The sequence below is a fragment of the Roseovarius sp. EL26 genome, assembly GCF_900327775.1.
In the GTDB taxonomy this organism is placed as follows: Bacteria; Pseudomonadota; Alphaproteobacteria; order Rhodobacterales; family Rhodobacteraceae; genus Roseovarius.
This window is the reverse complement of record NZ_OUMZ01000005.1, coordinates 115,344-172,800: the sequence shown is the minus strand read 5'-3', so window position 1 is coordinate 172,800 and position 57,457 is coordinate 115,344. Positions and strand designations below refer to the sequence as shown.

Here is a 57,457-nt window from a genome sequence, read left to right as displayed (position 1 = left end):
GCCCGCGCGCTCTAGCGCATAAAGCTCATCGCAGCCGCCCACATGGGTTTCGCCCACAAAAATCTGTGGCACAGTACGGCCACCATTGGCACGTTTGATCATCTCGGCTTTGCGTCCGGGCTGGGCCAGAACGTTCACTTCAGAAAATTTAACACCCTTTTGTTTCAAAAGGCGTTTGGCCGCGTGGCAAAACCCGCACAGCGGGGATGTATAAAGTTCAACCGATTTCATCGTCATTATTCCTGTCTGTCGCGTTGTCGGCTATTTAAGCATCCTTTGCCACGCGCGCCAGTGTAACAATTCTAACATCTTCGGCACCAGCGTCCAGACAAACCCGTGCCGCCGCCGCCAACGTCGCCCCTGATGTCATCACATCATCAACCACCAGCACAGACCGCCCCTGCAATTGATCATACCGTTTGGGATGTATCGATAATGCCCCCTCCAGCATGGCAAATCGGTCTTCTCGGCTCATTCCGTCCAACGATTTGGTACGCTTCGTGCGTCGTAACAAGTCGGGGCAAAACGGCTGCTTTACAATGTTGGAAAGTTCCGCCCCCAGCAAAGCTGATTGATTGTATCTTCGCCGGATCATCCGGCTCCAATGCAACGGGATCGGCGTAATCAAAGTATTTTTTGTCAATAATGGCTCTGCAACCTTGGCCATCCACCCAGCCGCCGGACGGACGATCTCTTGCCGATCACCATGTTTGAGCCCTAGCACCAGTTTGCGCGCCTGATCCCGATAAATCAGCGCGGCGCGGCCTTTGCTCCAGGGGCGCGGAACGGTCAGGCAGTCATCGCAAATTTCGTCAAAACCCGTATCCTGCCCCGGCAGTGGAACACCACATAGATCGCAACACAGCCCTGCGATAAACGGCACTTCGCGCCAGCAACTTGGACATAGTCCAAAAGCGCTTTCCACCCGTTCCCCGCAAATCAGGCACCCCGGCGGATAGATCGCCCGGATCAGGGTTTGTATTGCCGATGCGACCACCTTATTGTCCCCCGATGACCCAAATGCTGACCGACCGCCCTGCCCTGCTTAGAAACCGTCGCCGCGCTTTGACGAGCCCGGCATTGTTTCTGCATCAAGAGGCAATGGCCGAGGTCAAGGATCGACTATCCTTGGTTAACAAATCCTTTACGGATGCCTGCGTGATCGGCGGTTTTCCTGAGGTCTGGGATACTGAATTCCCCAACGCCATCCATCTGAGCGATGAAGATATCATTGATCTGCAACCCAAAAGTCAGGATTTGATTATTCACGCCATGGCCTTGCACTGGGCCGCTGATCCTGTTGGCCAGCTCATACAGGCTCGGCGATCCCTGCGCCCCGACGGGCTGTTTCTGGGCGTCTTTCTGGGCGGTGGCACTCTGAATGAACTGCGTAGTGCATTGGCCCAAGCCGAGGCGGACCTCACCGGAGGTCTGTCGCCGCGCATTTTGCCCATGGCCGAAATTCGCGACCTTGGCGGGTTGCTGCAGCGCGCCGGTTTCGCCCTGCCTGTGGCCGACGTTGTGCCCCTCACCGCGACCTATGAAACCCCGCTCAAATTAATGCACGATTTACGCCAGATGGGCGAAAATAACGCGATGACCGCCCGTCCCCGTCGTTTCATGCGTCGGGGCGTGCTAGACCGCGCGATCAAGATCTACAGCGAGACTTTTCAAACCCCAGATGGCCGCATCCCAGCCAGTTTTGAGTTGATGGTTCTGACGGGGTGGGCCCCTAGCCCAGATCAGCAAAAACCCCTTCGCCCCGGCTCTGCGTCACAGCGTCTCGCTCAGGCGCTTGGCACGTCTGAAACCGCGGTCAAAGATTGACGCGCCGCCAAACTTCATTATGTCCAACGACAATGCCAAACCAAAAGTAGCCAACATGCCAAACACCCCAGCCGACCACCCAAGTATCCCTGCCGCCAAAACCGGCATCCTGTTGGCCAACTTGGGCACCCCAGACGGCACCGACTACTGGTCAATGCGCCGCTACCTGAACGAATTTCTCTCAGATCAACGCGTCATCGACTACCCGCGTTGGAAATGGCAGCCCCTGCTGCAATTGATCATCCTCAGCAAACGCCCGTTTTCCAGCGGCAAGGCGTACCGCTCGATCTGGAACACAGATCGCGATGAAAGCCCGCTGATGACCATCACCCGTGACCAGACCCAAAAGCTGGCCACTACGCTGCACGCGGAATACGGTGATAACATCATGGTCGATTTCTGCATGCGCTACGGCAGCCCATCGACTAAATCCAAAGTACGCGAAATGGTTGATGCCGGCTGCCGCCGCATCCTGTTCTTCCCGCTCTACCCCCATTACGCAGGGGCAACATCAGCCACCGCGAATGATCAGTTCTTTCGCGCCCTGATGAATGAGACCTGGCAACCCACCGCCCGCGTGGTCGAGCCGTACTTTGAGCACCCGTTATACATCGAGGCCCTCGCCCAATCGGTGGAAACCGCCTATGCCAAGCTCGACAAAAAGCCCGACATTCTGGTGGTGTCCTACCATGGCATGCCCAAACGCTACCTGATGCAGGGTGATCCGTATCATTGCCAATGCCAGAAAAACACGCGCCTGCTGAAAGAGCGCCTCGGATGGGATAACACCCAGATCACCACCACCTTCCAATCCGTCTTTGGCCCCGAAGAATGGCTCAAGCCTTATACGGTTGAAGAGGTCGCACGTCTGGCCAAAGAGGACGACAAAAAAAACATCGCCGTCATCGCCCCTGCCTTTTCCGCCGATTGCATCGAGACGCTGGAAGAGATCAACGAAGAGATCAAAGAGAGCTTTGAAGAGGCCGGCGGCGAAGACTTCACCTATATCCCCTGCCTCAATGATGACGACGCCCACATCGACGCGCTCTCAAACATTGTACAATCGAACCTTTCTGGCTGGCTCTGATCCGGTACGCATCCCAAATAGGCGCGCCTATTCGATCCACGCCTCGAAATCATCATCTGCCTGCGTCAGCGTCGCATAATAAACATCAGCGAAACGCGCGCTGATCCAACCGCTTTGTCCGTTGGCCACCAACTTCAGCCAGATCGCCTGATTATCCAGGGTTACGGTGCAATCCTTAACCCGAAACTCATACCCTGTCTCCAGCTCCGCCAAAACCGGCGCGCCAAACGCCGGGCTTTCGCGCATATTCACCTCGCGCGTAATCTGCGCCAAACCAAAGCCTTCAGGAAAATCATACCGGTCCGTCACTTGTGACTCTGTATAAATCGCAGGGTGCAGTCTGCCCATATGGCACGCGCTGATGTCTGCAAGCAGACCATTGGTGGCGTAAGCGCTCAACTCAACATCAACCGCACACCAATTCGCTTCGGAATCGTCCCCTTCGATACAGGGCGGCCAGCCTTCAGCGACATCCAGCATCAGATTACCCTGCGGGCTCAACCCGATAAGACAAGACTCGCCTGACGCAAATAACCCGCGATAGGTTTTGCCCCCCCGAGTTTCAAAAAACGCCTTTACTGTTTTCTCATCCGCCTGATGCACAAAGCCATAATCCTCATTCACGATAGTTTCCGGTATTTGCGAAATCACCAGTAATCGCGCGCACATCTGATAAACATGCGACATCGACAATGCGTTTGTCGTCAAAGGCTCTGATAGCGGGCCCGCAGAAACCGGGATAAAGCCCAGATCATACGCCCGGTCGCTGGCTTCTACATAAAAGAACGTCTCTGCGTCTCGCGCTTTCAGCGCCTCCACGATCAGATCCGGCGGGCTGGTCTGATCTGAAATCAGCACCATATAGGCGGCCATGATGTCATAGGTCAGGTTCATCGCATCCGAAAGTTCTATCTTCTGACTGGCCAGCTTGCCGCTCAGAAACCCCATATGAAACCCAACCCGCGCACCCAGCTCTATAAATCGCGAGCTGTCCGAATCATTCAACGACCTGCGATGTGACGACAATGCAAAGATCAGCCCGCAGGCCGACAGACATTCATCACCAGCCAAAACATAAGATCCATGAAAATCAGGGTCCTGCGATGATAGATTCTCCCGCAGCCACTCCCCTATCGCGATGCCCTCAAGAAAGTTCCCCCCATCACTGTCCAAAACCAAGGTCCACACCTGATGTTGACCTTGCTGCACCTCCTTAACGAACTGCTTGAGCTTGTTAAGGTCCCCCAGCTCGATCACCCCCGACAAGTGAACAATTTTCCACGGCACTGAACCGCCCGAGTTCAGAGAGGCCCGATCGATCTCGCGCCGGTTGGGCGGTAAGTCGACAAAGGTCTCGCTCCATTCAGTTGGGCGGTAAATCTGTTGCAATTTGCTAAGCCTGTTTCCCAGATCTGGACGCAGCTCCAGTTCAACCGCTTGCACCGCACTGCTTGTGCCCCACAAGGCCAGCCCCAGCGCCAAAATCATCCGTAACAAACCCATACCGCTCTCCTCATCCCTTCGCCTCAGCATGGCAGCATCCCCCGCCCTTGCCTACAGAAATTCACTTTGCCCCAACCCTACTCCTTATTACTCTTGTTGACCGGGTTTCAGCCCAGCCCTTTATCCTGCCAGCAACAACCTCTATCTGTTTCATAAACTCATAGCATCCAATAGGTAGAGACCCCCGTGACATTCCTCGACGGCATCGCCCTGCAATTTTATCGCGGCATCGGCCCCGAAACCCAATACATCGCTCCATTTTCCCAGATGAACTTCTTCATCGGCCCCAACAACGCAGGCAAATCGATTGTGCTGAACGCGATTTCGGAACGTTTCACCGGGAAAGTGCGTGATGAAAAACTAATGACGCTTCCATTCGTTGAGCAATACGACGGCCCTGAAAGAGGGCCATTTTCAACAGCTTTTGGAAATCATCGCGATGAACTTAAGCACCGTTTAATAAATCAAGGTTTTGGTCCTGATCGTGTTCAAATTGTAGAACCGGAGATAGACAAACTCTTTGATTACATCTGCTACAACGACTGTGTTTGGGCCTGTATCAACAAAAGCAATCATTCTGAATTACTGTTGCGAGGCGCATCGACAACCATTTCGGAAGAGGCAAATAACTGGCATGTAGATTGGGAGCTCATCCGGCGCACAGCAAATCAAAATTTCGGTATATTCGTCCGTGAAAATTTTCCTTCGGGACTCGTCAAATTCATTGTCAATTTGATGGAATGCGATCCGCCAAAAATTTATCTCATTCCGGCCAAACGTGAATTTGGAGTGAAAGGTGAAGATCTAAATGACTTGAGTGGTCGAGGCCTTATTGATCATTTGGCGAAGTTACAAAATCCGTCTCTTGAAAGGCAAAAAGACAAGAAACTCTTTCACCAGATCAATCAATTCCTACGAAAGGTCACAGGTAAGCCAGATGCTGAGCTAAACGTGCCCAGCGAGCGCGAACATCTCCTTGTCCACATCGACAACAAGGTTCTGCCCCTTTCCTCCCTCGGCACCGGTATTCATGAGGTGGTGTTGATCGCCGCCTTCTGCACCATTCATGACGGCTCGATCATGTGTATCGAGGAACCCGAAATTCACCTGCATCCGCTGTTGCAGCGCAAGCTGGTCACCTATCTCCAACAAAACACCGCCAGCCAGTATTTCATCGCCACCCATTCCCCGGCCTTCATTGACACGCCCGAGGCGTCTATCTTTCATGTCGAAAATAACGGCGTGCAGACCTTTGTCAGACCCGCGCTCACTCAAAGCGACCAGCGCAGCATTCTGGACGACCTCGGCTGTCAGGCCTCCGATATCCTACAATCCAACGCCATCATCTGGGTCGAAGGGCCGTCTGACCGGATTTACCTCAATCACTGGATCAAGGCGGTTGATGACCGGCTGATCGAGGGCATCCATTACACCATCATGTTCTACGGCGGCGGGTTAATCAGCCACCTCAGCGCCTCGGATGACGCATTGGATCAATTCATCCAGCTTCGCAAACTCAACCGCCACATGGCCATCGTGATCGACAGTGACCGATCCAGTCCAGACGATGAACTGAAACCTCATGCCAAACGCCTGAGGAAAGAAATGGAAAAAGACGGCGGTGTTGTCTGGATCACCGCAGGTCGAGAGATTGAAAATTACCTTGAAGGGGACAAGTTGCAAGAAGCTTTAGAGCAGCTTCATCCTAAAACCTATCAAGCCCGCGGCGAGACCGGTGTCTATGATCATGCATTCTATTTCTATCGCAACGCGGAAAAGACTGAGATCTACAAAAAAGGCGATAAGGTCGGAGCGGCGCTCGCCCTTTGCCAGGCACCAGCGCACCTCAAAATATTGGATTTGCAGGAGCGAATCGCACGCTTGGTTCAGATGATCTTAACCGCCAACAACTTGGTCGATCGTTAAGAATCACCTTAGATCGTCATTCAGCTTCACATGGCGCATTGACGAATGCAGATCGGGCGCTTTGCGATTTGTGTACAGAACTCGCGTACAACCCGTACAGGCTGTACACAAAAAAGGCAGCGTCAGACGCTGCCTTTTCCGTATTTTATCTGACTTAGAAATTAGTCAGCAGCAACAACTGCGGCAACGATGGCCAACAGCAGCAGTGGGATCCAGATGCCCGCTGAAGAAGAAGAAGCTTGAGTTTCTTCAACGATCACTGGTGCTTCAACAACTGGCTCGGACAGGTTGCCGGCGAAAGCTGTCGATGCTGCGGCTGTCATTGCAGCGGCGAGAACGAGTTTTTTCATAGTATCCTCCAGGAAAATAGGCCTGACGTCACACAACAGTAACGGCAAGCAAAAAGACTTACCTCGTAACTGGTCTCTAACCGCGAAAATGGTCAAAATGCAATTGCTACAACCCACAGAGATAGCAGTTCGGAGTTGATTGTCGTCAAATAAGCAACACTTGTGTGCCGACTTTTGTGTTGGCGAAAAGTTCAGCAATGTGTTGATTATAAAGGCCAATACAGCCATTTGAAGACCTGCGGCCGATTTTGCGTGTGTCGTGGGTGCCATGGATGCGGTAATATGTCCAACTCAGGTACAGCGCATGCGTGCCCAACGGATTATCCGGCCCTGGGCCGACAAAATCTGGCCAATCTGGGTTACGTTTAAGCATCGATGGTGTCGGCCGCCAGCTTGGTCCCTCGACTTTACGCACGACCTTAGTACGGCCGCGGCGGGTCAATTCCTCAGACAAAGGCACACTGGAGGGATAAAGTTTATACTGCCCAGCTTCATTCCAGAAATGCAGCGCACGAGATGAGATATCAACCAAAACAGCACCGTTGTTGAGGTTCGAAAAGTAAGGCTGCCAATCCAGCGCCCGGAAACTGGAAATATTGCGCCGAACGCTATCGGTGATTTCCTGCTCAATTTCGATACTACCCGCGCCGTCGACATTTTGTGCTAGTGCAGGCACGCCCAATGAGGCGGCCGTCCCGGCAAGAAATGAACGGCGGCTCAATCCATTTGTGAAAATTTTGGCCATTTCAGCCCTCCGAACTTGCTTAAATCATCTATTCTTAACGCAACTATATGGCGCGAAAGCCTCAGTCGCAAATCAAACCAGCGATATTTTGCAAAGGAATATCCAACTAGGTTTGAATAACGAGGCCAGTCGCGATAGAGCAGGAATTGAATATAACAACAAAATAATGGCGATAAATGATGCTGCGGATCTTTGGACTTCTTATTTCGGCACTTTTGGTGCTTTCGGCTTGTGCGCAAACCCCGACGTCATCCCAAATTGGCCCGGATGGCAAACCACTGCCCAAAGTCTATAAAATTCGCACGGGCGATACCAATGATATCCAGTACGGAATGTTGGACTCAGTGAATTCTCTGCGTCAGGCTGCGGGCCTGGCTCCCGTTGATCTGGATTCAAAGTTGAACGCCGCTGCAGCAACCCACGCACGCGATATGTCAAATCAGAATCGCCCGTGGCATTTCGGCTCTGATGGCTCCTCTCCAATTGATCGGGTTCAGCGCGTTGGATATGCTGGCCCACTGGTTGGTGAAAACATCTCTGAAACCTATGAGACCGAGCTTGAAACCCTCGCGGCCTGGATGGACAACCCAAGCACCAGAACCGTGATCTTGTCCCCCAATGCCCGCAAGATGGGCTTTTCATGGGAGCAGGAAAGCAACGGAAAAATCTGGTGGACCATGGTGATGGGCGGCTGATCCTAACCGGGATCTTTAAAATGAAAGCGCCTGCGTTCAGATCGTCAGGCGCTTTTTTATTAGCCTTGGGCGCGTCGACTTTTGGCACCTGCATTTGCAATCTATTCAGATTTTGCTAAATCACACACTAATGCCGTGGCTGGTAGGTCAGAGCGGTTATACACCCAATGAACTGTATTTTCGGTTTCGGGAAATGTGCCATAATCTTCAGCCTTGAACGTATCTTCACCTTCCGGCTTTCCTTCGATCCACTCACCATCAACCATAGTAACAATACCCGGGCGGTCTGCATGACTGTGTTCGGCAATCTGACCGCCAGGGGCAACCGTCACCCAACGCATGCGCATCGTATACCCTTCAAGACCTATGGTTGCCTGAAGGGTTTCCTCAGACAGCTCTTCAAGCAATCCCAACTGAATTCCCTTATGCTCCTTTGGGCCTAATCCTGCGGCAAGGATCGTCTCACCGTTAAGGCCAAGCCCGAGCCCCACAACAAGAATGGCAAGGCTTTTGGCCTGCCGCGTTAGCTTGGATGTTATCACATTCATGGTTCCAGCCCTTTGCTTGACAGTTCGCAAAGCAACCTACGATAATGGGTAACAATCTAGCAAAATACCATTTTTCAATAGGGTGATGAATATTAGTCATGACCATAGCATCGCGCCTTCCGCCGTTTTCGGCTCTTCGCGGTTTTGAAGCCGCCGCGCGCTTGAACAGCTTTCGTCTGGCTGCAGAAGAACTCTGCCTGAGCACATCAGCAATCAGTCACCATATCCGCCACTTGGAGGAATTCTTTGGCCAGCCACTGTTTGTTCGCAGCCCCAGTGGCGTAACACTAACGCCTTGTGGGCGTGAGTATTTATCAAACATCACACCGATTCTTTGCGATTTGGTTACAGCAACAGATCGCGCCATGAAAAAAACCAAACACCGAACAGTCACACTTCGATGCTCCCCCGGATGCGCATCACGTTGGTTGGTGCCCCGGCTAAACATGCTCAAGCGCGCCTTAGGCGGTATCGACATCAATCTGACAACCCAACCTTCAGGGCCCCAACCCGATGTCGAAATCAGATGTGGATATACCTTTCCACCAGACACGCGGCACGAAGTTTTGCTAACAACTTTGCGTGCGCCGGTTTGCAGCGCTGAGTATATTCGCGCCCATGGACCAATAGAAAACTCAAGCGACTTATCAGGTCACACCCTCTTGAGGGAACATCAACTTGACGAATGGGATCGCTGGTTTGCAATCGCCACGCCGGGGTCGCCCATCTCAGAACACTCAATCTGGTTTGACGATGGTCATGGTGCAATTTTGGCTGCGGAACAGGGGATGGGTATATGTCTTGGGCATTTGGCACTTATTCGGGCTGAGCTGGCCTCTGGCCAACTGGTACAATTGTTTGACCAGACCACACCAGAAAGCATCGTCTATACCCTTGAAATGCAGTTAGGTTGGCAAAATGACGATACTCTTGTCACCCTCAGGAACTGTCTGGTTTCAGACGCTCACGAAATGGCGTGCGTTGCGGAATAGGCAATGCACGCCATTGGGGTTTTGCCAACCCATCATCATGAGCGCCACCGCGCCCTAAAACGCACTCAGGGGCGCAGCGTGATTGGGGTGCCATCTTTGACCATTGCGTAGATGCGTTCCATCTCTTTGTTGGTCACGGATATGCAACCTGCGGTCCAGTCAGGATCTGATTTCTTGCGGTTACGTACCAGTTTGTTGGGCTGGCCATGAATAAAGATATCACCGCCGGGGCTTTTGCCAGCAGCTTTGGCATGGGCGATGTCGGCTGCATTCGGATAAGAAATCCCGATCGACAGATGGAAACTGCTGTTTGGATTACGGCGGTCGATGAAGTATTCCCCTTCTGGGGTTTTACCATCGCCTTCGAATTGCTTGTGACCGACAGGGGCAAACCCAAGCTCCATATCATAGGATTTCAGAACCCTGTTATGATGCATTAATAGCAGCTCACGATCCCCTTTATCGACGATGACGCGCGTCACCTCGGGGCCATTGTAGCGCTTGAATTTAGAACTGCTGCAACTGGCCAAGACTGTCATCATGACCAACATCACTGCTGTGAACGCGACTTTACCAAGCCTCATTTCTTTTTCCTGCATTTCTTGCCTCACATCCTTTTAACAGCAAACTTGCCTTCAAGCACCTGCCGTTTGTCAGCCTCACTTTTTAGTGATGACCGCACTGCGCGTTTGAAAACGCCATATCAAGTGTCTCTCGCGAAAACAACGGGCATCACAAAAGTCTCCGCAGGCTTTGCCATATAACCTGCGCCGCCAGATTGGCACCTGCCGCATTGCTATGATGCCCGTCTTGCGCATAAAGCGACGCACCATTCGCAACCTGCATCAACCATTGTTCAGGAACCGGGGCCACTGTTGCCCCGATCCGGCCAGCAACCTGTGTATAGTGGTCCATGGTTTTAGCAGCGTAATCTGCCGGATTTTCTGGAGTAAAAGCAAACCGCCCGGCATCATGATATACCGTGTTATCTGCGCGCGCAGGCCACGGCGGAAAAAACACCACTGGTATCGTACCCACCCGTTTTGCCAGAACTGACATCGCCCGGGCGGACCCCATGCGATACATCTTGTTCAACGGTACTTTTGAAAAGTCCTGCAACACAACCGCGTCCCACAACCCTGGACGCATGATCGTCTGCAATGCATCAAGGCGCATGGTTTCTACCAGCCAGGCTCCTCTGGCCGCGGCTGTTGCAGTCCGTAGATCGCGCCCGTCCGGCGCCGCCAGTGCCGCAACACGCCCCGGTACATCGTGCTGCAGCGTTGTAGAGTTACCGACAAACAGCACTCTTGGCGCACCAACTTTAGGCATCGCTATCTGCTGCAAGTGCTCATCTGTCAGGAACGGAATGCGGCGTGGCGTCTGGTGCTGGCGTAAAACCAAAGTCGCTCCGCCTGCGGCCACCGCGGCACCGGCGGCCAATTGGGTCAGCACAATGCGGCGGCGAACCTTCATTCATCCACCTTACCGCGCAATGCTTTAACTTCTCCGCGCGCTTTCTTGGCTTTCAGGCGTCGCTTTTTTGATCCCAGTGTTGGCCGAGTTGCGATACGGCGTTTTTGTTTTTCCGTGGCTTTGCGGATTAACTCAGCCAACCGCTCTCGGGCAATTTCACGGTTACGCGATTGATGACGAGTTTCGTCACACTGGATAATCAGCGCGCCCTCTTTGGTCCAGCGCCGCCCCGCCAGCTTTCGCAGCCGTCGCTTTACATCAGGCAACAGATTTGGCGAGCGCTCGGCCTCAAACCGTAATTCAACAGCAGAAGAGACTTTGTTCACATTCTGCCCACCCGGTCCGCTGGCCCGCATGAAGCTTTCGGTCAGCTCCCAATCGGCAATTGTGATGGTTTCAGTGATTTTAAACATGGTTCCGAAGTGGCTACACTCTTTGCAAAATAACGCAACAGGTCACAAAGTAAAAAGGCCGCCCGGAATTCGGCGCGGCCTTCTAGAAGTTAGCGAAAGTGAGCTGGTTAGGCGCACCAATTCGGATTTTTCTCACCCAAGGACTGCCTTAGATGTGACATCTCCGAACTGTTCCAACACTCCTCTCCAATACCTCTATAGACACTGGCCACCTCCTTTCGCTGGTTTCTTTTTGACTTATCCACAGCCTGCCACATATTTTGTATTTGTCAACAAAATGATGTGGATTTTTTTATATTGGCCGCATCATGCTGTATCAATTTGACTGTAAAACAGACACACATTGCCCCGGAAGACTGGCCATTGTCAGCTCGCGTCTCGGCTTCGGTTTGACCTTAGGCGCATTCGGATCTGGGGGCGGTGGGTTGATAATATTTCGTGACCATTGCTCGGCATCTGCACAGCCATCACCTGCGGGTGGTACGTCTTGATTCACGCATCCCGGGGCATTGGCCGGGCATTTGAGGCGCACGTGGAAATGATAGTGATGCCCCCACCATGGTCGGATTTTACGCAGCCAGCTGCGGTCGCCCGTCGCATCCTTGCACATCTGCACCTTGGCACCGGGAAATACAAAAATACGCGCAGTGCGCGAATCTTTGGCGGCGGCCTTCAAAATTTCATGATGTTCGCGTGTCCAGTTAGAATTGACATAAGCTCCATTGGCCCGGCGCATCGAGATGGAAGAGATGTTCTCACGCTCATTCACTGACAGGTTAAGCCGGTCCGCTGGACGCATCCAGATATCAATATCCATACCGATCTGGTGGCTGCGGTGTCCCGATAACATCGGGCCGCCCCGTGGCTGGCTGATGTCACCAATGTATAATCCGTTCCACCCTGGCTGGGCCGCCGCCTTGCGTGACAGTTTGTGGATAAAATCGATCGTGTCAGGGTGGCCCCAGTTGCGATTGCGGCTTAGGCGCATAGCCTGCCAGGTTGGCCCAGTTTCAGCCAGTTCCTGACCACCAGCAACGCACCCCTTGGAATAACCGCCAAATGGCTGTGCACCTTGTGATGAGCCAGATTTCTTGCTGCCAAAAAGCTGCTTGGCCTGAACACCCTGCATTGAGGCTGGAACACTTTGTGATGAAATCACCTGTGTCACTTGTAATGACTTAGCGCTGTTAGGGGGCTGCGATGCCCCTGAACAGCCCGCCAAGATCATTGACAGTACAACCAGTTTAAATGCTCTGCCCATATTCGTTCTCTCCCTCCGGATGTACCCAGCGTAGCAGCACCAGACCCAGCAGGAAAAGAACAATCAACGGCGCAACCCCGATCTGCTGACTCCCGCTTATTTGCGTAGCAATACCAATGGCAAACGGCGCGATAAAACTGGTGGCTTTGCCAGCAAGCGCATAAAGGCCAAAGGCCTCGGTCATTTGACCGGGGTTCGCTTGGCGTACCATCATCGTCCGGCTGGCAGATTGAATAGTCCCGCCAACAGCGCCGATCACGGCACCAAGAACATAAAAGATATGATCCGGCAGTTTTGATGTTGCTTCGACCTCGATGCCAAATACTGCTTCACGCGAGACAAAGATCACGCAGATGGCGACCGCAATGAGGATCAGGATCGAGACGCGGATCACCGGTTTTGGCCCAACCTTCACATCAACACGCCCACCGACCCAGGCAAAGATCGCCCCTGAAACGATAGCAATGATGCCAAACACTCCGGTCTGAACCACGCTCCATCCCAGTACACCCGCCGCATAAAGCCCACCAAAAACATACATGCCGTTCAGCGCATCGCGGTAAAACATCGACGACGCCAAATAGGCAAAAAGCGAGGGTGTCTTTGGCAGGCTCTTAACCGTTTTCACAACGCTGCTCAGTGATCGCTTCAGAGCGCCTTGCGCAGGTTTCTCAGGTTTTGGGTCCCGGACCCATAGGAAAAACGGAACCATGAAAACCACATACCACAGAGCGGAAAATGGTCCGACAAAACGCGTGCCCTCTCGTGCCTCAGCACTCAACCCTAAAGCCGGGTCAAACCCTAAAAATGTTTTCCCGGTAGTGGCACTTTCGGCAAAAAAACCCAGTGTAAGCACCAAAGCGATAAATCCACCCAGATACCCAAAGGCCCAGCCCGATCCAGAAATCCGGCCTATTTCTTCTTTTGTACCCAGGTCTGGCAACATCGAATTGGTGAAGATCGTTGCAAACTCCATCCCGATCAAACCAAGGCCAAAAAGCGTCAACGCCAACATCAGGTGATTGCCATCTGGAGCCAAAAACCACGCTCCGCATGCGCCCACCACATAAAGCACAGAAAACAGCCAAACCCATTTAAGACGGTTACCATAGGTATCCGCTATCGCCCCAAGGATCGGCGCGCACAGGGCGATAATCACCCCCGCGCACCCCACAGTGAAGCCCCAAAGTGATTGCGCCCTGGCTCCATCACCGACGACTTCAGTCACGTAAGGTGCAAAAATGAAGGTCAGCAGAAGCGTATTGTAAGGTTGGCTGGCCCAGTCAAAAAAGAACCAACCCCAGATACGTTTGCGTTGTGAAATTTCGGCCATTTTGCCCCCCGAGTTGTGGAGGATATGACAGGCTTGCCCCGTCAGAGGCAAGTCAATCCTGCATTGGCGGCCAAGGGCGTTGATCCTCAGCCGCAATCCAGGCTTTGAACCATACGGGCATTTCCGGATTAATCTCAGATGCGCCCAAGGCTTGCATCACTTCGATCGGGGGAACGATGCCATTTGGCCCAGTGATGGCCGTGCGATACATTGCGTGGTTGGCGCATTCGCCGTTTTTCTTCCACATTGATTGCTCAAGATAAAAGAACTTGTCATCCCAGCACACGCCCCGCGATTTCATCTCAACCACCTCAAACATCTTGATCCTGCGGCGATACCGCACAGAGCTGCCCGCGACGGTCAGCCCCCAGCGTTTTTGCTTGAGCAGCTTTGCCAGACCAACCCGAACCGCCAATGGGATACGTCCCAGATCATAGATCGTAAGCGTCCGACCGTTGTTCAGCTCCATCCAGATATCAAGATCCCATGGCATGCACATGTGATACGACACATGTGCATCAAGCACACCGATATGTGGCATGTTACGAACTTTGATCAGCTGGATGATCATGCGCAGGAATGGGTACACGAGAATATCCTCTTCTGAACCAATCAGTTTACCTAAACTTTCATTACGTCAAGTCCAACCTCGCGTCAGGCTTGCGCTTTTTTGCCTCAGTGCTTAGGTGAGGGCCAACACAACAAAGGACCTAATGGTATGATGGCAATTTATGGACCGATCGCGCTTGTTCTCGATGTCGCGTTCTTCTTCATTCTGGCCCATGTCATCATGAGTTGGCTGATCAGCTTTCAGGTTCTGAACCTGCAACAGCAGTTCGTGGCGCAGCTATGGTATGGGTTGAACAAAGTGTTGGAGCCGATCTATGGTCCAATTCGCCGTTTCATGCCCGATACGCGCCCATTGGATCTGGCCCCACTGGTTGCAATCATCGTGATCATTTCGCTGCGCGATTATATTCTGCCCGGGATTTTGCTGGGCTGATCCGGTCTAAGGGCCTTGCCCCGCGATTCACAGTATGAAACATTGCTGTAAGAGCAGCTTAATCTTACAGGATCTTCATGCCCGACACTGCCACGCTTTTGCGCGATGTCTTTGGATTCGACGCCTTCCGCGACGGACAAGAAGAGATTGTGGATGCTGTCGCAGACGGAGAAAACGTTCTCGCCATCATGCCCACAGGGGGCGGGAAGTCTCTGTGCTTTCAGCTTCCGGCATTATTGCGCGACGGGGTAACACTGGTTATCTCTCCGTTGATTGCCTTGATGCGCGATCAAGTCCGTGCACTTCGTGCTGTTGGGGTTGAGGCGGGTGCGCTGACCTCTGCCAATACCGAAGAAGAAAACGCGGCCGTCTGGCAAGCCCTGGATGAAGGCCGACTAAAGCTTTTGTATATCGCGCCCGAACGTATGGCATCCGGCTCATCTCTTAGCTTTCTGCGCCGCATCAACGTCAGCCTTATCGCTGTGGACGAGGCACACTGCGTTGCTCAATGGGGGCATGATTTCCGACCTGACTATTTACGCATCGGTGATTTGCGCCGGGCGCTGAATGTCCCGCTCGCCGCCTTCACCGCCACCGCAGATGCCGAGACCCGTGTCGAGATCGTCGAGAAGCTTTTTGATGGCCAAAAGCCGCAAAGCTTTCTGCGCGGCTTTGATCGCCCCAACATCCGCCTTGCCTTTGCCGCCAAAGACGGTCCACGCCAACAGATCATGAGTTTTGTTGCTGCGCGCAAGGGTCAATCCGGCATTGTCTATTGCGGCACGCGCGCCAAGACCGAAGCACTTGCGCAAGCCCTACGCGATGGCGGGCATAACGCCTGTTGCTACCATGGCGGGATGGAGTCGCATAACCGGCGCGAGGTTGAGCACCGTTTCAACACCGAAGATGAGCTGATCGTTGTGGCGACCGTAGCCTTTGGCATGGGGGTAGACAAGCCTGACATTCGTTGGGTGGCGCATGCTGATCTGCCCAAATCAATCGAAGCATACTATCAAGAAATAGGCCGTGCTGGACGTGACGGCGCCCCAGCTGATACGCTTACGCTTTATGGGGCTGATGACATTCGTCTGCGCCGCAGCCAGATCGACGAAGGGCTTGCTCCACCGGAACGACGCGCGGCAGACCACGCCCGCCTAAATGCGCTGCTGGGTCTGGCCGAGGCGTATCAATGTCGCCGGGTGAACCTGTTGCAGTATTTCGGAGATATGGCGGAGGCCTGCGACAACTGCGATTTATGTGAGACTCCCGCCGACACCTTTGACGGCACTAAAGATGTGCAAAAGGCCCTGTCGGCGATCCTGCGTACAGGTGAATACTTCGGCGCCGGCCATCTGATCGATGTGCTGACAGGCAACCTGACTGATAGGGCGCGAGAGCGTGGCCATGATCAACTGCCCACCTTTGGTGTCGGCAAGGAGACCAGCCGACGAAACTGGCAAGGTATTTTCCGGCAAATGATGGGGCACGATCTAATCCGCCCTGACCCCGAGCGCCATGGTGCCCTGCGCATTACCGAAGGCGCCCACCCAATCCTGCGTGGCGAGGCTCCGGTCATCCTACGACGTGACACACTTGCAAGCAAAACCCGCCAACCTGCAGTCAAAGCACTGGTTTCAGACGAAGACGCGCCCTTGCTGTCAGCGCTCAAGGCAAAACGCCGAGCACTGGCCGAGGCTGCCCGCGTGCCGCCTTATATTGTGTTCAACGACAAGACCTTGATTGAAATGGCACAAAACCGCCCCGCCACATTAGACCAGATGGCACATATCAACGGCGTTGGTGCAAAAAAATTGGAACAATACGGTCAGGCTTTTTTGCAGGTCATTTGTAGCGAAGCGCAAGACTTGCACCCTGCTCGCCGCAAACTGGCCGGACGCGCAGCAGGCACGCTTTATGATCAGCTGATGGAAATTCAGACTGATCTGGCCCGAGGTTCAGATGGGTGTGAAAAACCACTCAGTTGCTCCACCTCGCTTTTGGTCAAAGTGGCCGAAATGCGCCCCAAGGACCTGACCGGCATGACACGCTTGTTGGGCGCAAAACGATCTGAGCGATTTGGCCCCGCTTTTCTGGACGTTTTGGCCCAAGCGCATTAGATCACACAAAACCTTACAAGGACTGCTGCCATGCAAATCGTGATTTCCCCGGCCAAAAAGATTGATATGGATCCGGTCGAGGTCCCTGAAATTACCGCCCCACAGTTTCAGGACCGCGCGGATGAGTTGGCACAGGTGGCGCGCACGCTAACAGCAACTGACCTTGGGAAGCTGATGAAAATCAGCCAAAATCTGGCCGAAATGAATTCTGATCGCTTTCAGTCTTTTGGAAATATGGCAGAAAAACCTGCGGCTTTAGCCTTTGCCGGAGATACCTATCAGGGGCTAGAGGCCGCCTCGTTGGATACGGAGGAATTATTGTGGGCGCAGAAATATCTGGGCATTCTGTCCGGGCTATACGGCCTATTACGCCCGCTGGACGCGATACAGCCTTACCGTTTGGAAATGGGCAGTCGGTTGAAAAACCCTCGTGGCAAGAACCTCTATGAATATTGGGGGGATACCATCTCAAACGCGCTGAATGATCGTGCTGAAGCATTGGGCAGTGATGTGCTGGTCAACTGTGCCAGTCAGGAATATTTTGGCGCGGTTGATCTCAAGGCACTGAAACCCCGTGTCATCACACCGGTGTTCATGGAAGACAAAAACGGCACCGTCAAGATTGTCAGCTTCTACGCCAAAAAAGCACGCGGCGCGATGGCACGGTACATTATTCAACATCGATTGACCGACCCCAGCGCGCTGCTTGATTTTGACACCGGCGGATATGCATACCAGCCGAAGTTGTCTGAGCCTGATAGGCCGGTTTTCCTGCGCGATTATCCTAACGCCTGAGCGCCTCTCTCATTGTCAGACCCGCGCCAGCGTGGCACCATGGCCCCATTGTTTGATGGAGATTGCCATGCGCCGCCTTGTTATAGCCTTTGCCGCCCTGTCTTGCCTCAGCTCACAAGGCGCTGCTCAAACCGCCATACCCGAACGCCGCGAAGTGGTGACCAAAGATGTTGATTTTTACGGCGCGGATCTACAGCCATTGTTTGACACCACCCTACAAGCTTGTCAGCGCAGTTGCCTGAGCGATCCCAGCTGCAAGGCCTATACGTTCAACTCCCGCTCCAACGCCTGCTTCCCAAAATCAGACGTTACCGATGTTCAACCCTATGAGGGGGCCGTTTCCGCCCGCATCCTAGATGCCGACACGCAAGCTCTGACACGTGCAAAAACCCATGCCGCAGATTTAGCATTTCTCACGCAAGATGACCTGAAACAGGCCCACGACGACGCCCGTGGGATCAGCGGCCGGCATCCCGCAGGGCAGTGGGGGCTGAAAGCGTTACTGGAAGCCGTCCAAAGCAGGCAGGCCGAAGGCGATGCCCTCAATGCCATGCGGTGGACTGGGGCAGCGGTTGCGCAGGCCGATACCAGCGATCTTTGGGCGGAATACGCCCGGCTGTTGCTGGCTGTCAAAACCAAGTCCAGTTCCGACAGACGCCGTTATGCAAACTGGGCGCAGGCTGCGGCCATCAATGCCTATCTTCGCGCGCCCTCTGATCCCGCACGCGTTTCTGCGCTGCAGATATTGGCCGACAGCCTTGAGCGTCACAAGCGTGGCCGCGACATGATCCCGGCGTTACGATTGGCACAATCGATCCAGCCCCGTGATGATATCCAGCTCACCCTCGAATCCGCCGTCGCAAAATATGGTTTTCGCATTACTGAACACCGCGCCGATAACGAAAGCAAAGCGCCCCGCATCTGCGCCGAATTCTCTGAGCCACTGGTCAAAGCCGGCGTAGATTATACGCCATATGTCCGCCTGCCCGATACCGGCCTTGTGGTGCAAGCCGAGGACCGACAGATTTGTATTGATGGTGTCCAGCACGGCGCGCATTACCGCGTAACCTTTCGCCAAGGCCTGCCCGCCGCCAGCGGTGAAAGCCTGATCAAAGATGTCGAGCTGGCACTTTATGTCCGCGACCGCAGCCCGCAGGTCAGCTTTCCGGGACGAGCATACGTGCTGCCCCGTGCGGCCGATGCAGCCCTGCCAATTGAAACCGTCAATCTGGATACGGTTGATCTAAGTCTGCGCCGGATCAGCGATCGCAATCTTCTGCGTGCCATTCAAGACAACTATTTTGCCCGCCCGCTGAGCCATTATGCCGAACAGGATTTCGCCTCGAACATCGCCGAAGACATTTGGTCTGGCACGGGCGAGGTGCAAAATGCATTGAACCAAAACATGACCACCCGCTTGCCAATGGGTGACGTTCTGGCGGACCAGAAGCCCGGTATTTACGCTCTGACCGCCAAGGCCCCAGATACCAATCCATATGACGATGCTGGTGCTACGCAATGGTTTGTTCTAACTGATCTTGGCCTGACCACGATGCAAGGCACTGATGGCTTGCATATCTTTGCCCGTGGCCTGTCGGATGCTGATGCATTGGCTGGGATTGAGCTGACATTGCTGTCACGCGCCAACCGGGAGCTGGGCACAACAACAACCGACCCTGAGGGACATGCTCTATTTGCCCCTGGCCTGACGCGCGGGAACGGCGCTGCGGCCCCTGCGTTACTGATTGCACGTCAAGGCGATCAGGACATCGCCTTTCTCTCCCTCACCGATCCGGCGTTTGACCTCTCTGATCGCGGTGTCGAAGGTCGCCCACCCGCACCTCCAGTTGACGTGTTCTTGACCACTGATCGCGGGGCATACCGCGCAGGTGAAGTGATCCATGTCACCGCCTTAGCCCGCGACACGCAGATGCAAGCCATTACCGATCTGCCCCTAACCTCCATTCTGATCCGCCCCGATGGAGTTGAATATTCCCGTCATGTCTCGACCAACGGCATTGCCGGTGGCCATGCCTTTTCCCTACCAGTCAGCACCAGTGCCCCGCGTGGTACATGGCAACTCGCAATCAAGGCAGATCCTGACGCCCCGGCATTGGCACAGACCAGTCTTTTGGTTGAGGATTTCCTGCCCGAACGAATAGATTTTGACCTCGCTCTCCCAGAGGCCTCTATTCGCCCCGGCGATACCTCCACTCTGACGGTTGAGGCGCGTTACCTCTTTGGTGCACCGGGCGGCGGGCTCAAGGCTGATGGCACCTTACGACTGCTTCCCCTGCGCCGTCACAAAGGCTATCCCGGCTATCACTTTGGCGAATATGATCTGCATGTGCCGCCAGAGGCCAGCCATATCGACGGCGGCACCACCGGCGATGATGGTCGTCTTGTTCTGCCGGTGAAATTACCCAAGACCAAAACTGCAGATCGCCCTTATGAGGCACAAATCACCCTGCGCGTAAACGAAGGATCTGGCCGCCCTGTTGAACGCCAGCTGATCCGCGCACTTGCCCCTGCCGGGCCGATGATAGGCCTCAAACCGGAGTTCACGGATGTCGTTCCCGAAGGTGGCGGGGCTGCATTTCAGATCATCGCCATTGATGGCACCCTGAAACCAACTGCCATGCAGGTGCGATGGACCATGAATCGGGTCGAAACCCGCTATCAGTGGTATCAACAATATGGCAATTGGAACTGGGAACCGATCACTACCCGGCAACGAATTGCCACCGGTGATCTGACCCTTGACGAAGATCCGGTAACAGTCTCTGCACCGGTGACTTGGGGGCATTATGAGCTGCTGGTCGAACGTCTGGACGGTACCTATGTGGCCAGCTCCACCGACTTTTATGCAGGGTGGTACGCACCGGCTGATGCCACCAGCACGCCCGACACGTTGGATCTATCACTAGATCAACCCAGTTATTCCCCCGGCGACACCGCCCAGTTGCGCATTGTGCCACGATATGCAGGCACCGCACTTATTGCGGTCATGTCCAATCAAGTGATTGCTCGTCAGGTGATTGAGGTCACCGCAGGTGACAATCTGATCCCGGTCGACGTAACTGATGATTGGGGCACTGGGGCCTATGTTACCGCGCAGCTTGTCCGCCCGATGGATATATCAGCTGGACAAAACCCAGCCCGCGCACTGGGGCTGGCCTATGCAAAGGTTGAACCGCGCGACAAGCAGTTAACCGTCGAAATCGGAGCGCCAGATAGCGCCGAACCGCGGAGTTCGTTGTCAACCACCATCAAAGTGCAAGGTCTGACCGAGGGCGATACCGCCCATGTGACCCTTGCGGCGATTGATCTGGGCATCCTCAATCTGACCGGATTTGATAGCCCAGACCCCTCAGCGCATTACTTTGGTCAACGTCGCCTTGGCGTCGAAATGCGTGACCTTTATGGACGTTTGATTGATGGCATGAACGGCGCAGCAGGGCAGATCCGATCTGGTGGTGATGCGGGCAACGGTCTACAACGCCAAGCGCCACCTCCCACCGAAAAACTGATCGCGTTTTTCTCTGGCCCAGCCATCATCGGCCCGGATGGTACAGCCGCAATCAATTTTGACATGCCGGATTTCAACGGCACTGTACGGCTGATGGCTGTTGCGTGGTCTAACAAAGCAGTCGGTCAGGCCAGCCGAGATGTACTGGTCCGTGATCCTATTGTTGTTACCGCCTCCTTACCGCGTTTCTTGGCCCCGGGCGATCAAAGTCGACTGTTGTTGGAGCTAACCCACACCGAAGGCCCCATCGGGCGTGTCGGCTTGGATATTACGGCCAAGGGCATCACGCTAGAGGGTGATATTCCCTCAGGCCTTGATCTGGCAAAGGGCGAAACGGCCACGTTGACTCTGCCGCTGCGCGCAAAATATGTCGGAGATCACAGCCTGCGCATTGCCCTGACCACGCCTGATGGCAAACAGCTGACCAAAGACCTGACACTAGCAGTGCGTGCCAATGACCCCGTGATTTCTTCTACCCAGCGCTTCAGCCTTGCGGCAGGTGCCACTTTCAAGTTGGATCAAGAAATATTCACGGGCCTTCGTCCCAATGGTGCCGAGGTTTTGATGTCCGCTGGCCCCATGGCCAAGCTGAACACCCCGGGCCTGTTGCGGGCCTTGGATCGTTACCCGTATGGCTGCACCGAACAAATCACATCACAAGCCCTGCCCCTGCTCTACTTTGGTCCTGTGGCCGAGGCCTTGGGACTGGGTAACCAGACGCAAGTGGCAGAAAAAATAGACCAGGCGGTTGATCTGATCTTGACCCGGCAGGCCAGCAATGGGGCCTTTGGTCTATGGCGCGCCGCTTCCGGTGATTTCTGGCTTGATGCCTATGTCGCAGATTTCCTTTCCCGCGCAAAGGCGCAGGGGTATGAGGTGCCAAATCAGGCCTTCGCAATGGCGATGGACAATCTGCGGAACCGCGTCAACTACGCGCCAGATTTTGATTTTGGTGGTGAAGATATCGCGTATGCTTTGATGGTTTTAGCCGGTGAAGGCGCTGCACGCATTGGCGATTTGCGCTATTATGCGGATGTCAAAGCCGAAGCCTTTGCCACGCCGCTGGCGCTGGCCCAACTCGGCCATGCACTGGCCTCTTACGGCGATCAAACCCGTGCGGACCGGATGTTTACCGCTGCCGCGCAGCGCCTTGAGGAGGAGAACCCCAAAGGCAGCCGCTATTGGCGCGTGGATTATGGCACGCCTAAGCGTGACAGTGCAGCGGTATTGACCCTTGCGGTTGAGGCGGGCAGCACCGCAGTGGACACTGATGCACTCAGTGTTTTGGCGGCAACCACGGGCCCTGAAAGCTCCACGCAAGAACAAGTCTGGACGTTATTAGCAACCAATGCGTTGCTGAATGATCCTGCTCAATCCAGTCTGGCACTCAACGGTGAGGCGATATCTGGCCCGCTGGTGCGACGGATGGATGCGGCTACATTGGGCACGCAGACCCTGACCAACACTGACGGTCAACCCACCGATATTACCTTGACCACATTTGGCGTACCCGAAGTGCCCGCCGAGGCGAGCGGATATGGCTACCAAATCACCCGCACGTATTTCGACATGGACGGCAATGATATTCAGCCTGATCAACTGGAAACCGGTACACGGATGGTAGTGGTTGTCACCGTCACCCCGGCAGAGTCCGGATCAGCACGGTTGATGATTGATGACCCCCTGCCTGCCGGGCTTGAGATCGACAATCCCAATCTGCTGCGTGCTGGCGACATCCGCGCGTTGGATTGGCTAAACCCTGCGCCAACTAGATTTTCGGAAGCACGCTCTGATCGGTTCTTAGCAGCCGTGGACCGGCAGGATGAAACACAGTTCCAGCTGGCTTATATTGTGCGTGCTGTAACCCCTGGAACGTATCACTACCCAGCAGCCACTGTGGAAGACATGTACCGCCCGCAATACCGCGCCAATACCGCAACCACGCAACTGACGGTCACGAAATAACCCATGCCCAGGCGCGCACGAATCCTTCTTTGTCTGACAGCACTGCTGGCCCTCAGTGTAGCTGAAAAGCTACTGTATGAGCACTGGGTCAGGGCCACAGAATTACCAACAGTTCTGTCTGAAACCTCAACCGAGGTACGTGATCGCAACGGCAATCTGCTGCGGGTCTATACCGTTGAGAATGGCCGTTGGCGTTTGCATGTTTCGCCAGATCAAGTTGATCCAATCTACATCGACATGCTGATCGCCTATGAGGACAAGAGATTTTACCGCCATACGGGCGTCGACCCTGTCGCCATGCTCCGCGCCAGCGGGCAGGCTCTGTTCAACGGGCAGGTTATCTCGGGCGGTTCAACTCTGACAATGCAAGTCGCTCGCTTGCTAGAAAACAGTGGCACAGGACATTGGACCGGGAAACTGCGCCAGATGCGCGTCGCCTGGGCGTTAGAACGGCACTACAGCAAAGATCAGATCTTGCGGCTTTATCTGACTCATGCGCCCTTTGGTGGCAATCTGGAAGGAGTACGCGCGGCCACTTTGGCATGGTTCGGCAAGGAACCTCACCGTTTGACCATGGCGGAGGCGGCACTTTTGGTGGCTCTGCCACAATCCCCCGCTGCACGCCGCCCGGATCAATCGCCAGACACGGCCCGTTTGGCGCGCAACCGCGTACTGGAACGGATGACGCAATACGCAGTACTGACACCCAGTGCTGCACAGGCGGCACAATCTGAGCGCCTCCCGCAGACCCGCAGGCCCTTCCCAGCACTGGCCCCGCATATGGCTGACGCGGCGCGGCGCAATCAACCAACCCAAACACGACACCACCTGACTTTGGATAGCTCGCTTCAGCGCAGCTTGGAAACCTTAGCTAAATCCGCCCTGCGCGATTTGCCCAAAACCGCCTCAATCGCAATGGTTGTTTCCAATCACCAGACTGGAGAAGTATTGGCTTCGGTCGGTTCAGCAGATTACAGCGGCGCGGGGCATCGCAGCGGCTATGTTGATATGGCACAAGCGGTTCGATCCCCGGGTTCAACGCTCAAGCCATTTATCTATGCCATGGCATTTGACCGTGGGCTTGCACATCCGCAAACCCTGATTGATGACAGACCCCTCTCTTTCGGCGTTTACACCCCACAGAATTTCGACGGCCAATATCGCGGCGTCCTGCCTGTTGCTGATGCGCTACGTTTGTCACTCAATATTCCGGTGGTCGCCCTGTTAGATCAGATCGGCCCTGCGCATCTGATGGATTTGATGCGTCGCAACGGGGTGCAAGCGCAATTGCCCGGAGACCAGGCTGGTTTGGCCATCGGACTGGGCGGTGTTGGTGTAACACTCACAGATCTGGTTCAGCTTTACGCCATGCTGGCCAATCAGGGGAGAAGCCGCCAATTGATCTGGCAGGCGGCCGACACTTCTCGCGAAGGTGCGCAAATACTCTCGCGTTCTGCGGCATGGCAAGTAAGCGATATTCTCTCCGGATTAGCGCCTCCGCCCGGTGCACCACATAATCGGTTGGCCTATAAAACAGGCACGTCCTATGGCCATCGCGATGTCTGGGCCATTGGGTTTGACGGTATGCATGTAGCCGGAGTTTGGATCGGAAGGCCCGATGGCACGCCACTACCCGGTGCCTTCGGTGGTGATCTGGCCGCACCGATATTATTCGAAGCATTTCAGCGCCTCAAACCTGAGCTTGATCCGTTACCCCCACCGCCGCCAGAGACGTTACTTTTGTCGACCGCAGAACTTCCGGCGCCTTTGCGTCGTTTCACCGGCCGCAATGCCCCGTTTGAGAAATCCCCTAATGCGCCCAAGTTGATCTTCCCGCCCAACGGCGCACGGCTCACGCTTGATGCTGGCATGCTACCGGTCAAGCTGCGCGATGGAGAGCCGCCTTTTGTCTGGATGGCAAATGGCATTCCGGTGCTTGGCGGTCAGCATCGACGCGAGGCGTCTTTGCCTGCACTAAGCGCAGGATATTCCGAAATATCGGTGATTGATGCAAAAGGCCGCGCCGCACGGGTGACCGTGCGGCTTGACTAAGGTAAATTAAAGCCGTTCCAACGCCAGCGCGATGCCCTGGCCGCCACCGATGCACATCGTAATCAATGCGCGTTTACCACCGGTGCGTTCCAGCTCATGAAGGGCTTTGATGGTGATAATTGCACCCGTCGCTCCGACCGGATGACCCAGCGCAATCGCGCCGCCATTCGGGTTCACCTTCGCTGGATCCAATCCCAACTCTTTGTTTACTGCCAGCGCCTGTGCGGCAAAGGCCTCATTGGATTCAATGACATCAAAATCACCAGCGGTCAGGCCCGTTTTCGCGAACAGATTTTGCACAGCAGGTACAGGGCCAATACCCATGACCTCGGGCCGTACCCCTGCATGGGCGTACCCAATGATCCGCGCCTTAGGTTTCAGACCTGCGGCCTCGGCTGCATCGGAACGGGCAAGAACCATCGCTGCAGCACCATCGTTGATACCACTGGCATTACCAGCCGTCACAGTGCCATCTTTCTGGAACACCGCCCGCAAGCCTGCGAGTTTTTCCACTGTTGTAGCTTTCAGGTGCTCATCTTGATCAAACGGGATCAAGTCCCGCTTGACCTTGACCTCTACCGGCACGATTTGACTGTCAAAATAGCCCGCCTCAACAGCCTTGGCCGCGCGGCTTTGACTTTCAACAGCAAACGCATCTTGTGCGTCACGCGAGATGTCATGCTCGGCGGCAACATTCTCAGCAGTCACCCCCATGTGACCAGTGCCAAACGGGCAATTCAACGCGCCCAGCATCATATCAAGCGTGCGAATATCCCCCATCTTTGCGCCCCAACGCTGATCAGGAATGATAAAGGGCGAGCGGCTCATGTTTTCTGCGCCACCGACAAGAGCAAAATCCGCATCTCCCAACATCAGGGACTGCACGGCCGAGACAATCGCCTGCACGCCAGAACCACACAAGCGATTCACATTCATAGCGGGCGTCGTATCGGGAATGCCGGCCGCCATCGCCGCGACCCGGCTAAGGTACATGTCTTTGGGTTCAGTGTTGATCACATGGCCAAAAACAACATGACCGATCTGTTCTGGTGCAACACCAGAGCGCGCCAGTGCGGCCTCGGCCACAGTTGCGCCCAGCTGCGTTGGCGGAGTTGCAGCCAATGAGCCGCCAAAAGTGCCAATCGCTGTGCGCGCGCCATCCAGCAGAACAATATCTGTCATTGTGATATCCTCAGAAATAAAAAAGTTATTCGAAAGCTACTGACATTGCCCTGATCGGTCCATCGCAACGTTCCGTCACGCGCACCGGCCTCATGACCTCGGCGCGTGACGGTTGCATTGATCAGGTAACAGAGAAGCTCAAAGGTTTAACCTGTTGGAACTTTCCGGTGCCTTCCAACAGCGCGACAACATCTTGCGGCACATGTGCATCGACATACAGCAAGGCAATCGCCTCACCTCCGGCGGCATCACGACCCAAAGTGAAGTTCGCAATGTTCACACCGTTTTCACCCAAGGTTTGACCCAATGTACCAATAATCCCAGGGACATCGTCGTTGGTTGTGTAAAGCATATGCTCGCCAATCTCAGCATCGATGTTGATGCCTTTGATTTGGATAAAGCGCGGCTTACCATCCGAAAACACCGTGCCCCCGATGGAGCGTTCGCGTTTATCCGTCACGACCGTCAGTTTGATATAACCTTCAAACGCACCGGATTTGTCTTGCTTAGTGGTTGAGATTTGAACACCACGCTCTTTAGCAACTACTGGGGCGGAGACCATGTTTACTTCAGGATTTACTGATTTCATGATCCCGGCTACGGCAGCACAGGTCAATGCATCCAGATTCATATCTGAGACAACACCATCATAAAGGATGTTGATCGCTTTGATCGGCTCATTCGTCATCTGGCCAATGAAATCCCCCAGATGCCCGGCCAGTTTGATCCATGGCGACATCACCTTGGCCTCTTCTGCAGTGACCGAGGGCATGTTCAGCGCATTACTCACTGCACCGGTCAACAGATAATCTGACATCTGCTCTGCGACTTGCAGCGCCACATTCTCCTGTGCCTCGGTTGTCGCTGCGCCAAGGTGCGGAGTGCAGACCACATTCGGCAGATTGAACAACGCATTGTCTGTGGCTGGTTCCGCACTGAACACATCAAATCCTGCACCAGCGACGTGACCGGATTTCAGCAATTCGGCCAATGCCTCTTCATCAACCAGACCACCACGGGCACAGTTGATCACGCGCACGCCCTTTTTGGTTTTGGCAAGGTTTTCGCGGCTCAAAATATTGCGGGTTTGATCGGTCAACGGCACATGTAGGGTGATAAAATCTGCACGTGGCAGCAGGTTTTCAAGATCGACCTTTTCAACGCCCATTTTATCGGCCTTTTCTTCGCTCAGGAACGGGTCATATGCGATCACCTTCATCTTGAGCGCACGCGCACGATCGCAAACAATGCCACCGATATTCCCAGCGCCGATCACGCCCAGTGTTTTACCCGTCAGCTCAACCCCCATGAATTTGGATTTCTCCCACTTCCCGGCATGGGTCGAAGCGCTGGCCTCGGGCAGCTGCCGCGCCACGGCGAACATCATCGCGATGGCATGCTCGGCGGTTGTGATCATATTGCCAAAGGGCGTGTTCATCACGATCACACCTTTTTTGCTGGCGGCTTCTTTATCAATATTGTCGGTACCTATGCCCGCACGTGCGATGACCTTGAGGTTATCCGCCGCTTCAAGAATCTTGGGCGTGACTTTCGTGGCCGAACGGATCGCCAGCCCATCATATTGGCCAATGATTTCGCGCAGCTTGGCCTTGTCTTTGCCAACATCAGGCATGAAATCCACATCAATGCCGCGATCACGGAAAATCTGCACAGCGGTTTTAGACAGTTTATCAGAGACGAGTACTTTGGGAGCCATGGTTCTGGTCCTTTATCGAAAATGTTTGGAAAGGATGCGCGAGGTCGCGCAACTGTAAATTCAGGCCGCTTCGGTGAGCGCGGCAATCTCAGCCTCAAAGGCCCATTCAATCCACGGCATCAAAGCCTGAACATCCGAAACCTCAACCGTGCCACCGCACCAGATCCGCAAACCCGGAGGAGCATCGCGATACGCCCCGATGTCAAAAGCCACACCTTCAACTTCAAGCCGTTTAGCGATTGCTTTGGCGAAGCTTACCCCATCCGAAATGCGTGGATCGGTAAACTTCAGGCAAACTGAGGTGTTGGATTGCGTCACAATATCGTCAGCCAGATTTGCGATCCAATCGTGTATCTGAACAAAATCATCCACAGCTTTGGCATTTGCATCTGCACGTGCGATCAGCCCCTTCAGACCATCAACGGAGCGCGCCCAGTCAAGCGCATAGAGGTAATCCTCAACCGCAAGCATTGATGGTGTGTTGATCGTCGCGCCTTCAAAGATGCTCTCGTTCAGTTTGCCGTTTTTGGTCATCCGAAACAGCTTGGGCAGCGGCCAAGGTGGGGTGTAACTTTCCAACCGCTCCACGGCGCGCGGGCTCAGCACCAGCATCCCATGCGCGGCCTCGCCACCCAGAACCTTTTGCCAACTGAAGGTTACGACATCCAATTTGTCCCATGGCAGTTCCTGCGCGAACGCGGCTGAAGTGGCATCGCAAATAGTCAGCCCAGCGCGGTCATCATTGATCCAGTCGCCATTGGGAACCTTCACACCAGCGGTGGTGCCGTTCCAAGTAAAGACGACGTCATTGTCGGTATCAATTGTCGTCAGATCAACGATGCGACCATAATCAGCTGTTTTCACTTCAGCATCTAACTTCAACTGTTTTACCACATCGGTGACCCAACCCGCACCGAAACTCTCCCACGCCAGCATCTCAACTTTGCGTGCGCCCAACAAGCTCCAGAGGGTCATTTCTACGGCGCCGGTGTCCGAGGCAGGCACAATCCCGATACGGTAATCCTCTGGAACCCCCAATATATCGCGCGTGCCTTCAATGGCTGCCTTTAATTTTGATTTTCCCACAGCCGCACGGTGGCTGCGCCCCAAAGGCGCGCTGGCGAGGTTATTCAGATCAAATGTAGGATATTTGGCGCACGGGCCCGATGAAAAACGCGGATTAGCCGGCCGCGTCGCCGGTTTCTTAAGCTCAGACATGGTATCCTTCCAGATAAATGCCCCTCGTTGGGGAGGGGTGTCCCACTCACGGGCTTACGCCCCTGTCAGCTCTTTCGCAAGTGCAGAAATGGCGCTATAGCGGCAATTGAATCGCGAAAAGCGACGAAAAAGGCTACGATCGGAAACACGCCCTCATGTACATCGCCTCATTAATCACCTCCGCTGGTGCATTGGAACCTGCACTAATTGATGCCTTGCGAAATGCATGGGGTGGAGGCGATGTGATCTGGCTTAGCCCGGATGAAGCCGCCGAATTTTCCATTACCACTATTCCCGAAAACCGTTGGGATGTCTGGGCAGACTTGCAAAAACAACATGTAGATTTGGTTGTTCAGCCTGTTAAAAATCGCCGCAAAAAAATGCTACTGGCTGATATGGATAGTACCATGATCAATCAAGAATGCATTGATGAACTGGCGGATGAGGCCGGCGTTGGGGACCATGTCAAAGACATCACCGCACAGGCGATGAATGGTGAATTGGACTTTGATGGAGCCTTGATCGAACGCGTTGGGCTGCTCAAGGGATTGGACGTCTCAGTCATCGACGACGTTCTGCGCAACCGGATCACCCACGCTGCGGGCGGTGCAATTCTCTTGGAAACAATGCGCGCAAACGGGGCTTATGCGGCATTGGTGTCTGGGGGGTTCACCGCCTTCACGCAACAAGTGGCCCACGATTTGGGCTTTCATGAAAATCGCGCGAACACTTTGATAACAAAAAATAATGCTCTGACTGGAGAGGTCGGTCATCCCATTTTAGGGCGCGAGGCAAAAATTCAGGCTTTGGAAGAAATCACCATAAAGCTGGACATTGATGAGAGTGATGTCATCGCCGTTGGTGATGGCGCAAATGATCTGGGCATGTTGCATCGCGCAGGGGCCGGTGTTGCCCTACACGCCAAAGAAAGCGTTGCTGCGCAGTGCGATATTCGGATCAATCATGGTGATCTGACAGCGCTACTTTACCTTCAGGGATATACGCGCGACGAATTCGTTACCCCCTAAACAAGCGGCACCAACGCCTATCACGCTGGTGCTAAGTATTTGTTTATGCTGCCAATACCGCGCGGGTCTTTTGCATCATCAGTGCGGCGCGGGCGGCTTCGCGGCCTTTCTCAACAAAGTGCGCAGCAAATATGGTGTTGTGATGATCCGTCTCTTGGTATTGATGCGGGGTGAGGGACACCGAGAGTACTGGAACACCGGTGTCCATTGCGGCGCGCATCAGGCCATCGACGACGGATTGTGCAACAAAATCATGGCGATAGATACCACCATCCACGACAAAAGCCGCTGCTGCGACGGCTAAATATTGGCCGGAAGCAGCCAGATCGCGGGCCAGAAGTGGCATTTCAAACGCGCCGGGGGTGTCATAGACATCGACCTGCTCGCGGGGGATCAGTTCGCAAAACCCGTCAAGTGCGCGGGAGACGATGTCGGAATGCCAGTTGGCTTTGATAAATGCATATCGGGTGGGTGTCATGGTTCAAATCCTTTCCTATCGACACTTTCACCCAAGGCGCAGGACGACAGGACAAGGGATATAAGCCCCTGATAACCCTGACGTTCTCTTCCCTCCGGACTATGACCGTCGGCTCTGGAGTTGCACCAGATCTGCTGACACCTCCTGAAATATCAAAAGGCCGCTCGCGGGCTTGAGGCACGTGCCCCTTACCGCCGGTGGGGAATTTCACCCCGCCCTGAGAACAGGTTTACTATGCTTAGAAGTCGGGAGATTCGACAATAGGGAATTTACATCGCTGAACGTTCTGATAGCCCAGATAACCACCCAAATTTGTGTACAACCTGTACAGCCTGTACGCGGGTTATGAACACAAATGCATTGTCCGGGTCGTTTGTTGCGTCGTGTGTTAATGGTGGGCGGAAATTTCCCACCCTATGGTTTACAAGAGTGCCGCTGCTGGTTTGATCAGGCCTGTGTCGACACCGCGTCGGTTCAGGATTGGCGCGTTCATACGTTTGAGTGCGGCTGGATGATCAGCATCCAGCAAGCCAAGGCGGACCAGAAGGGCGGCGATGGTGCACTCGGCGGCGCGGGTGGAGCCATCGACAATTTTCAGCGCAATACCCAGTTTGCGGGTCGGGATGATGGCGATGAAAAATGCCTCGGCCCCGGTTTTGAGCGCAACCGGTTCTTTGCAGGCGCGCATCAGCTCAGTACAGGCACGGCCTTCGCCGGCGACCAATTCAGGGTGTTTGTTCATCGCTTGCCACAGACGGACGGCGGCGGATTGGCGGGCATCTGTACCGTCCTCGGCGGCGGCAAAGAAGGCCATCGCACGGGCCATGCCATGCAGGCTGGTGGCGAAGTTCGGAGCGGAACAGCCATCGATGCCAAATCCCGGTGAGGTTTCGCCGGTCACGCCCTCAAAAGCATCAAGACAGGCCTTTTGCACCGCGTGATCCGGGTCGATGTATTCTGCGCTGCCACCTAGATGCTGGTTCAACGTCAGAAAACCTGCGTGCTTGCCCGAACAGTTATTGTGATACTGGCACGGGCTGTCGTCGGCGAGGATCAGGGCATCGCGCGCGGGCTCGTCATCGGGCACCTGTGGGCCGCACCGCAGGTCGGACTCATTCAGCCCCAGTTCAGCCAGCCAGGCATGTACAGGATCGGTATGGATGGCGGCACCGTTGTGAGACGCGCAGGCCAATGCAAGCTGGGCAGAGGTCAGGCCACGCGCATCTGCCGCGCCGCTTTCGATCAGCGGCAGCGCTTGGATCATCTTGGCCGAACTGCGTGGCAGGATGGTTTTGGTCGGGTCACCCCACGCCTCGACAATTTGGCCGGAGCCATCGCAAATGACGGCATGCCCTGCGTGAACGCTTTCAAGGATCGGGCCACGCCAGATTTCGGTCATCAGAACAGGTGCGGTCATTCGATCTCTCCAAGTTTACAAGGTCGCGGAATTTCGCCAATTGCGTCTTTCACATCTCGCCTGTTTCAGTCTAATATTGCAATGTCGAGCAAGAATTGGCCGTATCTCGCAAAAAAGTCCAGTAGTGGACAAATACGGCCTACGGAATTTGAGGCAAACGGACAGCTGGAGGCTGGACATATGATACGACGTATAACACGCGGTGTGGCTGGCGCGGTTTTCGCATTGGCAGCGACCGGCGTTATGGCACAAGAGACAAGCACCAATCAGGTGGCGGCAAAGACAGCCTGGAGCGTCTTTGAAGAAAAAAGCCCCAAAGAGTGCTGGGCAGTGTCGGCACCAACGGAAACAGTCAATACCAAGGATGGCCGCACTGTGGCCGTGCGCCGCGGTGACATTCTGTTGATGGCCTTTTACCGACCTGATGCCGGGGTCAAAGGCCAGATCGGTTTCACCGGTGGTTACCCCTTCGCAGGTGGATCAACCGTGAACATCAATGTCAGCGGCAACGAGTTCGAGCTTTTCACCGAGGGTGAATGGGCTTGGCCTGCCAGCACGGCCGATGACACTAAGATTATTGCAGCCATGAAACGTGGGGCAAATGCAACACTGACCGCCCGATCCGGCCGTGGCACGATCACCAAAGACACGTTTTCGCTGTCTGGTTTCACTGCCGCGATCGAAGAGGCAGCCAAGCGCTGCCCATAAGCGTATTTAGTTAAATTTGCCCTGCCAACATGGCAGGGCATCTCCGACTGCCGGGGTCGCCGCATAGATGGCGCGTGCAATTGCGCGAGCCATACACTGCGCTGCAAAATGTCCCAGCCACATCAACTCTTCAACTTCTGTTGTTCTAACAGTTTGTCCGGTGCTAACCGCGAAAATCAGGTCCCCATCTAGCGGCGTGTGTGACGGCAGTAATGCCCGTGCATATCCATCATGCGCTGCGGTAGCCATGCGGGTGCATTGTGCCTGTGTCAGTGGGGCATCGGTGGCGATAATGCCGATCGTAGTGTTGGCGTGCTGGCTAAGCTTGGTCTGTGGGATTGTCATTGATCCGATGTCAGGAGCCACACCTTTGCCGCCAAACTCGGTGCCGATCTCAAACGGTGCGGCCCAGAACTGTGGACCGTCCCCAACCGTGGCTTGCCCCAACGCATTCACTGCCACCAGCGCGCCGACTGTGTGGCCCGAAGGCAAGATCAGAGAGGCGGAACCAAGCCCGCCCTTGAGGTTGGCCGTGGTGGCCCCGGCCCCGGCCCCGGCGGTTCCGATTTCGAACTCTCTACCCACCTGTGCCAAGGCCCCGGCCCCCAGAGACTTATAAGGGTTTTTCATCCAATCCTTGTCACCCCCGTTGATCAGGTCAAACAGGATCGCAGCTGGCACAATTGGCACGTTCTGATCACCGACGGCAAAGCCGCGCCCTTGTGTGCGCAAGGCATCAGCCACACCCGAGGCGGCATCAAGCCCAAAGGCCGAGCCCCCAGACAGGACAAGCGCATCGACCTGTTCGACAGTTTTGTCAGGGGCCAAAAGATCGGTTTCGCGTGTCCCCGGTGCGCCGCCCATGACCGAAACGCCCGCAGTCAAAGGCGCATCACCAATTAGGACCGTTGTGCCGGTTTTGATCGTATTGTCTTGGGCATTGCCAACCTTGAGGCCGGTAACATCGGTGATCAGGTTCAGGGGCCCGGGTTTAACGTGCATGAAATATCCATCTGCATGAGTTGAAAATTTATCTTGCCAGAATAATCAGAATGAGCAAGAACAGGCGCAGGCCGGGGCGATGGCGTCGCCCGCCCGATATGGGCAAGGCCGTCTATCATGAACAGTCCTGAACGCCGGGACCTTTCTTTTATAGGAGGGTCGAATATGACTGCACGTCCTGAAATGTATCGTTTCCACAATGGGGAAAAGGCGCCGCTGCCTTTTGCCAGCTCTGAATATGACGCACGGCTGAAAGGTCTGCGGGCTATTATGGCCGAGGCGGGTGTTGATGCCGCTGTCTTCACCTCGATGCACAACATCGCCTACTACAGCGGTTTTTTGTATTGCGCCTTTGGTCGGCCTTATGGCTTGGTTGTGACCGCGACGGAAAGCGTCACAATCTCTGCCGGGATTGACGCGGGTCAACCGTGGCGTCGAAGCCACGCAGACAATATCACCTATACCGACTGGCAGCGTGACAATTACTGGCGCGCAATCCTGTCCGTGACAGGTGCGGGCAAGGTGATCGGCTATGAAGGTGATCACCTGACGTTGATGCAGCGCGACAAACTGCTCGGGTTCCTGACGCCATCGTCAACCGTGGACATCGCGGGCCACACCATGCGCCAGCGGATGCACAAATCAGCTGACGAGATTGCGCTGATCCGCAAGTGCACGGCGATTGCCGATGTGGGGGGCTATGCCATCCGCGATGCGGTCAAAGAAGGCACGCGCGAGATTGATGTCGCCATGGCCGGTCGTGACGCGATGGAGGCGGAGATTGCACGGGTGTTCCCTGATGCGGAATACCGTGACACGTGGGTTTGGTTCCAATCCGGCATCAACACCGATGGTGCGCACAACCCGGTAACCGCGCGTCAATTGCAACGTGGTGACATCCTGAGCCTGAACACCTTCCCGATGATCTCGGCTTACTATGTGGCGCTGGAACGCACCATGTTTGTCGGCGAGGTGGACGCGGCCAGCCTGAAGATCTGGGAGGCCAATGTGGCGGCGCATGAATACGGCATGAGCCTGCTGAAACCCGGTGCCAGCTGTGCCGAAATCACCCATAAGATCAACGACTTCTTTGAAGAGCGCCAGCTGCTGCAATACCGGACCTTTGGCTACGGCCACTCGTTCGGCGTGCTGAGCCACTATTACGGTCGCGAGGCCGGGCTGGAACTGCGCGAAGACATCGACACGGTGCTGGAGCCGGGCATGGTGATTTCGATGGAACCGATGCTGACCATCGCCAACGACCAGCCGGGTGCCGGTGGATACCGCGAACACGATGTTCTGGTCATCACCGAAGATGGCAACGAGAACATCACCGGCTACCCCTACGGACCGGAATTCAACGTGGTTGGATAAGACAAAGGAAGGCGGTCCAATGGGCCGCCTTTTTGATTGGGCAACATCACTAATAATTGCGCTTATTGGTGCAATTCTAGTCCATTTATAAATGGCAGCTTTGCGCAGAGAGCGGGCTTTGCAAAGTCTGCGGGTTTCTGACCGGGGTGCGGACTTTGCTGCCGTTCCACGAGGCTTGTTCAATAGCTGCTTTTTGAGGCGGTGGCAAAGTTGCGATTATCGCTTCCTTCCGGCACTATCATTAAATGCATGATTTACCGCCTTGGAAAACCAGACCAGACAATTCGCACTCGGGGCGAATATTGGCGCTCGCGAATTGTGTCTTCGACTTTCACTACCACACCGAGCATCACACGATTGATGGATTGATCAAAACCTTCGACAACAAGTGCGCGGGTGATCTCGAAAAAGCGGCCCACGTCTTAGTTCAGTGTGGGTTTACCCGCTTCATAGATGAAATACACCGACGGAGTGTATTTTTGTGTTCACCTGCCAGTTTTGAGCAAATTGCTCACGCTGAGGGCGCGTGTCGCGTGGATGTTCAAGAGGTGTGTGAAGCAGTTGTGTGGTTGGCTGAGGGCCACTTCGCGTCGAGCGAAGAAATTGACTATCTGGCGGGTTTGGTCAAACACCAGTAGCAGACATTCATCATGAGTGATGCATCAGTCAAAATGGGCTCTTAGCGGCCATTGGCGGCATTCAGAACCAAGGTCCGCTTCGGGCTGATACCAGTCTTTATGGAGGGCAGACTTTGCTGGCATTTTCTACCTCCGCACCTAGGGCGGCGCCCGACCTGGAGGGAGATTGGGTTTGGTGAGGCGATTTCTCGCAAAGCGACACCTAGCATGTTGAGGCGTAGCAAAGCGCCCTCCTGGGGGAGGTGTCGCCATTGTCTCTCGGACCAGTGGCGCGACAATGGCAACCGCTGCCCGGCGATGCCGGGCGGAACGGTTCTTTGACACGCAAATGTAAAAACCCCGGCGTGGTGGCCGGGGTTTTGTCTTCTCTGTGGGATGATCAGCTGTCTTTGGCGTCGACGACGTAGTCTTCGAGCAGCTTTTCGTTTTTGGCTTCTTCGATCCGGTTGATCCGATCAACGCGGGCCTGATTGTCAAAGCGGTATTTCACAAAGTTCACCAAGCTCAACGTCAGCAGTACGATGCCGATGGCCCAGTAGCCTTTGGTTGCCAGCGGCACCTCGGTCGAGAGATACAGCGAGATACCCAGCATCACATAGGCAAGCACAACGCCGGCCAGGTTCAGAAGCATGATTACGTTGGTGTCGGGTTTTTCGTTGGTATACATTTCAATAGTCCTTCGTTTTCAAGTTTAATTTAATTGGGGTTGTCTTATTTCAGGCGGCTCAGCACGTCTTGGGCTGTGACCTTGGTGGCGGGGCCAAAGCCCTGTGCGGCCATGCGATCCTCTAGCGTGTTGTGATTCAGGTCTGCGTTGATCTCGGCCAGAATTTGCGACTGCTCGAACGGGTCATCCTTGCCGACAACCTTGGCGATCAGCTCTTCCGCCTCGTCCGCGCTGGAGGTGCTGGAAATGGTCGAATTCAGGCGGCTTTGCATCTGCTGTTCGCGGCGCATGGCCTTGGCGGTGATCGCCCCCTGCTTGAGGTCGATGATCCGGCGATGTGCGGCCCCGACCGAAGCTTGCAGGCGGCTGATCTGAACCTCTAGTCGGTCAAGTGTGTTTTTGCGCAGCTGGGCCTCATTCTCCATCGTGGCGATGGCTTCGGCGGCTTGGGTGGCCATGTCTTCGCGGCCCTCTTTCAGCGCGTCCTTGGTCCGGGTGAGCATGGTTTCGATCCGGGCTGTGACGGCATCAAACAAGCGTTGTTCCGAGCGCTGGCGCTGCATCAAAGACGCCAGCGTCGCCTTGGCTGCTTTCAATTGCGATTCTGTTTCGCGAATTTTTTGGTCAATCAATTCAAGGGCAAAGGTGTCACGGACACGTTCTTCGGCCCGGGCATTTGCGCCAGTGAAGAGGGTTTTCAAAGTTTTTAACATTTTCAATCTCCATTCATGAACATCGTTCATAAATTGGGTATAGAAAATAAATGAACAACGTTCAATAATTATTTTGAACAATGTTCAGAAACTATTTGTTTCCAGTTAGCTGCTGCAGTGTGATCGAGATCATGCGCTTGATCTGATCGTCCGGCACGCCAGAGATCCGGTTCTCCAATCCAAGCAGCACAATCCCATGCACCGACGAAAACAGCGCCCGTGTCATAAGGCCTATGTCGTCGCCAGACATATCCGGAAAACATTCCCGCACCGGACCCGCGATGTAGCCGAACAGGAGTTCCAGCTCTGCCAGATACCAAGATGGGATATCCATTTCGGTCGACATACGCGCATCAAACAGCGTGCGCCATGTGCGCGGGTTGGCCGCCGCGAACTCCAGATAGGCGTGCGACATGACAATCAGCCGCTCCGTTGGCGGGGCTGTCTCGTTGCCCACAAGGCTTGCCGCGACCGCCTGCCCCAGATGTTGAAAGGTGATGCCATTGACCGCAATGACGATGTCCGACAGGTCATCGAAGACATTGTAGATGGCCCCGACGGCACAGTCCGCCTCTTTCGCCAGATCGCGGGCTTTGATCGCGGATATGCCTTCGGCCCTGATCCGTTGTTCGGCAATGGTGATCAGTTTCTTGCGCAGCTCTTCGCGCCGCTTTTCGACTTTGCCCGCCATATCGCCCCCGATTGAACTATGTTCATGGGATACTGGAAAGAGGGCCTGAACCCAAGCCCTCTTTCATAGACGTTTAGACCATCCCAAAGATACGCGCTGGACCGCCAGAGCCGCCACGGTGTTTCGGGGCGCCGATGATGATCGTGGCACCGGATGCTGGCATCTTGTCGAGATTGGCAATGTTTTCGATGCCAAACCGGCCTGTGGGCAGCCATGCATAATGCGTTGCGAAATCAGCCGAAGGTCCATGATCCAATGACAGCGTATCACTGGCGATAGACATTGCGCCGGTTTCTTCGATCAGCATTTGAGCGGCTTCAACGTGAAAGCCGGGGAAATGCATTGCCTCACCATCGAAATTGCGGAACTCGTCACCGCCGGTTTTAGCACCCCAACCGGAATAGAGCGCCACGCAGGCGTGATCTGGAATGTCACCATTGGCCGACATCCACGCCTTGATATCTTCTGGTGTGACTTGCGCGTCAGCATCCTCAGCCGCGCGCGCGGCGATATCGATCACACAGAGCGGTGCAATCAAGTCCTGCACCGGGATCTCATCAACCGCATTTCCATCAGCTGAGAAATGCAGCGGCGCATCAATATGGGTGCCGGTGTGTTCATTCAAATCCATTGTGAACAAGTTGAAGCCGTTGTCGGCGAAGTTGAACTTTTGCTCCAACTCGATCCCCGGCGTGCCAAAATAGGTCGGGAAATCGGCATCCAGCGTATGGGTCAGATCCTCAACCGTGCTGGCACCAGCCGCCAAAGCGGGCGGTGCGGCTGTTGTCGACAGTGCCGCCGCAGCACCGGCGGCGGCCGTTGCCGTGAAAAACTGGCGACGCGACAACATTTTGTCCTTCACCGCATTCATAACGCATATATCACACATGGAACTCTCCCGCTGATTTGAAATCTGCAGAAAGGTAGCACGTTTCCCTCAAAAGGCGAGATTTCTTGCCGCACAGCCCCTTGTGCAGAAACGAAGATACCTTTTATCAATAAGACAAGACGATCGATCCACAGCGGCGACATCACAATTTTGATGCAGCACACTACATTTTACCCGTCGCAGCAGACACAGCGATCCGATATCGTCACGACACAACAAGGAGCGACCCCGGAATGATCTATGTAAAACGCACACTTCAGGCATTGATTTTGCTGCTGGTGGTGTCGTTTCTTCATTACACGCTACCGCACTATGATGTGGTACGGATCACTGACACCTATGAAAAACAGGTCAATCCCGGTAGCAATGCCTTGTTCTGGAGCAGTGGGGATGCTGGCAGCAGTTCAGAAGCAACCCGTCGCGATGTGTTTTTCATTCAAGCGTTTTCGCCCAAGAACAAGCCGCGTATTTATCGCAATGAAGATACCGGTTGGGGCTGGCCCCCATACATGAAATTCGACACAGCCAACCTGCAGGCAGAGGCATCTGATCTGATCTCGAAGAAAAGCGCCGAGCATGCGCAGTGGGTTGCGGTAAAACACTATGGCTGGCGTATTGAGATGTTGACCGTTTATCCCAATGCGCTGAAAATCTGGCCCGTGAGTGGCCCGGATGTGCGGATTATCCCATGGTTCAATATTATCTTCCTGATCGCCCTGTTCGCACTGTTCTGGGCGGTACGTGTGCGATGGAAACGGTTTCGCGAGAACAAGATCAATCCGAAGGTTGATGAGTGGACCGACGGGTGGGGATGAATCTTGATCTCCACGAAACCCTCACTGTTTAAGGCAACTGTATTATCAGCAGCCTTCGTCGTTGGAGGATGCGGAGTAAAAGTGACCCGCTTAACGAAACCCATCGACGCCCTGCCCGAACCACAGTTTTCGGCAACAACACACTGGCTGTCGAATGATAACTCGATCCCGAAGAACAGAATGCTTCGCGCCGCTGAGGGCAAATGCTCTGCGCCATCGGGAAGTGCCGAAAACACGATACCGTATATTGGGCCTATGGGGTTGGGAGGTACGTGGTTTTTAACATTTGCCTGCCCTGTTGCAAATCAGGGCGGCGAACAAAGTTAGCTCAGACGGCGCGCTTTGAGTGCGCCGTCTGAAAGATTCAGCGTTTGCCGTAGTACAAACCAACGACATGTTCGGCCTGTGCAAAGAACAGCCAGCGCGACGTGGCCACGCCCGCAAGATGTGACAGAACCGCAAAGAACGGCAGCACGTGATGTCCAGTGTTGCCCAGTATTGTCACCAGCAAAATCGCGAGTGGCAAAGCAAAAGCCAGCGCAAAGGATATAACCCGTAGTTTGGCGGCGTGTTTACGGCCGACCACATGCACAAATTCGCGCAGCAGGTAATTGGTGCCGGTATGCGGCGGCTCAAACGCGCGAACTTCACCGCGATCCCCAAGGCCCGTGGCGGTGCCCATGTTGGTGCCCGAGACGGCAAACGCCAGATCACCCTGTTTCCAATAGGCCAGTTGGACAATTGCCGCGATCAGCAGCAGCACAATCGCCAAACGGACTTGGCCCGCCATCAAGGCCCCACCAGCAAGGCTGAAGGACAGGAACATTACGGGTGTGAGGCCCATGTTCCAGCGCGGGATGGTTTTAAGCTGGGTGTAGATCATTGAGGTGGTGAAGACGGTTAACAATGACAGCAGCGCGCCGATCCAACCCAGAAGGGTCCAGGTTTGACCAAAGAACACGGCACCAAGTGCATAGAGGCCCATCACCACCAATGCACCAACGGCGCAGCATCCTTCGCGGCTGAGCCAGCTGGAGCGCCATTGTTTGAAAGCCTTCATCGCGCGTTCAGGACGACCAAGGTGAAAGGTTGAGGCCAGCAAGCCACCAACGGCCATCGCATAGGCGATGACGAACATGACAAAGGCGACCCATCCGGTGACCGCAGGCAGGCCAAGGCCCAGCCAGAACAAAAGGCCAAAGCCCAGACCCGAAAGGGTGGTGAAGACAATAACTGAGGGTGCGGGATGCATCAGATTTTCTCCAGCATTTTATCAAGCCAACCGGCAAAGCCCGCAGGCTCTTCGGCAACAGGCGCAAGGAAGGGTGCCAGAACATCGATCTGGTCCATTTCATCCTTTGGCCGTGGTGGCAGGTATTTGTTGACGGGTTTGGTGCCTTGTTCTGGCATCAGGTCCATGCCACCACGTTCAGCGGTCAGCTTGGACACGTTGCTATCGGGATCGGCAAAGTCACCAAAGTGACGCGCGCCTGCGGGGCAGGTTCGGACGCAAGTGGGGACACGGTCCACCTCGGGCAGGTTTTCATTATAGATCCGGTCGACACAAAGCGTGCATTTCTTCATCACACCTTCGGCCTGATCCAATTCGCGGGCACCGTAAGGGCAGGACCACGCGCAGAGACCGCAACCGATACAGTCGCTCTCATTAACCAGAACGATGCCATCCTCGACCCGCTTGTAGCTGGCCCCGGTGGGGCAAACGGTGACGCAGGGCGCGTCCTCGCAGTGCAGGCAGGACTTCGGGAAGTGAATCAGCTGTGCCGCGGGATGCGGTTTTTCACTGGTGGCCAGCGGCTGCACCTCGAAACTGTGCACGCGGTTGAGGAAGGTGCCTGATGGATCACCGCCGTAGGGATCTTGATCCGACAATGGTGCACCGTAGTTTTCGGTGTTCCAGCCTTTGCAGGAGATCACGCAGGCATGGCAGCCAACGCAGGTGTCCAGATCAATGACAAGGCCAAGTTTCTTTTCGGTTTTTCCTGGTAGCGTTGTCATTTGCCCACCTTCCATTTCAGTTCTTTTGGTCCTTGCCCGACCGGTGATTTGATCGGCGGGAAGGCGGGGTCACATTCCGCGGGTGCTGCTGACTTTTCGATTTTCACCCGCAGATCGAACCATGCCGCCTGTCCGGTGATCGGGTCAGAGTTGGACCAGCGCAAGCCGTCGCCTTTGGGTGGCAACAGCTCGTGAATGAGATGGTTGAGCAGGAACCCTTTGGTGGCTTCGGGTGCATCGTTTTCCAGCGCCCAAGCGCCTTTGCGCTTGCCGATGGCATTCCATGTCCAGACTGTGTTCTCGTTCAGTGCCGCCATATGGGCAACCGGCACGGTGATCGATCCGTGGACCGAGCTGACCTTGGCCCAATCGCCATCCTCAAAGCTGTTCGCCTCCCAAATCTTGGTAGGAACATAGAGCGGATTGCGCCCGTGGATCTGACGCAGCCAGGCGTTTTGGGTGCCCCATGAATGATACATCGCCATTGGGCGTTGTGTCAGAGCATGAACGGTGAATTCGTCTGTGTCGACATGGCTGTCCTCGAACGGGGCATACCAGATCGGCAGTGGGTCCATCGTCTCTTTGACACGTTGGCGCAGATGCTCAGGCGGTTGACGTTCGCCGTGGCCCTCAGCTGCACGTTGGAATTTGCGCATCGGCTCAGAGTAGAGCGAAAACAGATACGGCTCGGGCTTGTCGAAGATGCCCATACCAACGGCCCAGTCCTGATAGGCACTGTTCCACGGCTTATAGTAGTCGGCCCCGGCTGGGACGTGTTCAACAAAAAAGCCGCCGTTTTCGATGTATTTATCCAGCTGATCAGGGTTCACCTCACCCCGGCCAACCTTGTCGCCGTCTTTGCCACGGAAACCCGCCAAGGGGCCAATGCCCGGCTTGCGTTCGTGATTGACGATATAGTCAGCGTAGTCTTCGTATTTGGCAGATCCGTCCTCGTTCACGAACCCCGGCATGCCCAGACGGTTGGCCAGATGCACCAAAGTGGTCTGGAAACCGCGCACATCGCGATCAGGTTCGATCACGGGCCAGCGAATGGCGTCGGCAGCGGCGTCAGCTTCGCAAATCGGGCGGTCCAACAGGCTGATGCAATCGTGCCGTTCCAGATAGGTTGTGTCCGGCAGAATCAGATCGGCATAGGCCACCATTTCAGAGCTATAAGCATCGGAATAGATGATGTTGGGAATGACGTAGTCGCCGTTTTCATCTTTGTCGGTCAGCATTTTCATCACGCCGCCGGAATTCATCGAGGAGTTCCACGACATGTTCGCCATGTACATAAAGAGCGTGTCGATCTTGTATGGGTCACCAGCATGGGCGTTGGAGATGACCATATGCATCAGCCCGTGGCTGGACATTGGGTTTTCCCAAGTAAACGCCTTGTCGATCCGCGCGGGCGATCCATCCTCATTGAGCATCAGGTCGTCAGGGCCGTGGACAAAGCCGAGGTGCGGGCCGTCCAAAGGGCAGTTTGGCTGCACGCCGCAGTGCGGTTTTGGGTGGGCCGAAACTGGCTTTGGATAAGGTGGTTTGAAGCGGAAACCGCCCGGAACCTCGACCGTGCCAAGGATGATCTGCAGCAGGTGCAGCGCACGGCAGGTTTGAAACCCGTTCGAGTGGGCAGACACACCGCGCATCGAGTGGAAGGAGACCGGACGACCAACCATCTTGTCGTGGGTGTCACCACGGAAGTCAGTCCAGCTTTGATCCAGCTCGAACTCTTCATCAAAGGCGACGCGTGCCAGTTCCGATGTGATCTTACGGATGCGGTCGGCTGAGATGCCACAACGCTCGGCCACGGCCTCGGGCGCGTATTGCGGATCAAGGTACTTTTCCGCCATCAGCTGGAACACGGTGCGGTTGCCCTCGTGCGTGGCGGCCAGATCGGGCAGGATGCCCTTTTGATCAAATGCCACCAGCTTGCCGGTGCGGCGGTCGATCACCAGTTCTTTGCCCGCGTCATCGCGCATAAGCAGGCCGGTTTCTGCATCGATCAGAACCGGTGCATTGGTGAAACGCGAGAGATACTCCAGATCCAGCTTACCGGCGCGGAACAGCTCGTGCACCATTGCAAGAATAAACAGGCCATCGGTGCCCGGGGTGATCCCCACCCATTCATCCGCCACAGCATTGTAGCCAGAGCGGATCGGGTTGACGCCAATGATCTTGCCGCCGTTGCCTTTGATCTTGCCAATGCCGATCTTGATCGGGTTTGAATCGTGGTCTTCGGCCACACCAAACAGCATGAACAGTTTGGAGCGATCCCAGTCAGGTTGACCAAATTCCCAGAAGGCGCCACCCATGGTGTAGATACCGCCTGCCGCCATGTTGACGGAACAGAACCCACCGTGCGCGGCAAAGTTTGGCGTACCAAAGTTTTGCGCCCAGAAACCTGTGAAGCTTTGCGATTGATCCCGGCCGGTAAAGAAGGCCAGTTTTTTGGGATCTTTTTCGCGGATCGGCTTGAGCAGGCCTACGGCCATATCCAGCGCCTCATCCCAACTGATCTCTTCAAACTCTCCAGATCCACGAGGACCAACACGTTTCATCGGGGCCTTGAGACGCGACGGCGCGTTGACTTGCATGATGCCGGCGCTGCCTTTGGCGCAAAGCACGCCTTTGTTCACCGGGTGGTCGCGGTTGCCCTCGATATAGGCAACCTGCCTTTTGCCGTCGGGGCCATCTTTCATGTGCACGTTGATGCCGCAACGGCAGGCACACATATAACAAGTGGTTTTTCGGATCTCATCCGAGATCTTGGGGGAAGTATCTATTTTCGGTTGCTGGATGGTCATCTGGCTAATTTTTCTCCCCGTTGGACTAACTCAGGAACATTATTCCTGTAAGCATAAGAACCGCAATGAAAATAGTTTCCACAACAATCAGGGCAATTGCTGCCCCGCCGACGGAAGCTACTTGCTTGAGGTTTGTTTTCATTCCTACCGCCGCAATGGCGATCAGCAACAGCCAGCGCGATGCCTGACCGGCGAGGTCTGCAACAGCAGCGGGGATCACCCCGAAGGAGCTGAGTGCAGCCAACACAATAAAGCCGATCACGAAACCTGGCAGGATGGGTGGACGTTTATCTGCGCCGTCTTCGGCTGCATAGTGGCGGATGGCTAGTGACGCTACGAGAACAATCGGCGCCAGCATGGCGACGCGCACCAGCTTTACCAAAGTTGCGGTATCACCCGCTTGTTCAGAGATTGAGAATCCAGCGCCGACGACCTGTGCTACATCATGGATCGTGGCCCCAAGGAAGACGCCGCCAGCAAAATCATCCATTTGCAGAGTGGAAACCAAGATTGGATAGACAATCATCGCGACGGTCGACAGGACGGTGACCCCAACCACGGTAAAAATCAGCCGCTCTTCAGAGCGTTCATCACGCGGCAAGATCGCACTGATAGCCATGGCGGCCGAGGCCCCACAGATGGCAACGGAGCCGGCTGTCAGAAGTGAGAACCGCCACTTGTGGCCGAACAATGGGCCAACCAGCAGCCCAAAGCCGATGGTTAGAACCACGCCTCCGACAATCAGGGCAACAAGCTGGACGTTCAACCCAGCCATCAAAGTCATCGAGACGCGCACGCCCAAAAGAGCGACACCAAGGCGCAACAACGTACGCGATGAAAACCCGATGCCCGGGACGGCTTTGCCTTCTTCGCTCAAAAAGCTAACCGCTATGCCAAGCAACAAAGCCAGAAGCATTGCAGGCGTGTCATAATGTTCGGATAAAAATTTGGCCGTAACAGCGACAATGATAGCCATCATCACGCCGGGAAACAGCAGCCCGGCCTGTGCCCGCGCATCTGCGATCAGGCGGGAGGGATTTGAAAGTGCCGACGCCATATTGCGCTTCGTCCTTTACTCAATATGGGTGGCGTCTCTCAGCAGGGCCGAGGAACTGCTGCCTTTGTTTCAGTCTGCCAGTGCCTGCAATGCAGTTACGGCGATCATTTGGGTAACATCCTCGGCGACACAGCCGCGCGAAAGGTCGTTGGCGGGTTTATCCAGCCCTTGCATGATGGGCCCGATGGCTGCGTATCCACCCAAACGCTGGGTGATTTTATAGCCAATGTTACCTGCATCGAGATTGGGGAAGATCATGACGTTGGCCTGTCCTGCCACATTCGAGCCGGGGCTTTTTTTCTCGCCTACCGAGGGGACAAAAGCGGCGTCAAACTGCAGTTCACCATCAACGTTCAGGTCAGGGCGGTTGTCGCGCAGGGTTTGTGTCGCGGTTTCAACCTTGGACACGGCAGCATGTTTGGCACTGCCCTTGGTCGAAAACGACAGCATGGCGATCTTTGGCTCTTGCCGCAGGAGCGACTGGCAGGATTTTGCGGATGCTTCTGCAATGGCGACCAGTTCCTCGGAACTTGGGTCAATCACCAAACCACAGTCTGAATAAAGCATGGTTCGGCCGTCATCAGCCGGCGGATACATCAAGAAGAACGAAGACACCATCGCCGCATCAGGGGCCTTGCCGATCACCTGAATCGCGGCGCGCACGATGTCTGATGTGGTGTTGACCGCGCCACCAACGGTGCCAGTGGCATGGCCCAGACGCACCAGCATGGCGGCATAGGTCACGGGGTTCATAACAGCCGAGTGCGCTTTGGCCTCGTCCACGCCTTTATGCTTGCGCAACTCATGGAACGCGGCGGCAAAGTCTGCCGTCAGATGAGATGTGGCGGGATCATGAATTGAAAGGTGCGAACTATCAGGCGCATTTTGCGCCTCAAGCTCGGCTTGGATGTCGGCCTTGGGACCGACCAGTATGATGTCAGCAATATCTGCTGAAATGGCGGCAAGCGCCCCCGCAACAATGCGGGGATCACTGCCTTCGCTGAGTGCGATGGTTGGGCGGCTGACAGAGGCCAGCGATTGTAGAAGTTCAACCGGGCGAAGTGTCATACCGTCCAACATCCCTACTCTTAGACTTGCTGTTCGCGCATGTCGGCCTTGTCGATCCCGGCAACTTTGACAGGGTTCTTCATGGCGTCGCGGCGGAATGGCTCGCCCAATTCTTGGTTGATCATCGCTTCAATCAGGGTGGTGATACCGTTTTTCTGATCTTCGCAAGCCTGTGCCAGCGCATCGGTCAGCTCGTCCATGGTGCGGGCGATGACGCCTTTCAGACCACATGCGTTGGCGATACCAGCGTAAGACACTTGCGTGTCCAGCTCGGTGCCGACGAAGTTGTCGTCGAACCACAGAGTAGAGTTACGCTTTTCAGCACCCCACTGATAGTTACGGAAAACAACCTGTGTGACGGCAGGCCATTCTTCGCGGCCAATCGCGGTCAGCTCGGTCACGGCGATACCAAATGCGCCGTCGCCGGAGAAACCAACAACAGGCACGTCTGGGCAGCCGATTTTTGCGCCAACAACCGATGGCAAGCCGTAACCACAAGGACCAAACAGACCAGGTGCCAGATATTTGCGGCCTTCTTCGAATGATGGATAGGCGTTACCGATGGCGCAGTTGTTGCCGATGTCAGACGAGATGATCGCGTCTTTTGGCAGGGCTGATTGAATGGCACGCCATGCTTTGCGTGGTGACAGCCACTCTGGCTTGTCTGCTCGTGCACGCTCGTTCCAGGTTGTGCCCGGATCGTCTTGCTCGTGATCCATCGATGTCAGTTCTTGCGCCCAACGTGATTTTTTCTCAGCGATGTTTGCTTTGCGTGCGTCACGACCTTCGTCGCCAGCGCTGTCGGAAAGCTGTGCCAGAATGTTGGTTGCAACGGTTGCCGCGTCACCAACAATACCCACTGATACCTTCTTGGTCAGACCAATGCGGCTTGGGTTGATATCAACCTGAATGATTTTCGCATCTGTCGGCCAGTAATCCATGCCGTAACCCGGCAGAGTGGAGAATGGGTTCAGACGGGTACCAAGGCAGAGAACAACATCTGCTTCTTTGATCAGTTCCATGCCGGCTTTGGAGCCGTTGTAACCCAGAGGACCCGCAAACAATGGGTGCGAACCTGGGAAGGCGTCGTTATGCTGGTAGCCAACACAAACTGGGGCGTCCAGACGCTCGGCCAGTGCTTTGGAAGCTGCGATGCCGCCATTTGACAGAACGGTACCGGCACCATTCAGGATGACAGGGTTTTTCGCGTCTGACAGCAAAGCTGCGGCTTCGGAAACGGCTGTGGCACCACCGGATGGCAGTTCGAATTCAACAACCGCTGGCAGATCAATGTCAACGATTTGAGTGAAGTAATCACGTGGAACGTTGATTTGTGCAGGGGCAGAAGCGCGCTTGGCGTTCATGATAACGCGGCTCAGAACTTCGGCCATACGAGTTGGGTCGCGAACTTCTTCTTGGTAGCAGACGCAGTCAGCAAACATGCGCATCTGTTCCATTTCCTGGAAACCACCCTGACCCATGGTCTTGTTTGCAGCCTGTGGCGTCACCAGCAGCAGTGGCGTGTGGTTCCAGTAAGCAGTTTTAACGGCAGTCACGAAGTTTGTGATACCTGGACCGTTTTGCGCGATCATCATCGACATTTTACCAGTGGCACGGGTGTAACCGTCCGCCATCATGCCACCTGAACCCTCATGCGCACAGTCCCAGAAGGTGATTCCGGCTTCGTCAAAGATGTCCGAAATCGGCATCATTGCAGAACCGATAATGCCAAAGGCGTGTTGGATTCCATGCATTTGCAGTGTTTTTACAAATGCTTCTTCGGTGGTCATTTTCATGGGGTGTCTCCTGAAATGGAAAGGGACCGGGTGGGGTCCGAATGATTAACGCGAAACTACGGTGCAGAGACGCCCGGGAATAGGGCCAGATTAAATTCCGAATAAAGCCAGTTATGAGTAATCGTCCAAGACTGAGGCCAGTCTGGAAATCCCTTCTGGAATCCGGCTGGCCGAAATCGACGAATAAGCCAGTCGATAATAGTTTTTGACAGGCTCTTCGCCACCAAAAAAGGAATGACCCGGCTCGATCAAAACGCCTTTTTCGCGCAACAAGAGATCCAGTTTTTGAGTATCGACATGATCCGGTGCACGCATCCAGATTGAAGAGCCGCCAAACTCTCCCTGCCCTCCGATTCTAAGGCCGTGATCGGCCAGTGCGGCCTCCATCACCTTGCGACGCTCGGTAAAGACCTGCCCCATCTTGCGAATAAGGCTGTCATAGTGACCCATTGACAGAAAATAAGCCGCCGTGCGCTGAATGTGTCCCGGTGGGTGGCGAAGCACGCTGGCGCGCAACGCCCGCGCTTCGCGAATAAACGGTTTGGACCCTACAATATAACCCAGACGCAGACCTGGGAAGATGGACTTGGAAAAACTGCCGATATAAACCACACGCCCATCAGTATCGAGTGATTTCAAAGCGGGTAAAGGCGAACGTAGGAAAGAGATTTCAAACTCGTAGTCGTCTTCAACAATCAGCGCCTCCATATCTGCCGCTTTAGCCAGCAGATCCTTTCGGCGTTCCAATGGCATTGTTGCATTTGTGGGGGATTGATGGCTCGGTGTGGTAAAGATCACATCGGCCTGTTCGGGCAATTGATCAGGCGGCAAGCCACCCTCATCTACGTTAATCTCGGCAAGGTGGCAGCGTGATTGCATCAAGATATCGCGTAGAGCGTGATAACAAGGATTTTCGATCACAGCCGTGCGGCGTTGCGTCAGCAAAACCTGCGCCGTCAGCCAAAGCGCATTTTGTGCACCCATCGTGACCAAGATCTCATCCGGTTCAGCCAGAATTCCGCGACGGGGCAAGGTATGTCGCATGATGAATTCAAGCAGCCGCGGATCATCCTGATCATAATAATCTGCCGTCAGCGCACGAAAATCCTTTTGCCCCAGCGCCTGCAAAGCACAATGCCGCCAATTGGTATGATCAAACAGTGCCGGATCTGCCTGACCATAGACAAAGGGATACTTATATTGCGACCAGTCCTGCGGTTTGACCGGTGTGGCGCCACCCGTGAACCGGTGTCCAATCGCGCGGGTCCAGTCGACTTTGTCTTGCTTTGGGTGACGTGCCACCAAAGTTGATGGCTCTGGCGCGTTACAGGACACGAAATATCCCGACCGGTCGCGCGCCTCAAGATAATCATTCGCCAGCAATTCGGTATAGGCCAACGTGACCGTGATACGGCTAACGCCCAGATGTGATGCCAGCTTACGCGACGACGGAAGTTTTTCACCTTTGCGCAGGCGGCCCGATAGAATCCCCTCGGCAATCATTTGCTGTATCTGCGCCTGCAAGGTGCCACGCGCATCGGGGTCCAGAAAAAAGGTTTCTATCGAGATTGCCATCGTGCCATTCTATTTTGGACTTATTTATCATCTCATTTGGACTTACACAGTTTTTATCATCTTGTGAACCCGCACGGGCCACTCCCTCAGAAAAAACACTTTCTACGCTCAAGAAAAAACCAATGAAACAAGGTGAGTTGTACAATTCCCCGGGCCGTGAACTTCATACTCACCCAACAAAAATGATCTCATATATTACCCTCATATCAAACTTTCTGAAATAGATTCACTTGACCTAATTTATCCTTCCCCCTAGACCTGAGCCTACGCAGGGGGGTCCCGACAGGGGACTGAGAGGCTGACACGGCATTATGCCAGCGATGCGACCCTTTGAACCTGACCCAGTTGATACTGGCGTAGGAAGCATGGATACACATCGCACCTGAGGGGCGTGTTGTCTGAATAAGAAGGGGGCTTTCCCTTTCTGTTTCCCTAGCCAAAATTCATCTGGTGTCTTTTTGAGTTGTACGCTTGAGGAGCACCACAATGAACGTCCCCAACCCCAAAATCACTACGGGTGAATTGCCCGCATCCCGTAAGATTTATGTCGAAGGCAGCTTGCACAAAGATATTCGCGTGCCAATGCGCGAAATTTCCGTGCACCCCACTGCAGGAGAGCCCCCGCTGCCGGTTTACGACAGCTCGGGACCATATACAGACCCCAACATCCTAACCGATATTCGCGAAGGCCTACCCGCCCTGCGCCGCAGCTGGATTGAGGCACGCGGCGATGTTGAAGACTATGATGGTCGCGAGATCACCGCAGCTGACAATGGCTTTGTTCAGGGCGAGCGCCTGACGCCAGAGTTCCCGGTCAAGCCACGTCCGTTGCGCGCCAAAGACGGCAAAGCGGTGACGCAATTGGCCTATGCGCGGGCTGGTATCGTGACGCCGGAAATGGAGTTCATCGCCATCCGCGAAAACCAGCTGCGGGACACAACACCCGAGGTCCGTGATGGCCATGATTGGGGCGCGAACATCCCCGACTACGTCACGCCAGAATTTGTCCGCGATGAAGTCTCTGCTGGCCGCGCCATTATCCCGGCCAACATCAATCATCCGGAATCTGAGCCGATGATCATCGGGCGGAATTTCTTGGTCAAGATCAACGCTAACATGGGCACTTCGGCTGTGACCTCGTCGATGGAGGAAGAGGTCGACAAACTGGTCTGGTCGATCCGCTGGGGCGCTGACACGGTGATGGACCTGAGCACCGGCCGCAACATCCACAACACCCGCGAATGGATCATCCGTAACAGCCCAGTGCCAATCGGAACTGTGCCGATGTATCAGGCGCTGGAAAAGGTGAACGGCATTGCCGAGGACCTGACGTGGGAGGTGTTCCGTGACACGTTGATTGAACAGGCCGAGCAAGGCGTGGATTACTTCACCATCCATGCCGGGGTGCGCCTGCATATGGTGCCAATGACCGTGAACCGAGTGACAGGCATCGTTTCGCGCGGTGGGTCGATCATGGCAAAGTGGTGCCTGCATCATCATAAGGAATCATTCCTGTATGAGCACTTTGACGAGATCTGCGACATCTGTCGCAAGTATGATGTCTCTTTCAGCCTTGGCGATGGCCTGCGTCCTGGATCGCTTGCTGACGCCAATGATGAGGCGCAGTTTGCGGAGCTGGAAACACTGGGTGAGCTGACAAAAATCGCTTGGGCCAAAGATTGTCAGGTGATGATCGAGGGGCCGGGTCACGTGGCCATGCACAAGATCAAAGAAAACATGGACAAGCAGCTAGAGTGCTGTGACGAAGCACCGTTCTACACGCTTGGGCCTCTCACCACGGACATTGCGCCGGGATATGACCATATCACCAGCGGTATTGGTGCGGCGATGATCGGTTGGTTTGGCTGCGCGATGTTGTGTTACGTGACGCCTAAAGAGCATCTTGGGTTGCCAGATCGGGACGATGTGAAAACCGGGGTAATCACCTATAAAATCGCTGCGCATGCCGCCGATCTGGCCAAGGGTCTGCCGGGCGCGCAGCGGCGTGATGATGCGTTAAGTCGCGCACGGTTCGAATTCCGTTGGGAGGATCAGTTCAACCTGTCATTGGATCCAGACACCGCCCGTGAATTCCATGATCAAACCTTGCCTAAAGAAGCACACAAAGTGGCGCATTTCTGTTCGATGTGTGGGCCGAAGTTCTGCTCTATGCGGATTTCCCACGACATCCGGGCTGAGGCGCAAAAAGAAGGCATGGAGGCGATGGCAGCCAAATTCCGTGAAGGCGGCGAGCTGTACGTGCCCGCGCGGGAAGAACCGGAAGACGCGGAATGATCACCATCGCCGGGGCGGGGCTGGCTGGCCTCGCCTGCGCTTATGAGCTGTCCAAACGCGGCATTGCAGTCACGCTGTTTGATTTGGGTGATGCGCCCGGATCAGACAGCGTGGCACGCTTTGCCGGGGGCATGCTCGCGCCATGGTGTGAACGTGAAAGTGCCGAGGAGGATGTCATCACACTCGGTACGCGTGCCGCAGGCTGGTGGGCGCAAATTACAAAGGTGACGCGCAATGGTACATTGGTTCTTGCCGCGCCCCGGGACCAGAGGGAATTGGCCCGCTTTGCGCTGCGTACCACAGGCTATCGCAGTGTTTGCAAAACCGAGGTTTCAACCATGGAACCGGCGCTTGCCGGGCAGTTCCAAAACGGGTTGTTCTTTGGGCAGGAGGCGCATTTGGATCCCCGTCAGGCATTACGGGATCTGGCCAAAAGAGTGCAGTATATGGGGGGGATCATCCACTTTGATACTCCAGCTCCGGCACAGGTGGATCTGGATTGCACTGGCATGGCAGCCAACTTGCTGGACCTGCGCCCTGTACGTGGAGAAATGGCCATTCTGCGCTGCCCGGAGGTTACGATCAGCCGGACCATCCGTCTGCTGCATCCACGCATGCCGCTGTATCTCGTGCCGCGTGGAGACAGTCATTATATGATCGGCGGTACAATGATCGAAAGCTCCTCAACGCGCCCGCCGACCTTGCGCTCGCTCACGGAGCTTCTGAATGCGGCCTACACCCTGCATCCAGCGTTTGCTGAGGCCAGTGTTGTTGAACTTGGCGCGGGCCTGCGCCCGGCTTTCCCGGATAACCTCCCGCAGCTGATCGAACAGAACAACACGCTGTATCTCAATGGGCTTTATCGCCACGGCTTTTTACTTGCCCCAGCCATGGCTGCAACAGTGGCAGACCGGCTGGCTCACCACACGACATCGGAGGATTCCAATGCACATCATCGTCAATGCGCAACCGCATAATGTATCTGGCCAAACACTGGATCAGGTTTTGCCTGAACTTGGCTATTCCAGCCCAGCTATCGCTACTGCGTTAAACGGTGTGTTCATCGCCAATGCCGCCCGCGCCTCTACTCTGTTGAGCGAGGGTGACCGCATCGAAATTCTCGCCCCGATGCAGGGAGGTTGAGATGTTTTTTTACGACACTGAAGTCACCTCGCCTCTATTGCTGGGCACAGCGCAGTACCCGTCGCCCGCGATATTAAACGACGCAATTCGAGCAAGCGGGACGCAGATCATTACTGTATCGCTGCGCCGTGAGACGGCCGATGGGTCGGGGGCCGGGTTTTGGAATACGCTGCGCGATACCGGTTGTCGCATTCTGCCAAACACGGCTGGCTGCCATTCGACACAAGAAGCCGTAACCACAGCCCACATGGCGCGCGAGCTGTTTGGCACCGATTGGATCAAGCTTGAAGTCATCGGCCATGCCGACACGTTGCAACCCGATGTCTTTGGGCTGGTCGAAGCCGCACGCGTTCTGTGTACTGACGGTTTCAAAGTCTTTCCCTACACCACGGATGATCTGATTGTCGGGGAAAAACTGCTTGAAGCCGGATGTGAAGTACTGATGCCTTGGGGCGCACCGATCGGATCTGGTCAAGGGCTGCGCACGCCGGATGCACTGCGATCCATGCGGGCGCATTTCCCCAAGGTACCGCTGATTGTGGATGCGGGTATCGGACGCCCCTCTGATGCGTGTCGGGCGATGGAGTTGGGCATGGATGCGGTATTATTGAACACTGCGGTGGCCAAAGCAGGTGATCCAGTGCGGATGGCACAGGCCATGGCGCAGGCCATTGATGCCGGGCGCAGTGGATATTGCGCCGACCCGATAGAGCCCCGCGATATGGCGGCGCCCTCAACCCCGATCCTTGGCATAGCGGAGCTCGCATGATGGAACGTTTTTACCTGATCACGGGCCATGTCGGCCGACTTGAATTGCTGGTACCGCAGGGTGCCAAGCTGGCGCAACTACGCCTCAAAGACCAACCAGAGGCCGAAGTCCGCCGCCAAATCGCGCGTGCCCGCGACTTTTGCGCGGTGCATGGCGCACAGTTGGTGGTCAATGATTACTGGGAAATCGCCCTCGATCTGAGTTGCAACTTTGTCCATCTGGGGCAAGAGGACATGGAAGCTGCTGATTTCAAAGCCCTGCGTCAGGCAGGGGTGCAGTTTGGTCTCTCGACCCATGACGAAACTGAGCTGGAACGCGCCCTGTCACAGGATCCGGCTTATGTTGCACTTGGCCCGGTTTATCCAACCTTGCTGAAGAAAATGAAGTGGGGTCCACAAGGGCTGGAACGTGTCACCCGGTGGAAGCAGATTGCGGGCGCAACACCGCTGGTGGCCATTGGCGGATTGACACCCGAACGTCTGCCCGGCGTGTTTGCTGCGGGCGCAGACAGCGCCGCAGTTGTGACCGACATCCAGCTTTCGGACGATCCCGAGGCCCGCACCCGGGAATGGATCATGGCCTGCGCATTATGAACCGTTATGATCGACAAGAAATGGTGATTGGGGCGCTGGGACAGGCGCGGCTGTCGCATGCACATATGCTGGTTGTTGGCGCTGGTGGGCTTGGTTGTGCTGCCCTGCCCTATCTGGTCGCTGCGGGAATTGGTCATATCACGCTGCTGGATCCAGATCGCGTGGAAGAGAGTAACCTACATCGTCAGACACTCTATCGTATGGAGGATGTCGGTGCGCTCAAGGCTCATGCCGCGCGCCAGCAATTGCAAGCCCTCAACCCGGCGGTGCAAATCACCGACATCGTGAGCCGATTGACACCTGCCAATGCTGGTACATTGGTTGCGCAAGCCGATCTGGTGATCGATGCGGCTGACAGCTTTGCTGTATCCTACATCCTGTCGGATCACTGCCTGCAACTAAGCAAACCACTGATCAGCGCCTCGGTTCTGGGACAAACCGGATATGTCGGCGGCTATTGCGGCAAAGTTCCGAGCCTGCGCGCAGTCTTCTCTGACCTGCCCGAAAGCGCGGCCAATTGCAGTACGGCAGGTGTACTGGGCCCGGTCGTTGGGGTGATCGGTACGCTGCAGGCGCAGATGGCTGTCAGCACATTAAGTGACCCTGATCGCCCGGCTTTGGGCACAATGATCACCATGGATTTACAAAAGTTCACCACAGGCGGTTTCAGCTTTGCCACCGCATCTGAACCCGATACTTTGTTTCCCTTCGTGTCCGACAATCAACTAACCGCGACCGATCAAGTGATCGAGTTGCGCAGCAAGCAAGAAGCCCCCAAAGCAATTCACAAAAATTCGAATCGCCTGGAGTTTAAAAGTCTCACTACTCACGATTTTGCCCCTAATCGACGGATTGTTCTGGGGTGCAAGACCGGATTGCGCGCTTGGAGGGCGGCAACAACGCTGCAAAAAGCCGGTTATAGCAATATTGCCCTGATGGCCGAAGTCGCGATGTGATGGCAGATAAATCCGTCCTGATTATCGCTGGCAGCGACTGTAATGCGCGGGCCGGGTTGCAACGCGATCTCGCCGTCGCACACGACATGGGCCTGTCTGCCCGTGCCGTCGTCACCGCGGTCACCGCGCAAACAGATGCAAAAGTCAGTGCTGTTCACATGATCCCACCCGAGATCATTGAACAGCAATTGACCGCAGTGCTTGAGCAAGCACCCCCTGATTCGGTCAAGATCGGCATGATGGGAACAGCAGAAACTGTCGAAATCATCGCCCGCCTGCTTGCAAACCTAAGCTGCCCCATTGTTGTCGACCCGGTCATCGCCACATCCTCAGGTCATGAACTTTTGACTGAGAGTGGCATTAAAGCACTGAAGCATAAGCTTTTCAGTATTTCATCGCTGATCACCCCCAACCTGCCCGAAGCCAAACACCTTCTGGGCGAATCACTCTTGCCGCAAACCAACGCTCCGGCAGAGCTCGCTCAGGCTCTATATGCTGAAGGGGGCCCTGCTGTTTTGCTCAAAGGGGGGCATGACAGCGGGGAAAACTGTTGTGACATTCTCCGTAACGGTGCCGAAACACACAGCTTTTGCGCACCACGTTTCGCCAAAGGTAGACGCGGAACAGGCTGCACTCTTTCCACGTCGATCGCGTGCCATTTAGCCAACGGGGTAACGCTATACTCGGCTTGTGAACGCGCTGTTATCCAGACCAGAAAGTGGATTTCACAAGCCTAAGCGGAAGTGACAACCTGTCCACTCCACGGTTACAACCAAACAATTATGCACCATCCCTTTGCGCATTTTTGCTGTATTTTCATGTAAGGTATTGAAATTCGCTGCAAGATGCGAAAACATGTTTCTGCGCCAATTCGACTAATCAGTCGCATTAGAGGGAGAATACTATGTCGCGTAAACCTATCATGCTCGCACTGGGTGTTTGCTTTGCCGTTCTGGCAGGTTGTGCTCAGCAAGAAGAAGAAGTTGTAGTTGTCACACCAGAACCAGTGTTTGACAAATACGGCAACGAAGTCGTAGCTGAGTAATATCAGCTCGCGCAGGCCAAGACCTCTTGTGAAAGTGGTTCAGCGGTCTGCACGCTTCTCAGACATGCATTGTTTTTTGGATTACGATCAAAGATCCTGATCCGATGATTTGTTAAAAAATTAAAAGCGCGTGCGTCCAGCACGCGCTTTTTGCTTTCAAAACGGCGAATTGATGCTGAT

At 55.0% G+C, this 57,457-nt stretch carries 52 protein-coding genes and 2 riboswitches (1 of these 54 running past the window's edge); of the genes, 22 read left to right on the top strand and 30 right to left on the bottom strand.

Annotated features, from left to right (window positions below; genetic code table 11):
- Together grxC and D9A02_RS02735 are read right to left on the bottom strand one after the other, a co-directional pair.
- Nucleotides 1-231 carry the 5' portion of a glutaredoxin 3 gene (gene grxC / locus D9A02_RS02740; protein ID WP_120499441.1) on the bottom strand. It extends 27 nt beyond the left edge of the window, so the window shows 231 of its 258 coding nt (coding positions 1-231); it begins with the start codon at nt 229-231; its stop codon lies off the left edge, out of view.
- Nucleotides 232-265: 34 nt separating this feature from the next.
- On the bottom strand, nt 266-997 hold the full coding sequence (locus tag D9A02_RS02735; RefSeq protein ID WP_120499440.1) for a ComF family protein: 732 nt from the start codon (nt 995-997) through the stop codon (nt 266-268).
- A gap of 14 nt (nt 998-1,011) precedes the next feature.
- On the opposite strand from D9A02_RS02735, the gene D9A02_RS02730 reads away from it, so the two are divergent.
- Together D9A02_RS02730 and hemH are read left to right on the top strand one after the other, a co-directional pair.
- On the top strand, nt 1,012-1,827 hold the full coding sequence (locus D9A02_RS02730; protein ID WP_120499439.1) for an SAM-dependent methyltransferase: 816 nt from the start codon (nt 1,012-1,014) through the stop codon (nt 1,825-1,827).
- A 55-nt stretch (nt 1,828-1,882) separates the two neighbouring features.
- A complete protein-coding gene (hemH, locus tag D9A02_RS02725; protein ID WP_120499878.1) occupies nt 1,883-2,914 on the top strand; it encodes a ferrochelatase in 1,032 nt (343 codons plus the stop codon).
- A gap of 27 nt (nt 2,915-2,941) precedes the next feature.
- Here the strand turns inward: hemH and D9A02_RS02720 are convergent, their stop codons facing one another.
- A complete protein-coding gene (locus D9A02_RS02720) occupies nt 2,942-4,417 on the bottom strand; it encodes an SH3 domain-containing protein (protein WP_162932939.1) in 1,476 nt (491 codons plus the stop codon).
- 186 nt (nt 4,418-4,603) lie between these two features.
- Here D9A02_RS02720 and D9A02_RS02715 point away from each other — a divergent pair, with 186 nt between their 5' ends.
- Nucleotides 4,604-6,343, top strand: coding sequence for an AAA family ATPase (locus tag D9A02_RS02715; RefSeq protein ID WP_120499437.1), 1,740 nt, complete (start codon nt 4,604-4,606; stop codon nt 6,341-6,343).
- A gap of 161 nt (nt 6,344-6,504) precedes the next feature.
- Here D9A02_RS02715 and D9A02_RS02710 read toward each other — a convergent pair whose 3' ends face one another.
- Together D9A02_RS02710 and D9A02_RS02705 are read right to left on the bottom strand one after the other, a co-directional pair.
- Nucleotides 6,505-6,693 (bottom strand): hypothetical protein, encoded by a 189-nt coding sequence (locus tag D9A02_RS02710; protein ID WP_120499436.1) that lies wholly within the window; start codon nt 6,691-6,693, stop codon nt 6,505-6,507.
- A gap of 145 nt (nt 6,694-6,838) precedes the next feature.
- Nucleotides 6,839-7,438, bottom strand: coding sequence for a L,D-transpeptidase (locus D9A02_RS02705; protein ID WP_120499435.1), 600 nt, complete (start codon nt 7,436-7,438; stop codon nt 6,839-6,841).
- A 179-nt stretch (nt 7,439-7,617) separates the two neighbouring features.
- On the opposite strand from D9A02_RS02705, the gene D9A02_RS02700 reads away from it, so the two are divergent.
- Entirely contained in the window at nt 7,618-8,133 is a 516-nt protein-coding gene (locus D9A02_RS02700) for a CAP domain-containing protein (protein WP_120499434.1), read from the top strand.
- A gap of 101 nt (nt 8,134-8,234) precedes the next feature.
- On the opposite strand, the gene D9A02_RS02695 is transcribed toward D9A02_RS02700, so the two are convergent.
- A complete protein-coding gene (locus D9A02_RS02695; protein ID WP_254054528.1) occupies nt 8,235-8,681 on the bottom strand; it encodes a cupin domain-containing protein in 447 nt (148 codons plus the stop codon).
- Nucleotides 8,682-8,779: 98 nt separating this feature from the next.
- Here D9A02_RS02695 and D9A02_RS02690 point away from each other — a divergent pair, with 98 nt between their 5' ends.
- Entirely contained in the window at nt 8,780-9,673 is an 894-nt protein-coding gene (locus tag D9A02_RS02690; protein ID WP_120499433.1) for a LysR family transcriptional regulator, read from the top strand.
- 65 nt (nt 9,674-9,738) lie between these two features.
- Here D9A02_RS02690 and D9A02_RS02685 read toward each other — a convergent pair whose 3' ends face one another.
- From D9A02_RS02685 to D9A02_RS02660, 6 genes are all read right to left on the bottom strand, one after another.
- Complete coding sequence (locus tag D9A02_RS02685) at nt 9,739-10,257, bottom strand: murein L,D-transpeptidase family protein (RefSeq protein WP_120499876.1); 519 nt, start codon at nt 10,255-10,257, stop codon at nt 9,739-9,741.
- 148 nt (nt 10,258-10,405) lie between these two features.
- Nucleotides 10,406-11,149: a hypothetical protein gene (locus D9A02_RS02680; RefSeq protein ID WP_120499432.1), complete on the bottom strand. Its 744-nt coding sequence runs from the start codon at nt 11,147-11,149 to the stop codon at nt 10,406-10,408.
- The gene (gene arfB / locus D9A02_RS02675; RefSeq protein WP_120499431.1) at nt 11,146-11,562 is read right to left on the bottom strand and encodes an alternative ribosome rescue aminoacyl-tRNA hydrolase ArfB; all 417 of its coding nucleotides are present in this window, start codon (nt 11,560-11,562) and stop codon (nt 11,146-11,148) included. The genes D9A02_RS02680 and arfB overlap by 4 nt, the downstream gene beginning before the upstream one ends.
- Nucleotides 11,563-11,878: 316 nt before the next feature.
- Entirely contained in the window at nt 11,879-12,823 is a 945-nt protein-coding gene (gene mepA, locus D9A02_RS02670) for a penicillin-insensitive murein endopeptidase (RefSeq protein ID WP_120499430.1), read from the bottom strand.
- Entirely contained in the window at nt 12,807-14,156 is a 1,350-nt protein-coding gene (locus D9A02_RS02665) for an MFS transporter (RefSeq protein WP_120499429.1), read from the bottom strand. The genes mepA and D9A02_RS02665 overlap by 17 nt, the downstream gene beginning before the upstream one ends.
- Nucleotides 14,157-14,208: 52 nt before the next feature.
- Entirely contained in the window at nt 14,209-14,745 is a 537-nt protein-coding gene (locus D9A02_RS02660; protein WP_174232021.1) for an acyl-CoA thioesterase, read from the bottom strand.
- A gap of 129 nt (nt 14,746-14,874) precedes the next feature.
- Here D9A02_RS02660 and D9A02_RS02655 point away from each other — a divergent pair, with 129 nt between their 5' ends.
- The 5 genes from D9A02_RS02655 (at nt 14,875) to pbpC (ending at nt 25,617) form a co-directional block, all read left to right on the top strand.
- Complete coding sequence (locus tag D9A02_RS02655) at nt 14,875-15,159, top strand: YggT family protein (RefSeq protein WP_120499427.1); 285 nt, start codon at nt 14,875-14,877, stop codon at nt 15,157-15,159.
- 77 nt (nt 15,160-15,236) lie between these two features.
- The gene (gene recQ / locus D9A02_RS02650; protein WP_120499426.1) at nt 15,237-17,276 is read left to right on the top strand and encodes a DNA helicase RecQ; all 2,040 of its coding nucleotides are present in this window, start codon (nt 15,237-15,239) and stop codon (nt 17,274-17,276) included.
- A 30-nt stretch (nt 17,277-17,306) separates the two neighbouring features.
- Nucleotides 17,307-18,071, top strand: coding sequence for a peroxide stress protein YaaA (yaaA, locus tag D9A02_RS02645; protein WP_120499425.1), 765 nt, complete (start codon nt 17,307-17,309; stop codon nt 18,069-18,071).
- 67 nt (nt 18,072-18,138) lie between these two features.
- On the top strand, nt 18,139-23,565 hold the full coding sequence (locus D9A02_RS02640; protein ID WP_120499424.1) for an alpha-2-macroglobulin family protein: 5,427 nt from the start codon (nt 18,139-18,141) through the stop codon (nt 23,563-23,565).
- Nucleotides 23,566-23,568: 3 nt separating this feature from the next.
- Nucleotides 23,569-25,617 carry a penicillin-binding protein 1C gene (gene pbpC / locus D9A02_RS02635; RefSeq protein WP_120499423.1) on the top strand — a complete coding sequence of 683 codons (2,049 nt, stop codon included), beginning with the start codon at nt 23,569-23,571 and terminating at the stop codon, nt 25,615-25,617.
- A gap of 6 nt (nt 25,618-25,623) precedes the next feature.
- Here the strand turns inward: pbpC and D9A02_RS02630 are convergent, their stop codons facing one another.
- From D9A02_RS02630 to D9A02_RS02620, 3 genes are all read right to left on the bottom strand, one after another.
- Complete coding sequence (locus D9A02_RS02630; protein WP_120499422.1) at nt 25,624-26,799, bottom strand: acetyl-CoA C-acyltransferase family protein; 1,176 nt, start codon at nt 26,797-26,799, stop codon at nt 25,624-25,626.
- A gap of 121 nt (nt 26,800-26,920) precedes the next feature.
- The gene (serA, locus tag D9A02_RS02625) at nt 26,921-28,516 is read right to left on the bottom strand and encodes a phosphoglycerate dehydrogenase (RefSeq protein ID WP_120499421.1); all 1,596 of its coding nucleotides are present in this window, start codon (nt 28,514-28,516) and stop codon (nt 26,921-26,923) included.
- 60 nt (nt 28,517-28,576) lie between these two features.
- Entirely contained in the window at nt 28,577-29,734 is a 1,158-nt protein-coding gene (locus D9A02_RS02620) for a phosphoserine transaminase (protein WP_120499420.1), read from the bottom strand.
- 155 nt (nt 29,735-29,889) lie between these two features.
- Between D9A02_RS02620 and serB the strand changes: the two genes are divergently transcribed.
- A complete protein-coding gene (gene serB / locus D9A02_RS02615) occupies nt 29,890-30,762 on the top strand; it encodes a phosphoserine phosphatase SerB (RefSeq protein ID WP_120499419.1) in 873 nt (290 codons plus the stop codon).
- Between the two features lie 43 nt (nt 30,763-30,805).
- Here the strand turns inward: serB and D9A02_RS02610 are convergent, their stop codons facing one another.
- Entirely contained in the window at nt 30,806-31,240 is a 435-nt protein-coding gene (locus D9A02_RS02610; protein ID WP_120499418.1) for a 6,7-dimethyl-8-ribityllumazine synthase, read from the bottom strand.
- A 78-nt stretch (nt 31,241-31,318) separates the two neighbouring features.
- Nucleotides 31,319-31,469, bottom strand: a riboswitch (FMN riboswitch).
- 192 nt (nt 31,470-31,661) lie between these two features.
- Complete coding sequence (locus tag D9A02_RS02605) at nt 31,662-32,657, bottom strand: asparaginase (protein WP_120499417.1); 996 nt, start codon at nt 32,655-32,657, stop codon at nt 31,662-31,664.
- 180 nt (nt 32,658-32,837) lie between these two features.
- On the opposite strand from D9A02_RS02605, the gene D9A02_RS02600 reads away from it, so the two are divergent.
- The gene (locus D9A02_RS02600; RefSeq protein ID WP_174232020.1) at nt 32,838-33,365 is read left to right on the top strand and encodes an invasion associated locus B family protein; all 528 of its coding nucleotides are present in this window, start codon (nt 32,838-32,840) and stop codon (nt 33,363-33,365) included.
- Between the two features lie 6 nt (nt 33,366-33,371).
- On the opposite strand, the gene D9A02_RS02595 is transcribed toward D9A02_RS02600, so the two are convergent.
- On the bottom strand, nt 33,372-34,367 hold the full coding sequence (locus tag D9A02_RS02595; protein ID WP_120499416.1) for a P1 family peptidase: 996 nt from the start codon (nt 34,365-34,367) through the stop codon (nt 33,372-33,374).
- Between the two features lie 165 nt (nt 34,368-34,532).
- On the opposite strand from D9A02_RS02595, the gene D9A02_RS02590 reads away from it, so the two are divergent.
- On the top strand, nt 34,533-35,741 hold the full coding sequence (locus tag D9A02_RS02590) for an aminopeptidase P family protein (RefSeq protein ID WP_120499415.1): 1,209 nt from the start codon (nt 34,533-34,535) through the stop codon (nt 35,739-35,741).
- A gap of 254 nt (nt 35,742-35,995) precedes the next feature.
- On the opposite strand, the gene D9A02_RS19125 is transcribed toward D9A02_RS02590, so the two are convergent.
- The 5 genes from D9A02_RS19125 to D9A02_RS02565 all read right to left on the bottom strand — a co-directional run bounded on the left by D9A02_RS19125 (nt 35,996) and on the right by D9A02_RS02565 (nt 39,339).
- The gene (locus D9A02_RS19125; protein ID WP_162932938.1) at nt 35,996-36,160 is read right to left on the bottom strand and encodes a hypothetical protein; all 165 of its coding nucleotides are present in this window, start codon (nt 36,158-36,160) and stop codon (nt 35,996-35,998) included.
- A gap of 598 nt (nt 36,161-36,758) precedes the next feature.
- Nucleotides 36,759-37,046: a hypothetical protein gene (locus tag D9A02_RS02580; RefSeq protein WP_120499413.1), complete on the bottom strand. Its 288-nt coding sequence runs from the start codon at nt 37,044-37,046 to the stop codon at nt 36,759-36,761.
- A gap of 44 nt (nt 37,047-37,090) precedes the next feature.
- On the bottom strand, nt 37,091-37,759 hold the full coding sequence (locus tag D9A02_RS02575) for a PspA/IM30 family protein (RefSeq protein ID WP_120499412.1): 669 nt from the start codon (nt 37,757-37,759) through the stop codon (nt 37,091-37,093).
- A gap of 91 nt (nt 37,760-37,850) precedes the next feature.
- The gene (locus D9A02_RS02570; RefSeq protein WP_120499411.1) at nt 37,851-38,450 is read right to left on the bottom strand and encodes a TetR/AcrR family transcriptional regulator; all 600 of its coding nucleotides are present in this window, start codon (nt 38,448-38,450) and stop codon (nt 37,851-37,853) included.
- 73 nt (nt 38,451-38,523) lie between these two features.
- Nucleotides 38,524-39,339, bottom strand: a complete 816-nt coding sequence (locus D9A02_RS02565; RefSeq protein WP_120499410.1) for a cyclase family protein — start codon at nt 39,337-39,339, stop codon at nt 38,524-38,526.
- Nucleotides 39,340-39,572: 233 nt separating this feature from the next.
- Between D9A02_RS02565 and D9A02_RS02560 the strand changes: the two genes are divergently transcribed.
- The gene (locus D9A02_RS02560; RefSeq protein WP_120499409.1) at nt 39,573-40,154 is read left to right on the top strand and encodes a DUF1523 family protein; all 582 of its coding nucleotides are present in this window, start codon (nt 39,573-39,575) and stop codon (nt 40,152-40,154) included.
- Nucleotides 40,155-40,518: 364 nt separating this feature from the next.
- Here D9A02_RS02560 and D9A02_RS02555 read toward each other — a convergent pair whose 3' ends face one another.
- The 7 genes from D9A02_RS02555 to D9A02_RS02525 all read right to left on the bottom strand — a co-directional run bounded on the left by D9A02_RS02555 (nt 40,519) and on the right by D9A02_RS02525 (nt 50,476).
- On the bottom strand, nt 40,519-41,406 hold the full coding sequence (locus D9A02_RS02555) for a DmsC/YnfH family molybdoenzyme membrane anchor subunit (protein WP_120499408.1): 888 nt from the start codon (nt 41,404-41,406) through the stop codon (nt 40,519-40,521).
- Nucleotides 41,406-42,170, bottom strand: a complete 765-nt coding sequence (locus D9A02_RS02550) for a 4Fe-4S dicluster domain-containing protein (protein ID WP_120499874.1) — start codon at nt 42,168-42,170, stop codon at nt 41,406-41,408. The genes D9A02_RS02555 and D9A02_RS02550 overlap by 1 nt, the downstream gene beginning before the upstream one ends.
- On the bottom strand, nt 42,167-44,980 hold the full coding sequence (locus tag D9A02_RS02545) for a molybdopterin oxidoreductase family protein (protein WP_120499407.1): 2,814 nt from the start codon (nt 44,978-44,980) through the stop codon (nt 42,167-42,169). Before D9A02_RS02545 ends, D9A02_RS02550 begins: the two co-directional genes overlap by 4 nt.
- Nucleotides 44,981-45,005: 25 nt before the next feature.
- Nucleotides 45,006-45,959, bottom strand: a complete 954-nt coding sequence (locus tag D9A02_RS02540; protein WP_254054548.1) for a YeiH family protein — start codon at nt 45,957-45,959, stop codon at nt 45,006-45,008.
- 147 nt (nt 45,960-46,106) lie between these two features.
- Entirely contained in the window at nt 46,107-47,105 is a 999-nt protein-coding gene (gene pta / locus D9A02_RS02535; protein WP_120499873.1) for a phosphate acetyltransferase, read from the bottom strand.
- Nucleotides 47,106-47,125: 20 nt separating this feature from the next.
- On the bottom strand, nt 47,126-48,901 hold the full coding sequence (gene xsc / locus D9A02_RS02530; RefSeq protein WP_120499405.1) for a sulfoacetaldehyde acetyltransferase: 1,776 nt from the start codon (nt 48,899-48,901) through the stop codon (nt 47,126-47,128).
- Nucleotides 48,902-49,012: 111 nt separating this feature from the next.
- A complete protein-coding gene (locus D9A02_RS02525; RefSeq protein WP_120499404.1) occupies nt 49,013-50,476 on the bottom strand; it encodes a PLP-dependent aminotransferase family protein in 1,464 nt (487 codons plus the stop codon).
- 260 nt (nt 50,477-50,736) lie between these two features.
- Nucleotides 50,737-50,856: riboswitch (TPP riboswitch) on the top strand.
- A 106-nt stretch (nt 50,857-50,962) separates the two neighbouring features.
- On the opposite strand from D9A02_RS02525, the gene thiC reads away from it, so the two are divergent.
- The 8 genes from thiC (at nt 50,963) to D9A02_RS19120 (ending at nt 57,277) form a co-directional block, all read left to right on the top strand.
- A complete protein-coding gene (gene thiC, locus D9A02_RS02520) occupies nt 50,963-52,771 on the top strand; it encodes a phosphomethylpyrimidine synthase ThiC (protein ID WP_120499403.1) in 1,809 nt (602 codons plus the stop codon).
- Nucleotides 52,768-53,748 carry an FAD-dependent oxidoreductase gene (locus tag D9A02_RS02515; RefSeq protein WP_120499402.1) on the top strand — a complete coding sequence of 327 codons (981 nt, stop codon included), beginning with the start codon at nt 52,768-52,770 and terminating at the stop codon, nt 53,746-53,748. The genes thiC and D9A02_RS02515 overlap by 4 nt, the downstream gene beginning before the upstream one ends.
- On the top strand, nt 53,717-53,914 hold the full coding sequence (gene thiS / locus D9A02_RS02510; RefSeq protein WP_120499401.1) for a sulfur carrier protein ThiS: 198 nt from the start codon (nt 53,717-53,719) through the stop codon (nt 53,912-53,914). Before D9A02_RS02515 ends, thiS begins: the two co-directional genes overlap by 32 nt.
- Before the next feature lies 1 nt (nt 53,915).
- Nucleotides 53,916-54,683, top strand: a complete 768-nt coding sequence (locus D9A02_RS02505) for a thiazole synthase (RefSeq protein ID WP_120499400.1) — start codon at nt 53,916-53,918, stop codon at nt 54,681-54,683.
- Entirely contained in the window at nt 54,683-55,276 is a 594-nt protein-coding gene (locus D9A02_RS02500) for a thiamine phosphate synthase (protein ID WP_120499399.1), read from the top strand. Before D9A02_RS02505 ends, D9A02_RS02500 begins: the two co-directional genes overlap by 1 nt.
- Nucleotides 55,273-56,232, top strand: coding sequence for a HesA/MoeB/ThiF family protein (locus tag D9A02_RS02495; RefSeq protein ID WP_120499872.1), 960 nt, complete (start codon nt 55,273-55,275; stop codon nt 56,230-56,232). The genes D9A02_RS02500 and D9A02_RS02495 overlap by 4 nt, the downstream gene beginning before the upstream one ends.
- Nucleotides 56,232-56,969 (top strand): hydroxymethylpyrimidine/phosphomethylpyrimidine kinase, encoded by a 738-nt coding sequence (locus tag D9A02_RS02490; protein ID WP_120499398.1) that lies wholly within the window; start codon nt 56,232-56,234, stop codon nt 56,967-56,969. The genes D9A02_RS02495 and D9A02_RS02490 overlap by 1 nt, the downstream gene beginning before the upstream one ends.
- A 167-nt stretch (nt 56,970-57,136) precedes the next feature.
- Nucleotides 57,137-57,277: a hypothetical protein gene (locus D9A02_RS19120; protein WP_162932937.1), complete on the top strand. Its 141-nt coding sequence runs from the start codon at nt 57,137-57,139 to the stop codon at nt 57,275-57,277.
- The last annotated feature ends 180 nt before the right edge of the window (nt 57,278-57,457 follow it).

Excerpts from the sequence above, each read along its gene's own strand:
- xsc (WP_120499405.1), bottom strand. The coding sequence starts at position 48,901 with ATGAAAATGACCACCGAAGAAGCATTTGTAAAAACACTGCAAATGCAT.
- D9A02_RS02680 (WP_120499432.1), bottom strand. The coding sequence starts at position 11,149 with ATGAAGGTTCGCCGCCGCATTGTGCTGACCCAATTGGCCGCCGGTGCC.
- D9A02_RS02590 (WP_120499415.1), top strand. The coding sequence starts at position 34,533 with ATGACTGCACGTCCTGAAATGTATCGTTTCCACAATGGGGAAAAGGCG.
- D9A02_RS02710 (WP_120499436.1), bottom strand. The coding sequence starts at position 6,693 with ATGAAAAAACTCGTTCTCGCCGCTGCAATGACAGCCGCAGCATCGACA.
- pbpC (WP_120499423.1), top strand. The coding sequence starts at position 23,569 with ATGCCCAGGCGCGCACGAATCCTTCTTTGTCTGACAGCACTGCTGGCC.
- recQ (WP_120499426.1), top strand. The coding sequence starts at position 15,237 with ATGCCCGACACTGCCACGCTTTTGCGCGATGTCTTTGGATTCGACGCC.
- D9A02_RS19120 (WP_162932937.1), top strand. The coding sequence starts at position 57,137 with ATGTCGCGTAAACCTATCATGCTCGCACTGGGTGTTTGCTTTGCCGTT.
- D9A02_RS02640 (WP_120499424.1), top strand. The coding sequence starts at position 18,139 with ATGCGCCGCCTTGTTATAGCCTTTGCCGCCCTGTCTTGCCTCAGCTCA.
- D9A02_RS02665 (WP_120499429.1), bottom strand. The coding sequence starts at position 14,156 with ATGGCCGAAATTTCACAACGCAAACGTATCTGGGGTTGGTTCTTTTTT.
- D9A02_RS02620 (WP_120499420.1), bottom strand. The coding sequence starts at position 29,734 with ATGTCTGAGCTTAAGAAACCGGCGACGCGGCCGGCTAATCCGCGTTTT.
- D9A02_RS02545 (WP_120499407.1), bottom strand. The coding sequence starts at position 44,980 with ATGACCATCCAGCAACCGAAAATAGATACTTCCCCCAAGATCTCGGAT.
- D9A02_RS02505 (WP_120499400.1), top strand. The coding sequence starts at position 53,916 with ATGTTTTTTTACGACACTGAAGTCACCTCGCCTCTATTGCTGGGCACA.
- D9A02_RS02595 (WP_120499416.1), bottom strand. The coding sequence starts at position 34,367 with ATGCACGTTAAACCCGGGCCCCTGAACCTGATCACCGATGTTACCGGC.
- arfB (WP_120499431.1), bottom strand. The coding sequence starts at position 11,562 with ATGTTTAAAATCACTGAAACCATCACAATTGCCGATTGGGAGCTGACC.
- D9A02_RS02570 (WP_120499411.1), bottom strand. The coding sequence starts at position 38,450 with ATGGCGGGCAAAGTCGAAAAGCGGCGCGAAGAGCTGCGCAAGAAACTG.
- D9A02_RS02525 (WP_120499404.1), bottom strand. The coding sequence starts at position 50,476 with ATGGCAATCTCGATAGAAACCTTTTTTCTGGACCCCGATGCGCGTGGC.
- D9A02_RS02565 (WP_120499410.1), bottom strand. The coding sequence starts at position 39,339 with ATGTGTGATATATGCGTTATGAATGCGGTGAAGGACAAAATGTTGTCG.
- hemH (WP_120499878.1), top strand. The coding sequence starts at position 1,883 with ATGCCAAACACCCCAGCCGACCACCCAAGTATCCCTGCCGCCAAAACC.
- D9A02_RS02610 (WP_120499418.1), bottom strand. The coding sequence starts at position 31,240 with ATGACACCCACCCGATATGCATTTATCAAAGCCAACTGGCATTCCGAC.
- yaaA (WP_120499425.1), top strand. The coding sequence starts at position 17,307 with ATGCAAATCGTGATTTCCCCGGCCAAAAAGATTGATATGGATCCGGTC.
- D9A02_RS02515 (WP_120499402.1), top strand. The coding sequence starts at position 52,768 with ATGATCACCATCGCCGGGGCGGGGCTGGCTGGCCTCGCCTGCGCTTAT.
- serB (WP_120499419.1), top strand. The coding sequence starts at position 29,890 with ATGTACATCGCCTCATTAATCACCTCCGCTGGTGCATTGGAACCTGCA.
- serA (WP_120499421.1), bottom strand. The coding sequence starts at position 28,516 with ATGGCTCCCAAAGTACTCGTCTCTGATAAACTGTCTAAAACCGCTGTG.
- D9A02_RS02575 (WP_120499412.1), bottom strand. The coding sequence starts at position 37,759 with ATGTTAAAAACTTTGAAAACCCTCTTCACTGGCGCAAATGCCCGGGCC.
- D9A02_RS02705 (WP_120499435.1), bottom strand. The coding sequence starts at position 7,438 with ATGGCCAAAATTTTCACAAATGGATTGAGCCGCCGTTCATTTCTTGCC.
- D9A02_RS02550 (WP_120499874.1), bottom strand. The coding sequence starts at position 42,170 with ATGACAACGCTACCAGGAAAAACCGAAAAGAAACTTGGCCTTGTCATT.
- D9A02_RS02685 (WP_120499876.1), bottom strand. The coding sequence starts at position 10,257 with ATGAGGCTTGGTAAAGTCGCGTTCACAGCAGTGATGTTGGTCATGATG.
- D9A02_RS02695 (WP_254054528.1), bottom strand. The coding sequence starts at position 8,681 with ATGAATGTGATAACATCCAAGCTAACGCGGCAGGCCAAAAGCCTTGCC.
- D9A02_RS02560 (WP_120499409.1), top strand. The coding sequence starts at position 39,573 with ATGATCTATGTAAAACGCACACTTCAGGCATTGATTTTGCTGCTGGTG.
- D9A02_RS02555 (WP_120499408.1), bottom strand. The coding sequence starts at position 41,406 with ATGCATCCCGCACCCTCAGTTATTGTCTTCACCACCCTTTCGGGTCTG.
- D9A02_RS02730 (WP_120499439.1), top strand. The coding sequence starts at position 1,012 with ATGACCCAAATGCTGACCGACCGCCCTGCCCTGCTTAGAAACCGTCGC.
- D9A02_RS02580 (WP_120499413.1), bottom strand. The coding sequence starts at position 37,046 with ATGTATACCAACGAAAAACCCGACACCAACGTAATCATGCTTCTGAAC.
- thiS (WP_120499401.1), top strand. The coding sequence starts at position 53,717 with ATGCACATCATCGTCAATGCGCAACCGCATAATGTATCTGGCCAAACA.
- D9A02_RS02655 (WP_120499427.1), top strand. The coding sequence starts at position 14,875 with ATGATGGCAATTTATGGACCGATCGCGCTTGTTCTCGATGTCGCGTTC.
- D9A02_RS02600 (WP_174232020.1), top strand. The coding sequence starts at position 32,838 with ATGATACGACGTATAACACGCGGTGTGGCTGGCGCGGTTTTCGCATTG.
- mepA (WP_120499430.1), bottom strand. The coding sequence starts at position 12,823 with ATGGGCAGAGCATTTAAACTGGTTGTACTGTCAATGATCTTGGCGGGC.
- D9A02_RS02630 (WP_120499422.1), bottom strand. The coding sequence starts at position 26,799 with ATGACAGATATTGTTCTGCTGGATGGCGCGCGCACAGCGATTGGCACT.
- D9A02_RS02700 (WP_120499434.1), top strand. The coding sequence starts at position 7,618 with ATGCTGCGGATCTTTGGACTTCTTATTTCGGCACTTTTGGTGCTTTCG.
- D9A02_RS02605 (WP_120499417.1), bottom strand. The coding sequence starts at position 32,657 with ATGACCGCACCTGTTCTGATGACCGAAATCTGGCGTGGCCCGATCCTT.
- D9A02_RS02540 (WP_254054548.1), bottom strand. The coding sequence starts at position 45,959 with ATGATGGCTATCATTGTCGCTGTTACGGCCAAATTTTTATCCGAACAT.
- thiC (WP_120499403.1), top strand. The coding sequence starts at position 50,963 with ATGAACGTCCCCAACCCCAAAATCACTACGGGTGAATTGCCCGCATCC.
- D9A02_RS02690 (WP_120499433.1), top strand. The coding sequence starts at position 8,780 with ATGACCATAGCATCGCGCCTTCCGCCGTTTTCGGCTCTTCGCGGTTTT.
- D9A02_RS02500 (WP_120499399.1), top strand. The coding sequence starts at position 54,683 with ATGGAACGTTTTTACCTGATCACGGGCCATGTCGGCCGACTTGAATTG.
- D9A02_RS02720 (WP_162932939.1), bottom strand. The coding sequence starts at position 4,417 with ATGGGTTTGTTACGGATGATTTTGGCGCTGGGGCTGGCCTTGTGGGGC.
- D9A02_RS02490 (WP_120499398.1), top strand. The coding sequence starts at position 56,232 with ATGGCAGATAAATCCGTCCTGATTATCGCTGGCAGCGACTGTAATGCG.
- pta (WP_120499873.1), bottom strand. The coding sequence starts at position 47,105 with ATGACACTTCGCCCGGTTGAACTTCTACAATCGCTGGCCTCTGTCAGC.
- D9A02_RS02495 (WP_120499872.1), top strand. The coding sequence starts at position 55,273 with ATGAACCGTTATGATCGACAAGAAATGGTGATTGGGGCGCTGGGACAG.